This window comes from Marinobacterium stanieri, assembly GCF_900155945.1.
Classification (GTDB): Bacteria; Pseudomonadota; Gammaproteobacteria; order Pseudomonadales; family Balneatricaceae; genus Marinobacterium; species Marinobacterium stanieri.
This window is the reverse complement of sequence record NZ_FTMN01000001.1, coordinates 399,075-449,000: the sequence shown is the minus strand read 5'-3', so window position 1 is coordinate 449,000 and position 49,926 is coordinate 399,075. Positions and strand designations below refer to the sequence as shown.

The 49,926-nt window shown below is 55.5% G+C and carries 42 protein-coding genes (1 of these 42 cut by a window edge); 32 read left to right on the top strand and 10 right to left on the bottom strand.

Going from position 1 to position 49,926, the window contains the following annotated elements:
* Positions 1 to 687 (top strand): TRAP transporter large permease subunit (locus BW956_RS02115; RefSeq protein ID WP_139327124.1); only part of this gene is annotated, 687 nt, incomplete at its 5' end.
* 48 nt (positions 688 to 735) lie between these two features.
* Here the strand turns inward: BW956_RS02115 and BW956_RS02110 are convergent.
* Together BW956_RS02110 and BW956_RS22160 are read right to left on the bottom strand one after the other, a co-directional pair.
* Complete coding sequence (locus BW956_RS02110; protein ID WP_076460421.1) at positions 736 to 1,716, bottom strand: porin; 981 nt, start codon at positions 1,714 to 1,716, stop codon at positions 736 to 738.
* Between the two features lie 173 nt (positions 1,717 to 1,889).
* Positions 1,890 to 2,828: a LysR family transcriptional regulator gene (locus BW956_RS22160; protein WP_139327105.1), complete on the bottom strand. Its 939-nt coding sequence runs from the start codon at positions 2,826 to 2,828 to the stop codon at positions 1,890 to 1,892.
* A 120-nt stretch (positions 2,829 to 2,948) separates the two neighbouring features.
* On the opposite strand from BW956_RS22160, the gene dctP reads away from it, so the two are divergent.
* The 17 genes from dctP (at position 2,949) to BW956_RS02020 (ending at position 24,534) form a co-directional block, all read left to right on the top strand.
* Positions 2,949 to 4,037 (top strand): TRAP transporter substrate-binding protein DctP, encoded by a 1,089-nt coding sequence (dctP, locus tag BW956_RS02100; protein WP_076460417.1) that lies wholly within the window; start codon positions 2,949 to 2,951, stop codon positions 4,035 to 4,037.
* Positions 4,038 to 4,040: 3 nt separating this feature from the next.
* Entirely contained in the window at positions 4,041 to 4,550 is a 510-nt protein-coding gene (locus tag BW956_RS02095; RefSeq protein ID WP_076460415.1) for a TRAP transporter small permease, read from the top strand.
* Positions 4,547 to 5,839: a TRAP transporter large permease gene (locus BW956_RS02090; RefSeq protein WP_076460413.1), complete on the top strand. Its 1,293-nt coding sequence runs from the start codon at positions 4,547 to 4,549 to the stop codon at positions 5,837 to 5,839. Before BW956_RS02095 ends, BW956_RS02090 begins: the two co-directional genes overlap by 4 nt.
* 131 nt (positions 5,840 to 5,970) lie before the next feature.
* On the top strand, positions 5,971 to 7,584 hold the full coding sequence (locus BW956_RS02085) for a GMC family oxidoreductase (RefSeq protein ID WP_076460411.1): 1,614 nt from the start codon (positions 5,971 to 5,973) through the stop codon (positions 7,582 to 7,584).
* Complete coding sequence (locus tag BW956_RS02080; RefSeq protein ID WP_076460409.1) at positions 7,571 to 8,989, top strand: aldehyde dehydrogenase family protein; 1,419 nt, start codon at positions 7,571 to 7,573, stop codon at positions 8,987 to 8,989. Before BW956_RS02085 ends, BW956_RS02080 begins: the two co-directional genes overlap by 14 nt.
* A gap of 427 nt (positions 8,990 to 9,416) precedes the next feature.
* Positions 9,417 to 11,126, top strand: coding sequence for a type II secretion system ATPase GspE (gspE, locus tag BW956_RS02075; RefSeq protein WP_076460407.1), 1,710 nt, complete (start codon positions 9,417 to 9,419; stop codon positions 11,124 to 11,126).
* Between the two features lie 3 nt (positions 11,127 to 11,129).
* Positions 11,130 to 12,335, top strand: coding sequence for a type II secretion system F family protein (locus BW956_RS02070; protein ID WP_076460405.1), 1,206 nt, complete (start codon positions 11,130 to 11,132; stop codon positions 12,333 to 12,335).
* Positions 12,336 to 12,349: 14 nt separating this feature from the next.
* On the top strand, positions 12,350 to 12,787 hold the full coding sequence (gene gspG / locus BW956_RS02065) for a type II secretion system major pseudopilin GspG (protein ID WP_076460403.1): 438 nt from the start codon (positions 12,350 to 12,352) through the stop codon (positions 12,785 to 12,787).
* Entirely contained in the window at positions 12,768 to 13,232 is a 465-nt protein-coding gene (locus BW956_RS02060) for a prepilin-type N-terminal cleavage/methylation domain-containing protein (RefSeq protein ID WP_420811600.1), read from the top strand. The genes gspG and BW956_RS02060 overlap by 20 nt, the downstream gene beginning before the upstream one ends.
* Positions 13,225 to 13,623, top strand: a complete 399-nt coding sequence (locus BW956_RS02055; RefSeq protein ID WP_076460400.1) for a type IV pilus modification PilV family protein — start codon at positions 13,225 to 13,227, stop codon at positions 13,621 to 13,623. The genes BW956_RS02060 and BW956_RS02055 overlap by 8 nt, the downstream gene beginning before the upstream one ends.
* On the top strand, positions 13,620 to 14,306 hold the full coding sequence (locus BW956_RS02050; RefSeq protein WP_076460398.1) for a prepilin-type N-terminal cleavage/methylation domain-containing protein: 687 nt from the start codon (positions 13,620 to 13,622) through the stop codon (positions 14,304 to 14,306). The genes BW956_RS02055 and BW956_RS02050 overlap by 4 nt, the downstream gene beginning before the upstream one ends.
* Positions 14,281 to 15,210, top strand: a complete 930-nt coding sequence (locus BW956_RS02045; RefSeq protein WP_175611950.1) for a type II secretion system minor pseudopilin — start codon at positions 14,281 to 14,283, stop codon at positions 15,208 to 15,210. The genes BW956_RS02050 and BW956_RS02045 overlap by 26 nt, the downstream gene beginning before the upstream one ends.
* Entirely contained in the window at positions 15,207 to 16,283 is a 1,077-nt protein-coding gene (locus BW956_RS02040; protein WP_076460396.1) for a PilN domain-containing protein, read from the top strand. Before BW956_RS02045 ends, BW956_RS02040 begins: the two co-directional genes overlap by 4 nt.
* Positions 16,280 to 16,876 carry a type II secretion system protein GspM gene (gene gspM, locus BW956_RS02035; protein WP_076460394.1) on the top strand — a complete coding sequence of 199 codons (597 nt, stop codon included), beginning with the start codon at positions 16,280 to 16,282 and terminating at the stop codon, positions 16,874 to 16,876. The genes BW956_RS02040 and gspM overlap by 4 nt, the downstream gene beginning before the upstream one ends.
* Positions 16,873 to 17,424 (top strand): hypothetical protein, encoded by a 552-nt coding sequence (locus BW956_RS02030; RefSeq protein WP_076460392.1) that lies wholly within the window; start codon positions 16,873 to 16,875, stop codon positions 17,422 to 17,424. The genes gspM and BW956_RS02030 overlap by 4 nt, the downstream gene beginning before the upstream one ends.
* Positions 17,417 to 19,591, top strand: a complete 2,175-nt coding sequence (gspD, locus tag BW956_RS02025; RefSeq protein WP_244894310.1) for a type II secretion system secretin GspD — start codon at positions 17,417 to 17,419, stop codon at positions 19,589 to 19,591. The genes BW956_RS02030 and gspD overlap by 8 nt, the downstream gene beginning before the upstream one ends.
* 521 nt (positions 19,592 to 20,112) lie before the next feature.
* Complete coding sequence (locus tag BW956_RS02020) at positions 20,113 to 24,534, top strand: prealbumin-like fold domain-containing protein (protein WP_076460388.1); 4,422 nt, start codon at positions 20,113 to 20,115, stop codon at positions 24,532 to 24,534.
* An 82-nt stretch (positions 24,535 to 24,616) separates the two neighbouring features.
* Here the strand turns inward: BW956_RS02020 and BW956_RS02015 are convergent, their stop codons facing one another.
* Both BW956_RS02015 and BW956_RS02010 read right to left on the bottom strand, forming a co-directional pair.
* Complete coding sequence (locus BW956_RS02015; protein ID WP_175611949.1) at positions 24,617 to 27,496, bottom strand: Ig-like domain-containing protein; 2,880 nt, start codon at positions 27,494 to 27,496, stop codon at positions 24,617 to 24,619.
* A 992-nt stretch (positions 27,497 to 28,488) separates the two neighbouring features.
* Positions 28,489 to 29,892 carry a sigma-54 dependent transcriptional regulator gene (locus tag BW956_RS02010; RefSeq protein WP_276327815.1) on the bottom strand — a complete coding sequence of 468 codons (1,404 nt, stop codon included), beginning with the start codon at positions 29,890 to 29,892 and terminating at the stop codon, positions 28,489 to 28,491.
* Positions 29,893 to 30,111: 219 nt separating this feature from the next.
* Here BW956_RS02010 and BW956_RS02005 point away from each other — a divergent pair, with 219 nt between their 5' ends.
* The 13 genes from BW956_RS02005 (at position 30,112) to BW956_RS01945 (ending at position 43,816) form a co-directional block, all read left to right on the top strand.
* Positions 30,112 to 31,887, top strand: a complete 1,776-nt coding sequence (locus BW956_RS02005; RefSeq protein ID WP_076460382.1) for an ExeA family protein — start codon at positions 30,112 to 30,114, stop codon at positions 31,885 to 31,887.
* 16 nt (positions 31,888 to 31,903) lie between these two features.
* Positions 31,904 to 32,599 carry a general secretion pathway protein GspB gene (locus tag BW956_RS02000; RefSeq protein WP_076460380.1) on the top strand — a complete coding sequence of 232 codons (696 nt, stop codon included), beginning with the start codon at positions 31,904 to 31,906 and terminating at the stop codon, positions 32,597 to 32,599.
* A gap of 91 nt (positions 32,600 to 32,690) precedes the next feature.
* Complete coding sequence (locus BW956_RS01995) at positions 32,691 to 33,089, top strand: acyl-CoA thioesterase (RefSeq protein ID WP_076460378.1); 399 nt, start codon at positions 32,691 to 32,693, stop codon at positions 33,087 to 33,089.
* Between the two features lie 31 nt (positions 33,090 to 33,120).
* The gene (locus tag BW956_RS01990) at positions 33,121 to 34,149 is read left to right on the top strand and encodes an AI-2E family transporter (RefSeq protein WP_010325009.1); all 1,029 of its coding nucleotides are present in this window, start codon (positions 33,121 to 33,123) and stop codon (positions 34,147 to 34,149) included.
* 64 nt (positions 34,150 to 34,213) lie between these two features.
* Positions 34,214 to 37,072, top strand: a complete 2,859-nt coding sequence (locus tag BW956_RS01985) for an HD domain-containing phosphohydrolase (RefSeq protein WP_076460376.1) — start codon at positions 34,214 to 34,216, stop codon at positions 37,070 to 37,072.
* A 141-nt stretch (positions 37,073 to 37,213) separates the two neighbouring features.
* Positions 37,214 to 37,696 carry a GNAT family N-acetyltransferase gene (locus BW956_RS01980; protein WP_076460374.1) on the top strand — a complete coding sequence of 161 codons (483 nt, stop codon included), beginning with the start codon at positions 37,214 to 37,216 and terminating at the stop codon, positions 37,694 to 37,696.
* 117 nt (positions 37,697 to 37,813) lie between these two features.
* Positions 37,814 to 38,587 (top strand): ABC transporter ATP-binding protein, encoded by a 774-nt coding sequence (locus BW956_RS01975; RefSeq protein WP_076460373.1) that lies wholly within the window; start codon positions 37,814 to 37,816, stop codon positions 38,585 to 38,587.
* Between the two features lie 61 nt (positions 38,588 to 38,648).
* Positions 38,649 to 39,407, top strand: a complete 759-nt coding sequence (locus tag BW956_RS01970; protein WP_076460371.1) for a transporter substrate-binding domain-containing protein — start codon at positions 38,649 to 38,651, stop codon at positions 39,405 to 39,407.
* A 51-nt stretch (positions 39,408 to 39,458) separates the two neighbouring features.
* On the top strand, positions 39,459 to 40,151 hold the full coding sequence (locus tag BW956_RS01965; protein WP_076460370.1) for an ABC transporter permease: 693 nt from the start codon (positions 39,459 to 39,461) through the stop codon (positions 40,149 to 40,151).
* Positions 40,148 to 40,882, top strand: a complete 735-nt coding sequence (locus tag BW956_RS01960) for an ABC transporter permease (RefSeq protein ID WP_076460368.1) — start codon at positions 40,148 to 40,150, stop codon at positions 40,880 to 40,882. Before BW956_RS01965 ends, BW956_RS01960 begins: the two co-directional genes overlap by 4 nt.
* A 166-nt stretch (positions 40,883 to 41,048) precedes the next feature.
* Positions 41,049 to 42,047: a sensor domain-containing diguanylate cyclase gene (locus BW956_RS01955; RefSeq protein WP_076460367.1), complete on the top strand. Its 999-nt coding sequence runs from the start codon at positions 41,049 to 41,051 to the stop codon at positions 42,045 to 42,047.
* 110 nt (positions 42,048 to 42,157) lie between these two features.
* The gene (locus BW956_RS01950) at positions 42,158 to 43,087 is read left to right on the top strand and encodes a ZIP family metal transporter (RefSeq protein ID WP_076460365.1); all 930 of its coding nucleotides are present in this window, start codon (positions 42,158 to 42,160) and stop codon (positions 43,085 to 43,087) included.
* Positions 43,088 to 43,246: 159 nt separating this feature from the next.
* Positions 43,247 to 43,816, top strand: a complete 570-nt coding sequence (locus BW956_RS01945) for a PH domain-containing protein (protein WP_076460364.1) — start codon at positions 43,247 to 43,249, stop codon at positions 43,814 to 43,816.
* Between the two features lie 28 nt (positions 43,817 to 43,844).
* Here BW956_RS01945 and ahpF read toward each other — a convergent pair whose 3' ends face one another.
* Together ahpF and ahpC are read right to left on the bottom strand one after the other, a co-directional pair.
* On the bottom strand, positions 43,845 to 45,383 hold the full coding sequence (gene ahpF, locus BW956_RS01940; RefSeq protein ID WP_076460362.1) for an alkyl hydroperoxide reductase subunit F: 1,539 nt from the start codon (positions 45,381 to 45,383) through the stop codon (positions 43,845 to 43,847).
* 105 nt (positions 45,384 to 45,488) lie between these two features.
* Entirely contained in the window at positions 45,489 to 46,046 is a 558-nt protein-coding gene (gene ahpC / locus BW956_RS01935) for an alkyl hydroperoxide reductase subunit C (RefSeq protein WP_471777533.1), read from the bottom strand.
* A 231-nt stretch (positions 46,047 to 46,277) separates the two neighbouring features.
* Here ahpC and BW956_RS01930 point away from each other — a divergent pair, with 231 nt between their 5' ends.
* Positions 46,278 to 46,751, top strand: a complete 474-nt coding sequence (locus tag BW956_RS01930) for a Dps family protein (protein ID WP_202798537.1) — start codon at positions 46,278 to 46,280, stop codon at positions 46,749 to 46,751.
* A 444-nt stretch (positions 46,752 to 47,195) separates the two neighbouring features.
* Here the strand turns inward: BW956_RS01930 and pyrC are convergent, their stop codons facing one another.
* From pyrC to BW956_RS01910, 4 genes are all read right to left on the bottom strand, one after another.
* A complete protein-coding gene (gene pyrC, locus BW956_RS01925; RefSeq protein ID WP_076460361.1) occupies positions 47,196 to 48,233 on the bottom strand; it encodes a dihydroorotase in 1,038 nt (345 codons plus the stop codon).
* 53 nt (positions 48,234 to 48,286) lie between these two features.
* Positions 48,287 to 49,174 carry a UTP--glucose-1-phosphate uridylyltransferase GalU gene (galU, locus tag BW956_RS01920; RefSeq protein WP_076460359.1) on the bottom strand — a complete coding sequence of 296 codons (888 nt, stop codon included), beginning with the start codon at positions 49,172 to 49,174 and terminating at the stop codon, positions 48,287 to 48,289.
* Between the two features lie 75 nt (positions 49,175 to 49,249).
* Positions 49,250 to 49,426 carry an oxidoreductase-like domain-containing protein gene (locus tag BW956_RS01915; RefSeq protein WP_076460358.1) on the bottom strand — a complete coding sequence of 59 codons (177 nt, stop codon included), beginning with the start codon at positions 49,424 to 49,426 and terminating at the stop codon, positions 49,250 to 49,252.
* A gap of 29 nt (positions 49,427 to 49,455) precedes the next feature.
* A protein-coding gene (locus tag BW956_RS01910) for a LysR family transcriptional regulator (protein ID WP_076460356.1) crosses the window boundary here: on the bottom strand, positions 49,456 to 49,926 show its 3' portion. 429 nt of this gene lie beyond the right edge of the window; 471 of the gene's 900 nt are visible here — the last part of the coding sequence; the start codon falls outside the window, past its right edge; the stop codon is at positions 49,456 to 49,458.

Genomic DNA, 49,926 nt, shown 5'->3' with positions numbered 1-49,926 from the left:
GGTGAAAAGACCGAATGGCCCGAACGCCTGCAGACCATGAAAGGGGTCTGGGGTGTGCTGCTGCTGTTCACCATCGTTATGGGCGGTATCTACCTGGGTATCTTTACCCCGACCGAAGCGGCGGGTATCGGTGCCGGTGGTGCCTTCCTGATCACCCTGTTCCGTGGCCGCATGACCCTGCGCAACCTGTTCGAGACGCTGGCGGACACCGCCCGTACCTCGGCCATGCTGTTTGCAGTGGTAATCGGTGCATTGATCTTCTCCGACTTCATCAACCGTGCAGGTCTGCCGGACATGCTGCTGGAGATGGTCACCGCCATGGACGTGGCGCCGATCGTGGTGATCCTGGCGATTCTGGCGATCTACATCGTGCTGGGCATGGTGTTCGAGAGCCTGTCGATGATGCTGCTGACCGTGCCGGTGTTCTACCCGCTGGTAGCGAGCCTGGGCTTTGACCTGGTGTGGTTCGGTATAGTCGTCGTAGTCGTGACCGAGATCAGTTTGATCACACCGCCAGTGGGTATGAATGTATTCGTACTCAGTGCAGTATTAAGGGATGTGAAAACGGGCACGATCTTCAAGGGCGTGACCCCGTTCTGGTGCGCAGATATCGTGCGTCTGGCGTTGATCGTGTTCATCGCCCAGATTGCACTGTTTCTGCCGGAGATGCTGTACCGCCAGGGTTGAAAAGGTGCCGCCTGAAGGGGAGAGGCGGCACCCTCCGTTTGCGATGCTTTAGAACTTCAGGTTAACACCCAGTGCGATGTTGTCATCGCTGTTGTCGTACTGGCCGGTTTCAGCCCAGAGCGCAATGTTCGGGCTCAACTCTTTCTTCACCTGGAACACTACACCGCTGTTGTCGGCGGCATCAATGTCGGCATCCTTGTCATAGTAGCCCAGCGCGGCTGACATGCCTTTTCCGAAGGAGTAGCGGGCTGCTACACCGTAGGAGTCGAAATCGTTGCTGTTGAAAGTATCTTCGTTGATTTCATAGGTTGCACCCAGGTGCAGCTGGTCGAACTTATAACCGGCTGTGAAGGCCATGCGGGTGTAGTCGTCTGTGGCGACAGGGTGCATGTTGGCGTCTACCTGAATGTGGCTGAGGCCCCAGTTCAGTTTCTCGCCCTTGTGGACAAGACGGATGGCTTTGACTTCGGCATCCTCATCGTTGTCTTCCTGAACGGCCAGAATAGCCGCAACGATAAAGGTGTTGTGCCAACGCGGTGTGATATACGCGATTACATCCTGACCTTCATCTGCCTGGTTGAAGATCGGGTTGCCCGTCGAGGTCTCACGGCCGTTGTGCGTTTCGTTGTATTCAAAGATGTTGATGTTGTCGTACAGGTTACGGTAGGTGCCGCTGGTGGTACGGGGAGCGAGCAGGAGGGTACCGTACTGTGTCGGGAAGAAAGCCTTGGCTTCTTTGACGCGGATTTCATCGTCATCAGCAGCGCTGTCATCACGGTTGGCGGCTTGCGCCATGTCCACCGTGAATTCGTATTTCATTTTGAAACTGTCATAGCTCACAAGGCCTTTTACACCGGCTTCCAGCTCGAAAGCTTCGGGGTCAAAGTCCTTGTTTTCAACTTCCAGGGCACCAAAGCTGGTGAACATGTGGAAGTCGGGCTTGCTGAACTCAAGCGCATCATTTGCTGATGCAGCAGATGCCATGAAAATACCCAGTGCCAGCGCGGAAGGCTTAATATATTTCTGCATTGTCGTTCTCTTATTTTCGTATTTTTGTTTTAAAGACAGGCGGAAATTAGCACTGGATTTTCAATAAAAAACACGGGGTTTCATTTGGTGAAACGCTGTGTGCGACTTGGGTATTTTTGCACTAATTGGCATGAATTGAGGCTTTGGCAGCTGTTGATGCCTGGCCTTGTGAACTAGTCGGGTACGACTGCAGCGGCTGCATCTCTCAGGCTGTTGAGCAGTACCTGGCAGGAGTGATCAATCTTGGCGTCTTTCAGGGTGAAGCAGCACATGGGGCCACGCAGAAGATTGACGGGCAAGTGCAAGCGCTTGATCATGCCCAGGCGTTCGTACACAAGGGCGAATTGATTGGGCAGAGCCATGAGCATGAGTGAGTTGTTGAGTATGCCCAGAGCCTGCGGGTAGGCATCGATCTGAATGTCGGTCAGGTTATGCTTGATGGCGGGGCGGTCGACAAAGACGGTTCGATTCAACACCTTCCTGAGCGCAGTTTCCGGTGGTGTGAGAATCCAGGGCCAGGAGGCGATTTCTCTCACATGCAGTTTGGTGCTGTTGGCCAGCGGGTGCGCCGGGTCACAGACGATGCAGCTTCTTTCCTGATATAGCTCGTGAATATCGGCGATGTTCAAATCAGAGCTGAATTCGGCATGGGATAGCATGATATCGATATTGCCATCGGCCAGGTCACGAAAGAGTTTGTCGGTTTCCGCTGTTTGAATGGTAAAGCTCACCCCGGGCAGGATGCTGCGCGCCTGGTCCAGAGCACGCCCCAGTACAAATGATGAAAACGCCGGAATGGTGCCAATGCGCACTTCTCCCCGAATCCCTTCCTTCAAGCCAGCCAACTCTGTTTGTGCCTGTTCCAGCTGCGAGAGTATGCGGTCTGCGTGGCGCAATAGACTTTGACCCGCTGCGGTCAGGGTCATCTGCCGTGTGGTGCGGTCAAAGAGTTTGGCCTCTACCATCTCTTCCAGTTGCGACAGGGCGCGCGATAGAGCCGGTTGGCTGGTATGCAGAATTTCTGCACTGCGGCGCATGCTGAGTTCCCGGCCCAGTACACTCATGAGCCGGAGCTGCTTGATCGTAATATTACGGGTGAGGGGACGCTGCATGATGAAAGCGGCCTATTGATATCATTTTTGTTAATAATGATGTTAAACAATCAATTTGTTTTGAGGCAACTAATATTTCAGTATCTTCGTCACCATAACTCTAATAACAGGACTGAAAACATGATCAAGGCATTTACCAAAGTGCTGGCAGTGGCTGCTGTCTGCGGTATGAGTGCACAGACAATCGCTGCGCCTACCAAAATCCTCTTCAACTCCTTTATTCAAAAAGGTCACCTGTGGAACCAGGGCGTCCTTTTCCCCTGGCTGGATATGGTGACTGAAGCCACCGACGGCCGAGTGGTATTTGATGTTCCTCCCACGTCCCTTGCGGCACCCCAGGCACAGTATGACGGTGTGGTAAAGGGTGTGTTTGATGCGGCCTACACCGCCAACATCTTTGTTGAAAACCGAATCAAGCTGCCGGCCTACACCGCCAACATCTTTGTTGAAAACCGAATCAAGCTGCCGGCCATCGGCCAGCTGCCTTTCAGCCAGGTGTCGTCTGAAGCCAGCTCTCTGGCATTGTGGAAGACCTACGAGAAGTACTTTGCCCAGGCAAACGAGTACAAGGATGTCCATCTACTGGCACTTTGGGTGGGTATGGGCGGTGATATCGTCAGCCGCGAAAACCCCGTTGATTCCATTGATGATTTGCAAGGCGTTAAGGCCTATGCACTGCCGGGTTCCACCGCTGACATGATGGAGCGCGCCGGTGCTGCGGTTGTTGCTGTTCCGGCGGTGCGCAGCTATGAGCTGGTATCGTCCGGCACTGTCGATGTGTTTGCCGGCCTGGATGGCTACGACTTCGAGATGTTCAAGAACATGCAGTACGGCAAGCATGTCACCAAGGTCCCGGGCGGCACGGCATCTCCAGTCTTCAGCATTTTTATCAACAAGCGGGTCTGGAATCGTATCTCCGAGGAAGACCAGGCCACCATTACCCGTTTGGCACGTGAGCCGCTGGCAAAGCTGATGGGTGTGTATGACCGCAATATGCGTGAGTCAGAAGAGCGACTGAGCGCGCAGGGTGTTGTGTACGCAGAACCGTCCGAATCGTTTCTGGCAGACCTGAAGCGTGTAGGTCAGCCGAGTATCGATGCCTGGTTTGCGGAAGCGGAAAAGCTGGGTGTGAATGGTCCTGAAGCGCTTGAGTATTACATCAGCGAAGCCAAACGCATCGACCAGCAGTTGCAGCAGCGCGAGGACTGACCGATGGCGGCATGGATTAAAACCCTAGCCCGCTCTTCGGGCTCGCTCTATCAGGCGGTGGGAGCGTTTTTGATGCTCTCCATCGCAGGCCTGATGTCGGTTGATGTGATGGGGCGTTACTTCCTGAACATGCCCATTAATGGCTCGTACGACATGATAGAAGCGTTGATGGCGCTCTGTGCCTTCTGGTTCATGCCGCAGTTGTCCCGCCATAAACAGCATATCAGCGTCACCCTGTTTCGAGCGCGCACTGGCTGGATTGCGCGGCTGCAAACGGTGCTGATCGAATTGCTGTCCTGTGGCGGTGCGCTTTTGATGAGCTGGTGCCTGTTTGTGATTGCCGGCGAGTATAACGATATGCAGGAGGCGTCCATGGTACTTGGCTTGCCCAAGGCACCCATCGTCTACACCTGTGCCGGCGTGTCCGCACTCATGGCGCTGGCGCATCTGACTAACGTTCTGATTTCGGCCGTGCAGCATGGAAAAGAGTCACAACAGGAGATTGCATCATGACGGCGGCTCTGATTGGTTTTGCAACGGTATTGGGCCTTGCCTTCTTTGGTGTGCCTCTGGGCTTTTCCATGTTGCTGGTCGGGTTTGTCGGCTTTGCCGCTCTTCGTGGTCTTGAGCCGACGCTGGCAATCCTGCCACAGCTGCTGGTGGATTCGTCGTTCACCTTTGGCCTGTCGGTATTGCCTCTGTTTATCCTGATGGGGGTGTTCATTCACCGGGCAGGTGTGTCCGAAGAACTCTACGACACGGCCCAAACCTGGCTGGGCAGCTACCGAGGCGGTCTGGCGCAGGCTACGGTCGCCGCCTGTGCCATGTTCGGCATGATCTCCGGCAGTTCACTGGCAGCCTCGGCCACCATGTCGAAAGTGGCGATTCCACAGATGCAGCAGCGTGGCTATTCACTCGGGCTGGCCAGTGGCTGTGTAGCCGCTGCCGGCGTGCTGGGGATGCTGATTCCGCCCAGTGTGCCGTTGATGATTTACGGCCTGATTGCGGATCAGGATATTCGTCAGCTGTTTATCGCTGTCACCGTGCCGGGTGTATTGGTCGCACTGTCTTTTGTGGTGGCGGTGATTCTGTACTCGATTTTCCGCCCGACAGACCTCCCCTCGGGTGGCGAACCCTGCAGCCTGAAAGAGAAGCTGTCTTCCCTCAAGGGCGTGATCTGGACCCTGATCCTGTTTTTAGTAGTGATTGGTGGCATGTACGGCGGTGCTTTCACCGTAACCGAAGCTGCCGGGGTTGGCTGTATGGGCGCTTTCGTAATTGCGCTGATGCGCGGCACCCTTGGGGTCCAGGGCATGATCAGCTGCGCCATGGAAGCCGGCAAAACCACTGGCATGCTGTTCCTGATCATCTTCGGTGCAATGATGTTTACCAACTTCATCAACCTGAGCGGCTTCTCCTGGGCGCTGGGTGAATGGGTACGTGAACTAGGCATCGGTCGTATCGGTATTCTGCTGGCCATTGCCGTGATCTACATCCTGCTTGGCTGTGTGCTGGAAACACTGGGACTAATGTTGCTGACTGTACCGATTTTCCTGCCCATCGTGATGGAGTATGGCGTTAGCGGTATCTGGTTCGGTGTATTCCTGATCATGATGGTGGAGCTGGGTCAGCTGACACCACCGGTAGGGCTGAATGTTCTGACGGTGAAAGCGGTGGTACCCCAGATACCCACATCAAAGATCTTTATCGGGGTGTTGCCCTTCCTGTTCTGCAACCTGGTGATTGTGGCGTTGATCATCATGTTCCCGGAAATCGTATTGGCACCGCTTAGCTGGTTCTGACCCGGCAACTGTTTCCTCTGCTGTTTGTGCAAATCCTGCCTGTGTGGTCTGAGCCACTCAGCAGGGGGACTGTTGCCGTAATTTGCATATTAAAAGTTTCTAATTAATCGAATAAAAATCGGAGTCATCAGATGCAAGAGACAGACATTCTGATCATTGGTGCCGGCTCCGCCGGTTGCGCTCTGGCTGGCCGGCTTAGTGAAGACCCCAATATTCATGTCACCCTGGTCGAAGCGGGTGGCACGGCCAGGTATCACTGGATCGATATTCCCATCGGTTATTTCAAAACGGTCGGCAACCCGCGTTTTGACTGGGGCTTTGAAACCGAAGCCGACCCCGGCATGGACAACCGCCAGCTGCCCTGGCCACGAGGCAAGGGCCTGGGAGGTTCCAGCCTGATCAATGGCATGTTGTACCTGCGTGGGCATCAGGCTGATTACGATCATTGGGCTGAACTGGGTAATGAAGGCTGGAGCTGGCAGGACGTCTTGCCCTATTTCAAGAAAGCACAGTGCCGGGAAGGCGCATCTGGCGATACTATCGGCAAGGATGGCCCCCTGTGGGTGTCGGAGCTGGATAAAGAGCCGGTGTCTGATGCCTTCATCGCGGCTGCTGCAGAGCAGGGCATTCCGACCACGAGTGACTTCAATACCGGTGATAACGAAGGTGCTGGCTACTTCCAGATGACGACGCACAAGGGCCGGCGCATGAGTACGGCGCGGGCCTATATCACGCCGGTGAAGCAGCGACCGAACCTCCAGGTGCTGACCGGCTGGCAGGCGCGCCGCGTGCTGTTTGAAGGTACACGAGCCGTGGGTGCCGAGTTCCAGGTTGGCGACGGGCAAAAGACACTCAAGGCGCGTAAAGAGGTGATTCTCTGTGCCGGTGCCATCCAGTCGCCACAGTTGCTGCAGCTCTCCGGTGTCGGTGATCCCGAATTGCTGGCGCAGTTCGATATTCCGGTGGTGAGCCCGCTTAAGGGAGTGGGGCAGAATATGCAGGATCACCTGCAGGTTCGCCCGAATTACCGCTGCCGCCAGGATGTGGAAACCCTGAATGATATTGCCAACAGCACTATCAAGGGAGCACGGGAATTCATCAAGTATGTGTTTGCCCAGAAAGGCGCTCTCAATGATGGTGTGTACCGGGCGGGTGCCTTCTACAAGTCATCCCCTGAAGTGCCATTCCCGGACGTGCAGATTCATTTCGGGCTGGTCAGTTTTGACCGTCCCCATCAGCCGCCACATCCTTTCCCGGGGATTACTCTGTCGGCGTGCATTCTGCGTCCCTATAGTCGTGGGTCGCTGGAAATCTGCAGTGCCGATCCCCTGGTGCCGCCGAAGATCCACTCCGGTTATCTCGAAGATGAGCGTGACCAGAAACTGGCGGTGAGCATGGTGAAGAAGATGCGTGCCATTGCCCAATCCGGGCCGCTTGCCAATCTGGTCGAAGATGAGCATGAGCCTGGCCTGAATATCGAGGATGATGCCGCGTTGCTGCAGTGGGTGCGTCAGCGTGCCGGCAGTATTTTCCACCCGGTCAGCACCTGTGCCATGGGGCCTGATTCCGATCCGATGGCCGTGCTGGATGCGCGCTTACGCGTGCGTGGCGTGCAGGGCCTGCGTGTTGTCGATGGGGCTTCAATGCCGGCAATCGTGTCCGGCAATACCAATGCACCGATCATCATGATGGCCGAAAAGGCGGCTGACCTGATTAAGGAGGATGTGGCGAATGAAACTCTGTAAGACGCTGTATATAAATGGAACTTCCGTCGCGCCTGCAAACGGCACTCTGGATGTGTTGAACCCTGCGACCGAAAAAGTGCTGGCTTCGGCCCCGGTTGCCAGTACTGAGCAGGTGGACCGGGCGGTTGCGGCTGCGCGCAGTGCCTTTGTGCAATGGCGAGACACCAGCGATGAAGAGCGCTCGCAAGCTCTGTTGCGTATTGCCGACCGGATGGAAACGCACGCGGATGAGCTGGCGCGTATTATCGTGCATGAACAGGGTAAGCCCCTGATGATTGCTCAGCGCGAAGTGGCGGGTGCTACAGCCTGGGTGCGATACACAGCGGGTCTGACGTTGCCGGTAGACGTGGTATTCGAGGACGACAGCAAGCGTATCGAGGTGCACCGCAAACCTTTGGGTGTTGTTGGCTCCATCACGCCCTGGAACTGGCCGCTGATGATTCTGATCTGGCATCTGATGCCGGCGCTGAAAGCGGGTAATACGGTGGTGTGTAAACCCTCCGAATATACGCCGTTTCATGCACTGCGCCTGTTTGAAATTATTGGTGAAGAGTTGCCGGCCGGGGTGATCAATGTGGTCAATGGCCGGGGCGATATCGGTCAGGCCATGAGCGAGCACGATGGCATCGACAAGATCGTGTTTACCGGTTCAATAGCCACCGGCAAGCGCATTATGGGGGCGGCTGCGGGTAACCTGAAGCGCCTGACCCTTGAGCTGGGCGGCAATGATGCGGCGGTTGTGTTGCCGGATGTGGATCTGGAACAGGCGGCAGAAGGCATTATTGCGGCGGCTTACAAGAACATGGGTCAAACCTGTGCCGCACTGAAGCGTCTTTATGTTCATGAAGACATTCATGATGCCCTCTGTGAAAAGCTGGTCGCGGTTGCCCAACGCCATGTGGTGGGTGATGGCATGGAGCCCGGTGTCACCTTCGGCCCGGTGCAAAACAGTATGCAGTACACCTACCTCTGCGGCCTGCTGGATGATATTCGCGAGCAGGGCGGTATCTTCCTCTGTGGCGGGGAACCGCTGCCGGGTAAAGGCTATCTGATTCCGCCGACCATCGTGACCAATGTTGATCCGCACTCGCGGATCGTTCAGGAAGAGCAGTTCGGTCCTATTTTGCCGGTGATTCCGTTCAATGACCTGGAAGAAGTGATTACGCTGGTCAATGAGCCTCAGGAAGGGTTGGGCGGCTCGGTCTGGAGTGCAGATATTGAAAAGGCTCAGGCAATTTCCAGCCGTTTTGAGTGTGGCTCCACCTGGATCAACTTCCACGGCGAAGTGCATCCGTCAGCACCTTTTGGTGGCTGCAAACAGTCTGGCCTTGGTGTCGAGTTTGGCCAGGAAGGCTTGATGGAATATACCTCTGTGCAGACGAGGCATATTCTCAAGCAGGGCTGAGAGGCTCTGTTCTGTTCCCGCTGCTGAGAGGTCAACGGGGACTTTTTTCAGCCGTCCGTTTTGACTCCACTGGCGGACGGCTTTTTTTATTTTTCCCTCCCGCTCCTGAATTAGAATTTCTGATTCCATTCACACCCGCAATCAGAGCCTGGATGTCCATCCGGGTCACTTATGCAGACCTCTATCGTCGACCGAGGCTTCTTACTGCAAGCTGTAAACGCTGGTTTACACTTTTTGAAAACGAGCAATGTCGTTTAAAAAATATACAGTTCGGATGCTATGGAAACTCTATTTCCGACTACAGTTATAGGGTAGTCGGCGTGTCTGATTCCGGCCCCCAGATCAACACGGCAGTGGTGTACTGTACAAGGCAAGTTGGTACTTTCTTCATGCCCTGAGCCTGTTCCTGCAGGCGAGGAGGGATGAAATGAGTGAGCTTTCACCTTCCCAGCCACTGGATCCTGAGGAGGCCTTTCTTTCCGAGCTGGTCCGTCGTGGACTGCTCTCCGAGCCTGACCTGGAACGGGTCTCGAGGATGCGTGCGGGCCGAAACGAGCCCGAATCCTGGCCCGGCCTGCTGGTGCGTCTTGGCCTGGTGTCCGAGCGTGATATGGCAACGGCTCTGGCGGATGCATTGGAGTCCCCCCTGCTGACACCTGAAGAGCTTGTCAGCCGTTGTGAAACAGGTTCCAACCTTTCTCTGCGTTTCATGCGTGAAAACCAGCTCATGCTGCTTGCTGCTGATGACAGTTCGCAATCACTGGCGATGGCCGACCCGTTCAACACCTACCTGATCAGTGCCGTTGAAATGGCGATACAGAAGAAGGTTGCCGTCGAGGTGGCCGTAGGCTCTGAGATTGTACAGGTGCTGGATCAGCTTCATGGCGAAGGCCAAAGCCAGATGGGCGATATTCTGGCAGACGTCAATGCGGCAGAAGATCAGGAAGAAAGTGTCGAAGCTCTTATGGACATGGCCAGTGGCGCGCCGGTTATTCGTCTGGTGAACCTCATTATTCAGCGCGCCGTGGATGCCAGGGCTTCTGATATCCACATTGAACCCTTCGAAAACCAGTTGAAAGTACGCTATCGCATTGACGGTGTGCTCCGCGAAGAGGAAGCACCGCCGGTGCAGCTGTCGTCCGCGGTGATCTCACGTTTGAAAATCATGGCACGGCTCAATATTGCCGAACGCCGTCTGCCTCAGGACGGCCGTATCGAGATCAGGGTACAGGGCAAGGAGCTGGATATTCGTGTCTCAACCGTGCCCACCATGTTTGGCGAAAGCGTGGTACTGCGTCTACTTAACCGTGACAGCATCAGTTTTGATTTTGCCAGTCTTGGATTTACCGACACCTGCCGGGAACAGCTGGACCGTTTATTGGCGATTCCACACGGGATGATTCTGGTGACGGGGCCAACCGGCAGCGGTAAAACCACCACCTTGTATACCGCGTTGCACCAGCTCAATACACAGGTTCGCAAGCTGATTACAGTGGAGGATCCGGTGGAGTACCAGTTGCCGGGCATCAACCAGATTCAGGTGAAAAGCAGCATCGGGCTCAGTTTCGCCAATGCGTTGCGATCCATTGTGCGCCAGGACCCTGATGTGATTATGGTGGGTGAAATGCGTGACCTGGAAACGGCGCGTATCTGTGTCCAGTCGGCTCTAACAGGGCATCTGGTGCTCTCTACCTTGCACACCAACGATGCGGCAACCAGCGTAACGCGATTACTGGAAATGGGTGTCGAAGACTACCTGCTGACCTCAACCCTGCATGCGGTATTGGCCCAGCGGCTGGTGCGACGTCTTTGTCCTGAGTGCCGTCAGGCCTATACACCCTTACCGGAACTGATTCGTGAGTTGGGTCTGCCCGATGAAAACAGGGTACAGCTCTGGCATGCCCCGGGCTGTGAACACTGTGGCGGGGCCGGTTTTAAAGGGCGCCTGGTGATTCACGAATTGCTGCCGGTGGATGACAACATTCGTCGCCTGATTCTGGACCATGCCGATTCCGGGCGTATCCAGCAAGCCGCCCGTCAGGCCGGTATGGTCAGCATGTATGAAGATGGTTGCCGCAAGGCACTGGCCGGGCTGACCAACATGGACGAGGTGCTGCGTGTTACGCAGGAGGACTGAGCCATGGCGACCTATGTATATCTTGCACTGACCCCCAGCGGAGAGGAACGCAAGGGCGAGTTGGATGCCAGCAGTAGCGAAGCGGTGGTTCGCCAGTTGCAGCAGAGCGGGTTGATACCCGTTCAGGTTGATCAGGCCCGGACAAACATCGGCTTGAGCGGCCTGCGTGGCCCCCGCAACCGTTTGCAACGGGTTCAGCAGTTCTCACAAGAGTTGGCAGAACTGATGCGTGCCGGTATTTCACTTGATCGTGCCTTGCACATCATGGGCAACGCCACCGGGGATGAAGAACAAAAAGCGGTTCTCAAGCGCATTCAGGACAGTGTGCAGCGTGGTCAGTCCCTGTCTGTAGCTTTGCGACAGCAGGATGGCCTCTTTTCTCCTTTCTATATCAGCATGATTCAAGCGGCCGAAAGTGCGGGCAGCCTGGCTGAGGGGTTGAGCGACGCGGCCAACTATCTTGAGCGCAATCGAGCACTGCGGGAGCAGCTCACCTCGGCACTGATCTACCCCGCCATTCTGTTTGTCGTAGCACTGTTCTCGCTCACCATCATCATGGTTTATGTCATTCCCCAGTTTGAGCAACTGTTTGCCGATATGGGGGAAGCCCTGCCGCTATCGACACGGGTGGTGGTTACCAGCGCTGAATGGGTGAGGGACTTTGGTCCCTGGTTCCTGCTTATCCTGGTTTTGCTATGGCTTGGGCTGCGACGTCAGCTGCAGCGACCGGAGTTGCGCCTGAGTTGGGATTCCGCCCTGTTGCGTTGGCCACTATTGGGAGATCTGTTGCAGGGCGTTGAAACCGCTCGCTTTTGCCGCAGCCTGGGCACTTTGCTCAAAGGCGGAGTTGCACTGGTGCCGGCACTTCAGCTGGCAAGAGGTACGTTGACCAACGCCGCGTTTGTCACGGTGATTGAGGAGGTGACCGAAGACGTCAAGGCCGGGCGACGGTTGGCGGATCAGCTGCAACAGTCCGGTTGTTTCCCGGTAATGGCGATGCAGATGATTCAGGTCGGTGAAGAAACCGGCCAGCTGGATCTGGCATTGCTCAAGGTTGCGGAGCGTTACGACCGTCAGGTGAGCACATTGCTGCAGCGTCTGTTAACGCTACTGGAACCCATTCTGATTGTCGGGCTCGGCGTGCTGATTGCCGGCATCATTATGTCGATTCTGGTGGCGATCATGTCGATCAATCAATTGCCTTTGTAAGGCAAGGAGACACCATGAAGCCGAAAATTGCCGTTCATCGGCCAGAACACAAGGGCTTCACTCTGCTTGAGCTGCTCGTTGTACTGGTGATTCTCGGGCTGTTGGCCAGCCTGGTCGGTCCTCAGGTACTGCGGCATGTTGGCAGCTCCAAAAGTCAGACCGCCGCTCTGCAAATATCGGAGCTGGGGGCTGCGCTGGATTTGTACCGGCTGGAAGTGGGGCGTTACCCGAGCAACAACGAAGGCCTGGAGGCGTTGATCAAGAAGCCTTCCGGTGTCAGCAACTGGAATGGCCCTTACCTGAAGAAGAAACTGGTGCGCCTAGATCCCTGGGGTAATGAGTACGTCTATGAATACCCCGGTACGCACGGCGATTACGACCTTTATTCGTTGGGCGCTGATGCCAGTGCAGGGGGGGAGGGAGAGAACCGTGATGTGGTCAGTTGGGAATAACTCCCGGCAACCGGGGTTCACACTGCTGGAACTGCTGGTTGTACTGATGATTGCGTCGCTGATGCTGACAATGGTTGCTCCCAACGTTAGTCAGGTGATGCCTGGCAGTGAGCTGAAAGCGTTTGCGCGTCACACCACGGCACTCTTGCGGGAGCTGCGCAGTGAAGCGGTCAGTCGTGCAGATGTGCGTGCTTTGCGGTTTGAGCCGGAGCAGCGTCGCTTTGTGACCCCGCAACTGTCGCTGGAGTGGCCTGATCAGGTTCTGGTGGAGCTCAATGCGGGCCAGCTGCCGGCGTTGATGACCCCTGTTGCTGAGAGCCAGACGTTGATGTTCTTTGCCGATGGCAGCAGCAATGGCGGGATACTGCTGCTACAGGGCGAAGCTGCCAGACAGTACCGGATTCAGGTCGATGCACTGACCGGGAGGGTGAAAATCCATGACTAGGTTTCGCCAACTGAGCGCCGGCTTTACCTTGCTGGAAGTGCTGGTCGCATTTGTGATGTTGGCTGCTGTTCTGGGTGTCATTCTGCGCATTAATGCGCAGGTGCTGGAAGGCACTCACCGGGCCAGTGAGCGTCAGCTGGCGCTGATGCTGGCGCAATCCCAGCTGGATCGAGTGCTGGCAAATGCCGAACTTGAACCGGGACAGCTGCGCGGCGACCTGACCATACCCGGTTATCGCTGGGAGCTGGATGTCTCTCCTCTGCAAGCGGCAGAACAGGTACCTGATGCTGAACGACTGCGTGTCACTCCCTATCAAATTGATCTGCATGTGTACTGGGCCGAGCAGCAGCACCTGGTGCTCAGTACGTTGCGGTTGGGGCGATCATTATGAAGCGGACAGTGCGAGGCTTCACCCTGCTGGAGTTGCTCATTACGTTGGTGTTGATGGGGCTGGTCATGTTGCTGGTATTCGGTGGTCTGCGTATCACCTCGCGCATATGGGAGGCGGCCGAACAGCGTCAACAACAGGTTGCCGAGCATTACCAGTTACAGCAGGTACTGCGGCGTTTGATCAGCCAGGCGCAGAACCGCCGTGTACGTGATCAGGAGGGGCGTGTACAGCTGGCGTTCAAGGGGGAAGCAGACCAGTTGATTTTTGTTGCTCCGGCCTCTCGTTCAAACAGCAGAACGGGGGCGAATTGGTATCGCCTTTACCAGGCACCTGCTTCCAGCGATCAGCCTGCGGCCTTGATGTTACAGGCCCGACCTTTTGCCAGCGGCGAGGCGGTCGATTGGGTCGGGCTGTTCGAGCCGGGTGTCACTGATCTGTCTGAACCGGTGGTGTTGAGTGAATATCAGTTGTTGCCGCTCTCGGATGCAAGTATACGCCTGGTCTACTGGGGGCAGCAGGATCGATGGCTGGCCGAGCAGCCTGACTGGGTGGAGCAAAGTGTATTGCCCCGGTTGGTTGAGGTGCACATAGAGTATGAGTCTGAAATGGCAGCCGAAGCCTGGCCTGTGCTGGCGGTGGGGCTGCAGGAGTATCTATATGATACGCGTCGACAGGCTTTTTAACCCTTCTCAGGCCGGTGTCATCCTGGTGATAGTGCTCTGGGTGCTGGTTTTGCTTAGCCTGATAGCGACCAGCCTTGCGGTTGGAGGGCGCAGCTTCAGTCGTCAGGCACTCAATGCTGAAGAGGGTGTGCGTGCAGCCATGGCGGCTGATGCCGGACTTGGCTGGGCGCTTTGGCATATTCAGTTGCCGGGCGGTGGTGGCTGGCTAGCCGATGGTGATGTGCGTGAGCTGGTGCTGGCCGGTGTTCAGATCAAAACTGCGTTGTTTGATGAAAGCGGCAAGGTGGATCTGAACAGCGCCCCGACAGAACTGCTGGATGCGTTGCTGGCGTCATTGATGACCGATAGTCGCCAGCGGGCGGCACTGGTTGCGGCCATAGAGGACTGGCGGGACCCCGATGATCTGGTGCGCTTGAATGGTGCTGAGGTGGATGACTACCTGGCGGCAGGTCGTGCAGAAGGGCCTGCCAACAGACCGTTCCAGACTCTGGTAGAACTGCGGCAGGTGCTGGGTATGGAAGAGCCTGTCTTCCAGGGCCTGTCGCCGAGCCTGACACTGGTCACACGCAGCCGAACCATTAATCCGCAAGTGGCTCCCTTTGACGTTCTGATGGCGTTGCCCAACGCCAGTACCGGTGTAGTTGAAGCCTACATTGAACAGCGCCGAGAAGCCTGGGCCGATGGCCTGCCGGTGCCGGAGCTGCCTTTTGATGCTGCGCCCTATGTGGGCAACGGACGTACAGGCGTACATTATCTTGTCTATACCGAAGCACGGCTGGGTACCCGGTCTCGTGCTCTTAAAGCCGTCCGTTTACAACGCCGTGGTGCGCGGCTGGAGTTGGAGTCTGAAGTCGCACTGCCCCCTCCCGGACGGGTGTTCAGCGAACAGGAGGCGGGGCTATGAAGGCTCATTCCGGCCCGGTGGCGGGCATCAATCTTGTTCAATCGATGAAGGGCTTCTGGCGCTGGTGGGCCGGAGAGCTGGAGCTGCTGATACCGGCTCGCTTGCGTCAACGCCTGCAAGGGCGTGAACGGCGCTTGAGGTTCACCGGTGATGCGGTGGAAGTGGATGTGGCGGGCCAACCGCAAAGCATAGCCCTGGACCAGATCAACCAAGACCCGACATTAGCGACCTGGCAGTCACAGGACAGGCAGCACACGCGCTTGCTGGTGACACTGCCGGATGCCGGGTTGCTGCACAAGGTCATCCAGTTGCCGGCTGCAACCGAGCCGCGGCTGGCCACTGTACTGGGATACGAGTTGGACAGGCATACCCCCTTTACCCCGGAGCAGGCCAGTTTTGGCTATCGAGTGCTTGGCCGGGATCGAGCAGCCCGTTCGCTTGAGGTTGAGCTGTTCGTTATGCCCAATGAACAGCGCCAACGCCTGGTTGATGCTCTGGAAACCTGTGCTCTGGTGCCTGCCTGGATAGTGCCGGAGAGGCTGGCGAATGATATATCGCTCCGGCATCAGCTTAATTTGATGCCGGAGTCCTCGGTCGTTTCATCACGTAAACGCCGCTATGCAGGAAGGCTGGCGCTGTTATGTCTGGTGCTGGCAACCGTTGCTGGCCTTTTCTACCTGCAGCAGCTTCACCTGCAGCGATTGCGAGAACAGGTCACACCCTTGCAGCAGGATGCCCAGCTGGCAGAGCAGGTTCGCAGCGAGGCCGATGCGCTTGAGCGCAGTGCGCGCTTTGTGGTTCAGCGTCGACAGCAACAGCCCTCGGTCCTGATGCTGCTCGATGAACTGACACGTCAGGTGCCGGATAACACCTGGGTTAACCGGTTGGAGTTGAAGGGACGGGAGCTGCAGGTGCAGGGGGAATCGTCCAATGCCTCAGCCTTAATCAGTTCGCTTGAATCATCAGAGTTCTTGCGTGATGTCAGTTTTACCTCACCGATCACGATCAACCCCCGTTCGCGCAAGGAGCGGTTCAGCCTGAAGGCAGAAATAGAGCGGGAGGAGGCACCATGATGGCGCTTACACCGGGTCGAAGCCGTTGGCTCGCCATTGGTTTGTTGATCATTTTGACCCTGCTGATTATCCGGGTCGCGTTGCTGCCGCTGTGGATCCACTGGTTCAGTGTGGCCGATGAAATCGACATGCTGGAGCAACGCCGGGATGTCTATGAACGCCTGGTTGATTCTTTGCCAGGGCAACGGGAGCGGCTGGAGACCTTGCAACAGCAGGTGCCCTCAGAAGCCTGGTACCTGCAAGAAAGTACTCCGGCTCTGGCGGCTGCCAGCCTGCAACAGTTATTGCATGGACGCGCCAGCAGCAGCGGGGTGCAGGTGGTCAGTACTCAGATTATTAACGAACCCGCTGAGCAAGGGTTACAGACGGTTGTCATCCAGGCACATCTGCGCGGCGATCTGGGGGAGGTGGTGGATCTGCTCTACACGCTGGAGTCGGGGCAGCCGCTGTTGTTTATCGATAACCTTACGCTCCTGGCCAATCCACGACGAGCGGCAGCCAATACCCGTGCCACCCGAAGCAATGGGCGTACAGATCATCTCGACCTGCGCATGAATCTGACCGGTTATACCGGCCAGGAGGTGCAACCGTGAAAGTCTTGACCCTGGTGTTAATCGTATTGTGCTGCTCAGGCAGGCCAGGCCTGGTGTGGGCCGGCGAACATGGCCTTGAAGGGGCTGGCACAGGCCTGTCCCTGAGCCTGCCACTGCTGCCCCCGAAAACCGACTTTGACCGCATACTTGAGCGGCCTCTGTTTTCAGAAACACGCTCACCGTCGCAGGACACCAGTGCTGACCAGCCCGTTAGCTCTGCACGAGAGCTACGGGAGCAATGGAAGCTGACCGCCGTGATCCTGACGGGCGAACAGATGACCGCTCTGCTTCGCCAACGTAACGGTGTACTGCATCGGCAATTGCAAACCGGGATGCCGCTGGATGACGCCTGGGTACTGAGCGAAATAGATGACACCAGCGTGGTGCTGGTTGCAGGTGACAATGAAGTGCGTCTTCAACTGCTTGAGCCGCGAAATACAGCCCCCTTGATCAGCGACTCGCCCCAATCAACAGACTCCGGGACAGATACCGACAGTGCAACCGCTGCACAGGACTCAGCTGATCCCAGGGAGGTGCCAAATGAGTAGTCGATTCATGGGTAGAGAGCCCTGGCGCGCTTTCTATAGTGTTAAACCGGTTTTCTTGATGGTTCTTATACTGGGGCTAAGTGCCTGCGCACTGGATGAAACACGTAACCCCAATGCCCTTGATAGCCCCTGGTATGAAGTGCGCGACCCGGCGGCTGATCGCCCGGTAGCCAGCCGTATCCGGGAGCAGCGCGGTGTTCAAACGAGTACCGTGGATAAAGGCCGTTTCAGCAGTGAAGCGTCCCCCACGGCACCTGAGCAACCTCCTCCTGCGGAGTATTACACTGGTACAGGCAGTTTTGTGGACCTGAGTGAAGGCCCCGAGGTCGCGCCTGTCAGCGGCGATATCACCTTTAATTTCCAGGATGCCGAAATCGGCGAAATCGTCAAAACCATTCTGGGGGATATCCTGAGGGTCAACTACATCCTGGATGACCGTGTTCGCGGGGTAGCCAATATGCAGACGGTGCGTCCGATCAGCCGGGATGCGCTGATACCGACGCTGGAACATCTGCTGCAAATCAACGGTGCTGCTCTGGTGGATCAGCAGGACTTTTACGAAGTGGTGCCAATTGACAGTATCAACGGCGGTACGGTGAGCCTGAAAGCCAACCTGAGTGCTGATAGAGGCTATCAGATGCTGGTTGTGCCCCTGCAGTACATCGGTGCGCAGGAGATGCTCAAAATCCTGGAGCCGATGAAACCTCAACAGGGGATTCTGGAAGCGGATGTTCGCCGCAACATGCTCACCCTGGCCGGTACCCAGGCGGAGCTGATTAACCTGAAAGAGACGATTCGGGTATTTGACGTTGACCAGTTGAAAGGGATGTCAGTGGGGCTGTTTCGGTTGCAATCGGTCGATCCTGAGCAGCTGATGACAGAGATGGATGTGATTTTCGGCGATGCTGCAGAAGGCCCCTTGGCTGGTGTGGTGAATTTCTTGCCCATTGAGCGTTTGAACGCCTTGCTGGTTATTACGCCACAGAAAAAGTACTTGTCGGATGCTGCCGCCTGGATTCGTCGGCTGGATAGAACGGAAGGGGCCCAGGGCTTGGGCATGTATGTCTATTACGTGCAAAACGGACGTGCGGAAAGGCTCGGTGAAATGTTGAGCGAGCTGTTCGAAGGACAGCGCCGCAGCCTGCAATCGCAGCCGCTGAGTCCCGCTCCAGCCTCTGACTCAGGAGATGAGCAGGAAGCCCCGGACGTCAGGCCAACATCGTCGGGCGCTTCACCGGCCAGTCTGGATGTAGGCGAAGTGGAGATTATTGCTGATGCCGAAAATAATGCCTTGTTGATCATGGCGTCGCCGACCGATTATGACAAGGTGTTCCGAGCAATCGAAAAGCTGGATGTGTTGCCGTTACAAGTGCTGGTTGAAGCCACGATTGTGGAGGTTACGCTGGAAGATGAGTTGCGCTATGGGCTGAACTGGTTCTTTAAAACGAGCCATGGCAGCAGCCAAGGGGTGGGCACCATTGGCAGTGGTTCCTTTCCGAGTGCTTCGGAGTTGTTGGGCAGTGCCAGTTTCGAGGTGTTCAAATCCGGCGAAACCCGTGCCCTGCTGGATATACTGGCCTCGGACTCTCGCCTGAATGTTATCTCCTCACCTTCGCTAATGGTGTTGGATAATCATACGGCCGAAATTCGTGTCGGTGATCAGGTGCCCATTCGCACGTCTGCGACCACCAATACGGCCAGTGATGATCTCAATACCACCAGCACCATTCAGTATCGGGATACCGGGGTGTTGCTGGAAGTGACCCCACGCGTAAACTCCGGAGGCATGGTGGTACTGGATATCACTCAGGAGGTGAATGATGTCGCGGGTGAAACCACCAGCTCCAATATTGATTCGCCCACCATCATTCAACGCAGAATTAATACCAGTGTCGCCGTGCAAAGCGGCGAAACCCTGGTGCTGGGCGGGTTAATCAAGGAAAACAAGACCAATGGTGGTGAAGGCGCGCCCTATCTGCGCCATGTTCCATTGGTCGGCTGGGCGTTTGGCAGTCGAGGCAAGAGTGTAAGCCGCACGGAACTGGTGGTGATGATTACACCAACGGCGGTGACGGATACTGCAGATGCACGTCAGGTCACCCGGGAGTACCAGAACAAACTGCGTGGACTGGATTTGGCCCCGAGGGCGCTTGATCAGTCCGAATAGCCTTGTTTTTCAGCTAAGGCCCGGTAACCCCGGGCCTGTTTTATTTCTGGAACCTTGTAACTTCACGCTTACAGCTGAGGAACATTGGTAAAAGCTTAATTTTTTCAATGAGTTAGCCATTTTGTGGAAGTTTATCTGTCAAAAAGACCGTATATTCCACATCACTACTTCCTGCCTTTAAAAGAAATATTCTTTATATATCAATTGGTTAATTGTCTGGCACGTTCCTTGTATTAACCAGCACACCAAGCGGCTTTGGCGATAGAACAGATCGTGCTGTGCAGGGAATGAACCTCGCAGCCCGGTCAGTAAGGGGGGAGGCCTGGCCTCAAATCTCTTATCTCCATCAAGTCGATGTGTGCTGGCAGTTCCTGCCAATCAGCAGGACAGCAGTTGGGGGCTGAAGGTTACACACATAAAGCGGTACGCCGGAGTCTTGGCCAGCCACCGAACACACCGAGGAGATGGAACAAATCGGCAAGGGGTTAAAAACGTAAGCCTCAAGCCGAAGGAGGTGGGACATGTGGTCCCAGCTAATTGAAACCGATGCCTGGCGCAGGTGGCTATGGTTGCCCTTGGCAGTAATGACACTGCTGATGTCCTGGGGTGCTCAAGCGGCTTTTCCGGTGCAGATCGGTTTTACCTTGGAAGGCTGTCGTCTGGAAACCGGCGCAACCTATGATCAAACAACCTTTACCTGTACCGATGAGGGCTATGTAACCGGTAACCTGGGTAAACAATGGAACGAGTTGGACTATGTGCCGCACCGAGTGACACTTCACAACGGTAACGGGGCACAAACGTTCGACTTCATCGTCGCCGGGGACTACACCCCAAACAGCACCAGTACCACCGGGTGGGATGACATCACTGCACTGACATTGAATGCATCTCTTTCGGATGGTAGCTGTAACGCGGTTGTATCCGGCCCCGTAAGTATCACGCCACCCGGTGATGGTGCCGGTGGTGCGCATGAAACCATTTATCGTCGTATCGAAGCCACCATGGCGGCAGACGAAACCTGTGTATATGACTATGCACAGCGCCTGTCTCTGGGGGCCAGCGAGTTCAGTGGTTCCTCACTGCAGTCCAACCTGTGGAATGAAGACTTCGAAAACTCCAACATCGGTCAGAAACGTATTCAGTTGCCCGTTGCCGATATCCTGCCGCAGGAATTGGATAAGGACATGAACGCACAGCAGGATACCGTGTATATCTGGAACCTGACCAAAGAAGCGACACCTTCCTCACTGTCTTTCCAGAACAGCTGTGAACGCGATGATCCGATGACGGAAGAAACTACCATTCGTATCGAGTGGGAGCGTTTGCCAGGTGAAGCTGGCATGGTCACCATTGTGACCAATATCTACGCGACCAACCCGGCTCACCTGGATGTACATGTCAGCATTGAAGACATGATCTACGGTAATCTGGGCGGTGGTGAAGTGCTGCTGGATACCGCATCAGCGATTGATGTGCTGGTACCGGCAGGGGAAACCGTCAAGATCCTGACCCATACCATCCCGGATGTAGATGAGTCTGTATTCGGTCTGAATGACGTGGCCACCGCCACTTATAAGATCGGTGAAATCGAGGTTCCGGGTCAAACTCAGGCGATTGCGTCTGCAGATGTTCAGCCCAGTGGTAACGAGGTGGATGCCACCGCTGTTATTACCGATGTGGAAGGGCCTATCACCGGTCTTGGCTACATGTTCTCGGTTGACTCTGTTGATGGCAGTGGCGGCTTCACGGATGGCTACACACTTGGCAGCATGACCGCAGGTCCGGTGACCTGGGAGTCCTCGCAGCAAAGTGGCAATGGCTATGTCGAGTTCGTCAAAACCATCTACCTGGATGAGCCGCGTGACAGCAATGGCGAGCTGCCGGATACCGCAACCCTGCTGGCGTCCAATGGCTATACCGCCGAGAAAAATGCCAGCGTTTCATTCGCCGACTATCCGTTGGTTGAGCTGACCATTCATAAAGCCATTGACCTTGAGCTGGACGAAGGTGAAAGCGCCAGCTTCTACTTCGATGTCTACAAGGTAATGGAAGGTGAAGACGAGCTGGTCGCTGATAATGTGGAAATCGGCTTCGGCCCGGGTGAGCTCAATAACCAGGTAACCCTGGGTAACCTCGATCCGAATGAAACCTACCGTGTCGTGGAAGTGAGCGGCAGTGATGGTTTCGTGCTGGACGACGAACAGCAGGCCAGTATCCTGTTGCCGATTTGTGGTGGTGATGTCTACTTCGTCAACGAAGCAGAACCCGCCAGCGCCAAGGCAGTCAAGGTCACTGTACCTGAAAGCGAAAGTCCGGCAGGCTTCGAGTTCCTGCTGACCGGTCCTGGACTGGACGGTGGTGTACTGGCAGTCTCCAATGAAGCGGGTGATGCCGTCTTCCCGGTGGATCTGTTCGAAGGTGTATACACCATTACCGAACAGCCACGTGATGGCTGGGAACTGACAGGCGTCAGTGATGGCGAAACCAATAACCTCGAAGGCGGCTTCTGTACCTTTACGGTCAACCTGCCGGAAAGTGCAGACTACGAGTTCTTCTGTACCTTCGAGAACACTCGCCTGGCTGCTCTTATCATCACTAAGGTGGTGGAAGGCAACAACGCGCTGAATCTGGCCGGTAACTTTGACTTCGACAGCAGCGTCGGCAGTCTGGATGCCTTGCTGGATGCTGAATCCTGGAGCTTTGGGCCAGCAGCCCTGTCGGGTGACAGCGTATCCCATACCTTCCTTGATCTGTCCCCAGGCAGCTATGATGTCAGCGAGGTGGATCCGGTGCTGAGCCTGTTCAGCCTGACCGATATCAGCTGTAATGACCCCAGTGGCGACAGCACCACAGGTGGCTTTACCGCCAATATCGAGCTGGCAGCGGGTGAAACGGTTGAATGTACGTTCACCAACACCAAACTGGCAGCGCCGGGTAATCTGATCATCTACAAAACCACCATTGGTGACATAGGCAGCTTTGACTATGTCAGTGGTGATGACAGCCTGCCGCCGTTCAGCATTGCGACACTGTCTGAAGGTGTTGATACCACCGGACCTCAGGCAACCTTCCTGAGCCTTGAAGAAGGTATCTACAACCTGAACGAGATCGTGCCTCCGGGCTGGGATCTGACAGGCTTGCGCTGTGAAGACGATACCGCAATCTTCGGTGAAACCACGGTCGACTTTGACACCGCTTCCATCAGTGTCAGCATCGATAACGCTGAAACAGTCGAGTGTTACTTCGAGAACACCCGCCACAGCTTTATCATCGTCGATAAGGTGACCGACCCGGCACAGGATCCGCAGCTGTTCGACTTCCTGCCGGACTACGCTGATCCGTTCTCACTGGCCGATGAAACCGACCCGCACATGTCAGGACCTCTGACTGCCGGTGTCTATTCAGTGTCTGAGAATGTACCGGAAGGCTGGGATCAGACCGATGCCTACTGTAGTGATGGCAGTGACCCGGGTAGCATCAGCCTGCAAGCCGGTGAAACCGTAACCTGTACGTTTGAGAACACCAAGCGTGGTTACATCATTGTTGACAAGGTGACTGATCCGGCACTGGATCCGCAGCTGTTCGACTTCCTGCCGGACTACGCTGATCCGTTCTCACTGGCCGATGAAACCGACCCGCACATGTCAGCTCCGCTGGTACCGGGTGGCTACTCAGTGTCTGAAAGCGTACCGGAAGGCTGGGATCTGACCGATGCCTACTGCAGTGATGGCAGCGACCCGAGCAGCATCAGCCTGCAAGCCGGTGAAACCGTAACCTGTACGTTTGAGAACACCAAACGTGGTTACATCATTGTTGATAAGGTGACCGATCCGGCACTGGATCCGCAGCTGTTCGACTTCCTGCCGGACTACGCTGATCCGTTCTCACTGGCCGATGAAACCGACCCGCACATGTCAGCTCCGCTGGTACCGGGTGGCTACTCAGTGTCTGAAAGCGTACCGGATGGTTGGGACCTGACCGATGCCTACTGTAGTGATGGCAGCGATCCGGGCAGCATCAGCCTGCAACCGGGTGAAACCGTAACCTGTACCTTCGAAAATACCAAACGCGGTATGGCCGATGTACTGAAAACGGTCTCTGGAGTTGCGCCGAATGGTGTCTACCCGGCCTTTGACTTCCAGATCCGCAGTGGCAGCACCGTTGTTGCAAGCGCCACCACCGATCCGGTGACCGGCTATGCCAGCTTCAGCTGTGAAGTAGATGTGAACTCGGATCTCTGTGTCGATGTCGAGGGCATGGCGAAGCTGCTTCCGGGCGACTACGCCTTCTGTGAGCTGGATGTTCAGCCTGGCTGGCTGGTAACCGGCAGCAGTAATGATGGCCCGTTGATCTGGTACTCACTGAGCGTAGGCGAAGACTACATCGGTGAATGTGCCAACTTCACACTGAGTGTGGCTGAAACCGAAAGCTTCAATGTGGACAACACACCGCCTCCAGGGGGTAATGCCCGCACCATCGGTTTCTGGAAAAACTGGACCAGCTGTGACGGCAAGGGCAACCAGTATGACCGCTGGCTGACCGATCCGGAATACTATGATGTTCTGGATGAATTCCTGCCGGTAGCACTGCATCCGGAAATGCTGATCGAAGACTGTGCCGTGGGCGTGGATATCCTGGATAAACGGGATGTTGCCAACCCTGCTGAAGTCGGTGACGGTCGTAAGAAAGCTGGTGATGCAGCCTACGGTATGGCGGCTCAGCTGATGGCTGTTCAGCTTAACATTGAAGCAGGTGCGGGTACTTGCCCGGCACTGATGGATGCCAAACTGGCCGCTGAAGCGCTGCTGGTAAGCATCGGCTTTGATGGTACCGGTGACTATCTGAAGAAAGCCAAAGGGCCTAATGCTACAGTGGCACAAGAAGCCAATACGCTGGCCGGCATTCTGGATAGTTACAACAATAACCTGCTCTGTCCGTAACAGAGCCTGATCTCCGAACCTGATCGGAGCATAAAAAAGCCGCGGTGGGGGAAACCCGCCGCGGCTTTTTGTATATCAATGCTTACTTGTTTTTACCTTTGCCATTGCCCGGGCCACCAGTACTGCCGTCGCTGCTGGAGTCACTGCTCAAGACGATGCTGACGGTTGTTGTTGCAGCCTTGTCACCGTCACTGATGGTGTAGCTGAAGCTGTCATCACGTTTGAACGACTTGGCTGGGGTGTAGGCCAGGGTGCCATCCGAGTTCAGACGGACACTGCCTTTATTGCCTTGGGTAAATGCGCTGACTTCAATCGTACTGCCCTCTGGGTCGTAATCGTTGGCAAGCACCGCAATCTGTACACTCTGTTTGCTACTCAGGGTAACGCTGTCGGCGATAGCCACTGGCGCTTCGTTGACACTGGTCGGCTCTGCAACGGTAATGATGACAGTAGCGGTTGCGCTGGCACCCTCAGGGTCTTGCACGGTGTAGCTCAGGCTGGTCTGGCCACTGAAGCCGGTTGCCGGGGTAAAGGTCAGGGTTCCATCGGCATTGATGCGGACATTGCCGGTTGCTGCATCGGCTGCCGTGATACTCAGGTTGCCGCCTTCAGGGTCATAGTCATTACCAAGAACAGAAAAGGTAACAGCTGTTTCAAATTCGGTGCTGGCACTGTCATTGACCGCTACCGGAGCTTCATTCGATACCGGCTCGGGCTCAGGTGCAGCCTCAACCTGAATGCTCAAATTGGCACTGTCGCTGCCGCCCTGACCATCACTGATGCTATAGCTGAAGCTGGTCAGGCCACTGAACCCCTGGGCTGGCGTAAAGGTAATGCTGTTATCGCCATTGATTTGCGCCGTGCCGTTCAGTGCGTTCACTGAGGTGACACTCAGGCTGTCGCCATCGACATCACTGTCGTTGGCCAAGACATCAATGGTGACGGGGGGTTCAAATGCTGTGCTGGCAGAATCACCCAGTGCAACCGGTGCCGTGTTAGCAACGGGGTTGTCGATGACAACAGTTGCCTGGTCCTGTGCCTGTACGCTGCCAGAGGTGGCGCTGGCTGTCAGGGTGTAATAGCCATCGGTTGCACTCTCAGCCGTGGTAAGGCTCCAGCTCAGGCTTTGTGTTTCACCCGGCGCCAGGTTTAAAGAGGTGTTACCAAGCTGGCTGCTCCAGCCACTGGGGGCCTGGGTTGCAAGTGAATACTGACTGCTGGCGCAGGCTGAACTGTCACGGTTGGTCAGCGTCAGGGTATAGCTATGGGTAGCACCTGATTGAGTCCAGACGGTAGTTCCCGGGGTGATGTCCAGAATTGGCTGCACCGGGTTGCAACTGATTGGGCTGCCATCCAGCTGAACGTTGACCTGAGCCAGGGTGCCATCCACCCATTCAGTAGCCAGAGTGACGCCTGAATCGGGGTCGGTGAACTGTTGGCCAACTTCCAACGCCGGGTCACGCGTGTCGGTATAGCTGGAAGACTTGCTGCCGGGCGTCATATCCAGCATGTAGCTGCTGTTGCCTTTGTTGCTGATACCGGTGTGAACGACAACGCCATTTTGCACATTGGCATTGCTGGCAAAAATAGAGTCGTAACCGTGAGCTTGACGGTATTCAACATAGAACCACTCCGACTCACCGGAAGCGGCATCGGTGCCTTTGGCAATTTTCAGTGCCTTGGGCGCATTGCCCGGCAGGCCTGCGTAGGGTTCCAGTTCATGCAGGCCGCTGCTGGTTACGGTCTGGATATGTCGGCTATCGAGCCAACCCAGGCGTTCTTTCTGGAATGTAGTGAAGTGACCGCTTACTCGGCCCATGATATCCACACCATCACCGTATTCGTCACTGGAGCAGTTACTGCCCAGCACGTCAGTGCCACACTCCAACGCATGGGAGTGATACAGGCCCAGGTTGTGCCCCATTTCGTGGGCAACAGTGAACCAGTACATGGAGCCATTGATGATCATGGTAGAGTTGGTGCCACCGACGGAGCCCACGCCCGAAAAGCCGCAGGTTGAAGTGCTGGGCATGGCGAAGATCAAACGGTTGTACTGGCTGGTGTCATACCCGGCGCTGGCGGCAGCGTCCATCGCGGCATTGACGATGCTGGTAGTATCGCAGCTGGCGCCATTGATCGGCAGGTTGAGCCAGGGAGTAACATCGCCGGTGAGCCAGGTTTGGCCGAAGGAGTTCTCGTAGATAAAGTCGCTGGCCTGGTCGAAAACGGTGCTGCGTGCCTGCTCCGGTGTCCAGGGCTCGGATCGGTCGTCGCTGAAATTGACGTTGATCACCAGTGTGGATTGAGCGCCGAAGGTCGCGCTGTCGGCGGCGGTGCCACCGTTGCTGCCGCCAGTACTGCCACCATCAGCAGCCAGCATCAACATACCAGGTTCCAGTGCCACATCACCATCCGTTGCACTCTCGGCGTCACCGGCAACGAGAACCCCGTCCAGCTCTACTTCCTGGCCGTGTTTGAGCTGACCGGGTTTACCGGCAAAATGGAGTTCAAAACGCTCGCCGAAGGGCGTTTTCAGGTAGTGCTTGAGTTGATGGCCACCGTCTTCCTTGTCCTCATAAAAAACCTCCAGCTGGCCCTGCAGGCTGAGGCGCTGCTCAAGTTTTTCAATGACCTGCTTTGGCATAGCCATCTGCTTTTGCGCAGGAATAGCTAACTGCAGAACGATTTCAGGGTGCTGCTGCATCAAGCTACGCAGTGTCTCACGGCGAGTGTCAGCTTCCTGAACCAGTTTGCCTAACAGTTGCGCATTACCCTGGCCTGAATTGCTCCAGCGTTTTTGCAGGGCTACCAGGTTCTGTGATTGAGCGCGGGCTTGCTGCGGCAGGTTGGTCTGGGCATGAGCGGACGCAGCTGGTGCCGCATGAACCGTGGGGGCCAGGGTTGTGGCCAGAATGCTCAGTGCCAGTAGGCAGGGTTTCGCGGAAGGTCTTTGCTGCAGCATGCTCGTCTCCTGAATCATCAAGTTCAGCAAGATCCTCATGCGAGCAGGCACTGTCTCGGCTCAGTGAGTATTCTCCTTCGGTAGCCGGGCCAGAGTCATCCAGGATGACTCTCCCATGGCTTTGCGTGACTGTTCCAGTCGTGCCTTTTCGGGAGAGGATCTCAAATCTGTAATGCTCAAGCGAAGTATTTGTAGTGGCGGCTTAACAGACTCTTCGTCTGATCAAGTTGTGCAACAGGTCTGAACACGAACTATGAACAAGTGTTCAGTTTCAAATACTCGATATGAGCTAGATGTGTTTAAAATATGATCAAAATTAATTGGTGGCGATAATATCAGGCGGGTGGAAAATGTATAGGTGACACTTTTTTGAAGCTGTGTTAAATATTTGATAGGTAATTATCGAGTGTTTCATTTATTTAACAGCTTCTATATTTGAGGTGTTAATTAAATGAAAGTTTCAGGAGGTTTTTCGATAATAAAATACAAAGTGTTAGTCTTTTAGAGACAATGTATAAACATGTTGTAAACCATGGTTTACACATTTTAGGAATTGGCGGCGGGGTGGGATTTTTAGACTTTTTTGCTATATGTTTCTTCGGTTTCGTCCCATAAGGCAATAAGCCTTTCCAAACTGCTTTCAGGACTAGTCCCACCAGCATGCCAGGGCCGTTTTCGCTGCCAGTGTGTATCACCCAAAGACGTGGCGGTCGGCACTTCATAGATGTCCTGGTCAGTTGCTGAGCTGGCGGAAGGGGGCGTATCGGCAGAGTTGGTCTCCGGTTGGGACCGAATCAAGCGGTGTGTTGAAAATGCCTTGCGTAGATGTCTCATAGGAAAGCCCTCTCTCCCGGAGAATTCAGCAGGATTCAGGCCAACTTATCCGTATATCTTTACGTTCAATTGCTTGTGACACTGCTAGCCTGTTGGAGGGGAGGTAATGGCCTGCGGATGTAACGCGCCATGAACAGCGGCCAGAGGTGGCCGGCTGCTCAATGATGGGCGGTTTTGGTGTGCAAATGGTGCTTTTCGATCATGCGATAGAGGGTTACGCGGGAAACATCCAGTGCCTTTGCCGCTTTGGACACGTTGTTCTGACATTGCGCCAGGGTATGGGCGATCACCACTTTTTCCGCCTCGGCACGTGCTTCGTCGAGGGTTTTCATACAGTCGCTGGCAGAGGTGTGGCTGGCGAAGGCTTCAAGGTTAAGGTCCTGTGGGGTGATCAGGTGGTTGTCGCTCATGATCATGCTGCGGCGGATACGGTTAATCATCTCGCGCACATTGCCGGGCCAGGTGTATCGGTTAATTGCCTCTATAGCCTCTTGAGTAAAGCCTTTGAGGTGGCCGCCGTGATCACTGGCAAACTTGTGGAAAAAGAACCGGGCCAGTAACTCCTTGTCCTCGCCTCTTTCCCTTAAAGGGGGGACGCGAATCTGCAGCACACTGAGTCGGTAGAACAGGTCTTCTCGAAAGCTCCCGTCCCTCACTGCTGCGTCCAGATCTGTATTGGTTGCGGCAATCACACGGGCATCAATTTCCAGAGGGGTGTTGGAGCCAAGCCGCTCGATTGTACCTTCCTGCAGAAAGCGCAGCAGGTGTGCCTGAAGGTTATTGGCCAAATCACCGATTTCATCCAGAAACAGCGAGCCTCCCTGAGCCGCTTCAATGCGTCCAAGGCGGCGTTGGTTTGCACCCGTGAAGGCACCTTTTTCGAAGCCGAACAGTTCCGACTGAATCAGGCTCTCCGGCAGAGCGCCGCAGTTTACGGCGATGAAAGGGGCTTGCTTGCGGCTTGAGCGCTGATGGATGGCCCGGGCTATCAGTTCCTTGCCCGTTCCACTCTCACCCATGATCAGAACAGCGGCGTCCGTTTGCGCTGTCTTGCGTATGAGATTGAAAATACTGAGCATCTGAGAGCTGGAGCCGACCATCTGAAACTGGTTGTCGGCTTCCTGGGAAACCTGCTCAAGGTGCTGCAAGTGGTACAACCCATAGGCGTGTCCCATGATGACAGAGAGGTGCTCCTTATTGCCGTCCAGCGGCAGTGAGCAATAGTCGTAGAAGTTCTCAAACAGCAGTCGGCGCAGATCTACGTCGGTAAGTTGCTCTGGCTTGATCAACGCAATCCAGGCAATTTCATGGTGTTGTTGAAAGAACTGAACCAGGGCATTTTTATTGCTGAGCTCTGACCAGTCAAAACAGGTAACGCCGACCATGTAGGGTGAGGCTTTCAGCTGCTCCTCCGCTGCTTCCAGACTGTTGACTGAGTGAAAGGACCATCCCTGGAAGTGTTCAATATCAAATGTCATATTGCTGGCGCTGCATAAATCAACATAAATTGCTGAGCGGCCAGTATCGGAAGGTTTAGCTCCCAAGGCTCCTAAGGTGTTCATTTTATTAACCTCGCGGCTGAACAACCGGGAAGGGCGGGGGCACTGTATATTAAAAGTGTAGTCTGTTTATTGAATAAGCACTGAAATATTACTCAATGAATTATCATTCATGATGCTTGTTTTTCATCTCCAATGAATCCTTTTAAGCCTTAGTGGCCCACAATTATGACAGGCGGAAGCTATAGTTAACTGAAATTGGCACAAGAAAGGTGATGTGTCATGTATTGTGATTATTTTGGCTTACAGGAGCCCCCATTCTCCATTGCGCCCAACCCGCGCTATCTCTATATGAGTGAGCAGCACGAAGAGGCACTGGCACACCTGCTTTACGGTATTACTGCTGATGGCAGTTTTATCCTTCTGACCGGCGAGGTCGGTACCGGCAAGACCACTCTTTCCCGGCATTTAATTGAACACCTGCCTGACACAACCGACTTTGCTCTGATTCTGAATCCGCAACTGGAGCCGCGAGAACTGTTGGAAGCCATTTGTGAAGAGTTACGCATAGAGACAGAGGCGGGCTCTGCACCCTCCATGAAACAATTGTGCAGCTTGATCTATGACTTTCTCTTGCAGCAGCATGCACAGGGGCGCAACACCCTGCTCATCATCGATGAGGGACAGCAGCTTTCGTTTGAGGCTCTGGAGCAGGTTCGCCTGCTCACTAACCTGGAAACCAGTGAAGCCAAGTTACTGCGTGTAGTACTGCTGGGCCAGCCGGAACTGCTGACGCGGTTGGCCCGTGATGATCTGCGCCAACTGTCCCAGCGTGTCAGCGCCCGATACCATCTCGGGCCCTTGTCAGAGCCGGATCTGAAACGTTACATCGAACATCGCTTGCATGTGGCCGGTCTCAGTCGTCCTGTTTTCCCCGCTGCCACCATCGACTGCCTCTATCGCCTCTCCTCAGGTCTGCCCAGAGTTATCAATCAAATATGTGACCGTGCCTTGCTGGGAACCTATGTTCAAACCGGAAATGAGGTCACGGTTAAAACCCTGCAAAAAGCGGCCAGGGAGGTGTTAGGGGACGAAAGCGGAGCCTGTTTGCACCCTCGGCGCTCCATGCTGTTTTGGGTGTCACTGGTCATTTTGTTGGGACTGCTTGGCTGGGGTACCGGGCTTGGGTTATCCATACTATTCAGTGGGCAGCTGAAAGTGCCCGAGTACCTGAGTTGGCAGGCGTTTGTAAAAGAGCAGCAGGCACCAGTGCTTGGCGAGGCAGACCTTGTCGTACTGCGTCAGCAGCTTTTCCCCTGGGAAAAAGGTGATACCGGCCTGGAAAATGTTGCGGTGTCCAGTGACTTCGATGTGGGCATGGATGTGGGCAATGGCTTTGAGGCAACACAGGTGTCCAATGCGAATGTTGGGCTCACCAATGGGCAGCCAGTTAGTCATGCTGAATGGCCGGCTCCAGAGGATGTGAACCTCGCCCAGGTGCTGGCCTACATGGAGTTGTTCTCAATTTGGCAGCTGGAGTACGACCCGCGTCAGGACCCTGTCGTGTGCGACTATGCCGCCCGGCACGGGCTGGGATGTTTGTCGATGCAAGGCACCATGCTACAGCTCATGCAGTTGGACCGTCCTGCAGTGATTACGTTGAAGGCAGAGGAACAGGACTACGAAGCACTTCTGGTCCAGCTGGAAGCAGGGTGGGCTGAGGTTATTGTCAATGCTCAGGTCCACAAGATACCCGTATCACGCTTGAAGGAGCTGTGGGGCGGGCAGTTCACGTTGCTTTGGCGTCAGCCTCCCGAATACCCGGGGCCCTTATGGCCAGGAAGCCAAGGGGCGGGTGTCGACTGGTTGAACCGTCAGCTGGCGCAACAGCGGGGAGAGAAGGCTGATAGAAAGCTGAACTACGATGCCCAGCTTTATTTACAGGTCAAACATTTTCAGCAGCAACAGGGGTTGGCAGTGGATGGCATTGCCGGGCCCCTCACGTTGATTCGACTAAATAGCCTGCTGCAGCCCGAGTTGCCGCGTTTGAGTGGCTGAAGTGAGGTCCTCTGAGATGTCCTATATTCACGATGCACTAAAAGCTTCAACCCGGCAGCGGTCGGAACGCCAGGCTGACAGAGGTGGCTCACCTGATGCTGTGCCAGCCGAACCGGCACAAGCCGTGTCAGGAAAGGCGTTCGGTCGCGTACTGCTGGTGCTGATCCTGCTGTTATTGGGTGTCTGGTTATGGCAGGGGCAAAATGCGAAGCAGGCAATAACCAAAGCAGATGATCGAACTGATACTGACCCGCCTGTGGCAGCGGCGGCCCCCCCACAGGATGTTTCTGCCACAGACAGGGTGTCGGCGTTCAAGGGGGTAAGGATTGAGCTCGGAGCGCCTGCGGCTGATTCTGCTGGTGCGACCAGGGGGCAAAACCGGAACCTGACGCCTCAGCAAACGCCAGCTGTCACGACCGAGTCAGCCCCGGTGGAAGAGCCAGTGGGGGAAGCCCGGTTGATAAGCACAGACCCGTTTGAGGGACTGCCATATCTGCGTCAACTACCGGCTTCGCAGCAACGGGAGCTGCAGGGGCTGAGATTCTCGGTACATATTTACGCAGAAGATCCCGCTTCACGTCTGGTGAAGTATGAGGGGAGAGTCATGCGGGAGCAGGACTTTGTTCGCCCGGGGTTGAGGGTTATTTCCATCATTCCACGCGCCGTTGTCATGCAATACCAGGATACGCGTTTCAAGGTGCCAGCGTTGTAGGAAGCGGGCACCCGAGCGGGTGGAAGCTGGACGGGAATCCTGTCTGCACTGATATACTGGGCGCAAATATGAGTGAAAGGAAGTTACCACGATGTTCTCGCAAACCCTGACACCCGCTTTTTACGACACTGACGGGCTGGGCCATATCAATAATACCCGTCTGCCACAGTGGTTTGAGGGCGCGCGCAATGACCTGTTTCGAATTTTTACGCCGGATCTCGACACTAAAAAGTGGGAGTTGATCATGGCGCGTATCGAAATCGACTTTGTTGGCGAGCTGTTTTATGGCCGTGATGTCGAGATTCGCACGTTCATCTGCAAAATTGGTAACAGTTCTTTCACGGTGCTGCAGGAGGCTTGGCAGGACGGAAAGCTGGGTGCCCGGGGCAAGGCCTACATGGTGCGCTATGATTTTGCCAATGGTTGCGCCCAGAGCCTGACCGCTGAGCAAAAAGCAACGCTGGAAGTTCATTTCAAGGAAGAGGCCTGAACCGGGTCTGCGATCACAGGAGCCGTCACCTATGTCGGATTTCAACGGAGCGAGTTTTTCCTCAGGGTTTAAATGGCTGCTGGGGCTGGCGGCATTGATGATTGTTTTGGGCGCCTTGAAGGTGGCTGAAGCGATTGTCGTGCCCATGCTGCTGGCCATTTTCATCGCCATTATCTGTGCCCCGCCGCTGGCCTGGATGACCTCTCACAAGGTGCCGCCCTGGTTGGCAATCCTGCTGCTGGTGTTTACGCTGATGATTTTCAGCTGGGTACTGGTGCTGTTTGTCGGCTCGGCGATAGACACCTTTACTCTCAGGCTACCCACCTACCAGGCCCGGCTTCAGGAAGAGGCGGTTAAACTCCTGCCTTTCTTTGAGCGTCTTGGACTGCCTGTTACCCGCGAGCAGTTTCTCAATCACTTCAATCCGGGCTCCTTGATGCGTCTGGCAGGCAATGCTCTGACCAACCTGGGTGGGTTGCTGACGGATCTGATGTTGATCGTATTTGTCGTGATCTTCCTGCTCATGGAAGCAACCCTGCTGGGGGATAAGCTGCACAAGGCGTTGCCCAGTGCTGAGCATTCACTGGAGCAAGCGGATGATTTCGTGCGTAAGGTGAACAAATATCTGGTGATCAAAACCACGATCAGTATTGCGACCGGTTTTCTGATTACCACCTGGTTATGGTTCCTGGGCGTGGACTTTGCGCCTCTGTGGGGGCTGGTGGCTGCGCTGATGAACTTCATTCCCAATGTGGGTTCGATCATTGCCGCGGTGCCGGCGGTACTGCTGTCCATTGTTCAACTGGGTTTGCCCGATGCCGCGCTGGTGGCGGCCGGCTATATTGCCGTCAACTTACTCATGGGGAATGTACTGGAACCACGCTATATGGGCACAGGGCTGGGGTTGTCGCCTCTGGTGGTATTCCTCTCCTTGATGGTGTGGGGCTGGATGTTTGGGCCGGCGGGCATGTTCCTGTCTATTCCGCTCACCATGATCGTTAAAATTGCGCTGGAACAAAGCCCATCGACGCGATGGGTCGCTATCATGATCGGAAACTAATGCTTATCGGCTGATCTATACTCCAACATCAAGGATTTTTGTTGCCACTCAGAGAGGATTTGAAATGGCGCTTTCCAGACGCGGTTTCCCGTTGCAATGGGTGATGGTCACGGTGATCGTGGGCATCACACTGCTGCTAAGTGCCATTCTCATCACGCGGGCGTATATCGACCAGCGGGACCTGTTGCTGGAAGCGGCCGAATCCTCTTCTGAACACCTTGCCGGGCGTCTGGATAGTGCCAATCTGAGCCTGTTGGCACCAGTGCAAAACAGTATCCAGCTGCTGGTGCACGATACCCTCCTTGAAGCCCGCTCGCTTGAACAGCGGCTCGAACGCCTGCCATTACTGGTACAGGTTCTCCAATCCAACCCTGTTACCAGTGCCATCTATGCGGGCTATCCTGACAAGGATTTTGTGCTCCTGCGTCAGCTTAAGTCTGATCGCGTGCGCCAATTATTGAACGCACCTGAACAGGCAATGTGGATGGTGCAAAGTGTCGACCACATCGATACCGATCGTGTTGAGCGCTACTGGCTGTTTTTTGACAGCAAAATGGCGCTGGTGGAAAGGCGAGAGGTCCCCGACTATAGCTTTGATCCAACCCTCAGGCCCTGGTACGAGGAAGCCCAGGGGAAGTCAGAGCCCGTACTGACATCTCCTTATCTGTTTTTTACCACCCGTGAAGTGGGGGTAACCCTGTCTCGGCAATCAGCCAGTGGTGGGGTCGTTGGCATTGATGCGTCGGTGGAAGAAATTTCGCGCGAGTTGGCTGCGCTTAAGCCCAAAGGTGCGCACCGGCTGGTAGTTGTTGACCCCACGGGCACGGTGGTGGCCTGGCCGGATCTGAATGCCATGCTGATTCAGCAGGGCAAGGATGTGCGTCTGGCCAATCTGGGGGAGCTGGGCGTACCCGCACTCGAAAAGATGAGAGCCGTCTCCAAACTGGATGGCCGCATGGTGCAATTTAACGAGGGCGAAGAGCAGTGGTTCGGTTTGCGACAACCTTTGTTAGCCATGCAGGGCGCTTCACTTGAGCTACTGATGGCAGTGCCTGCCAGTGAACTCCTTGCCGGGATCAGGGACCGGCGTCAGGCCTATGTATACTGGGCACTCTCAATCACTCTGCTGGCGCTGTTTATCGGTGCAGCCATGGCCTATCGTCTGACCCGCCCACTTGATCGACTGTCGAGTTGGGTGCGTGAGCTGGCGCGTTTCGATTTCAGCCGCTCGGGTATTAAGCCTTCTGGTGTGCGTGAAGTTAACCAGCTCAATGAAGTACTGGGAGGGATGGCGAATGCGATTCGTCACTTCCAGGCCATCAGCCATACACTTGCGCGTGAGCAGCAGCTAGAGCGCATGCTGCCGGGTGTGGCTGAACACCTCAAGGCCAGTATCGAGGCTGAAGAGAGTTCGATCTATCTGCTTGACCCCGAGACCTCAACGCTGACACTGGCCAGTGGTCGGGAAGAGTCCACACGCCTGCCACGCACAGTCAAGGGCGACAGCAACAACAGCAAGATGCTTGGCGCGCAGCTGGAAAAAGCCTTGCCGGATGGTCAGGGGCACTGGCTGGTCACGCCCTTGAAGGGTCGTGAGATTGAGCCGGCTGGCTTTATGGTGCTGCGTATTACCGATACTGATCCCAAGGCACAGCAGGCCTTGGCCAATTTTGTCGATGAACTGTCAGGATCGGCGGCAACGGCGATTGAAACCCGCCAGCTGATTGAAGCCCAAAAACGGTTGCTGGATGCCATCGTGCATTTGCTGGCCGATGCGATTGATGCCAAATCGCCCCATACCAGCGGTCATTGTGAACGTGTGCCCGAACTGGCACAGATGATGGTAGATGAGGCATGCAAAAGCAGTGACGGTGAGTTTGAACGCTTCCAGATGAGCGAAGAGCAGCGGTATGAGTTTCATCTGGCGGCCTGGCTGCATGACTGCGGCAAGATAACCACGCCCGAATACGTGCTGGATAAAAGTGTCAAACTGGACGCGTTGTATAACCGTATTCATGAGGTGCGGACTCGCTTTGAAGTGCTTTGGCGTGATGCCGAAATTCGCTATTTGAAGGGGCTGCTGGCGCAGGAGAACGAAGCCGGTTTACACGAGCGGTTACTGCAGGAGCAGGCAAGTCTGCAGGCTGACTTCGAGCGGGTGGCACGGCTCAACCTGGGGGCTGAATCAGTGACAGATGAAGATTTGGCCGACGTCCATCGTATCGCGCAACGCACCTGGGAGCGCAACTTCGATAAACGCCTGGGGCTTGCCGAAATCGAGCTGGAACGCATGCCCTCTGAAGGCGAGCTGCCGGTTACCGAGCCTTTACTGTCGGATCGCCCTGAACATCTGGTGTCATGGAATGGTCGCCGCCCGCCAGTTGAAGCTGACAACCCTGACAATGTCTGGGGCTTTGATATGAAGTTGCCGCAGCATCAGCAAAATCTGGGCGAAATCTATAACCTGACCCAGCGCTACGGCACACTGACCCCGGAAGAGCGTTTCAGTATCAATAATCACATTGTGCAAACGATTCGCATGCTGACAAGCCTGCCGCTGCCGCGGCAACTGCGTCGCATGCCGGAAATTGCAGGTAACCACCACGAGCGTGTTGATGGCCAGGGCTATCCGCGTCGGCTTCACGCCGGTGAGCTCAGTATTCCCGAGCGTATCATGGCGTTGGCTGACGTGTTTGAAGCACTCACTGCCGCAGACCGACCTTACAAGAAAGCCAAGACTCTTTCCGAATCGCTGCGGATTCTGGCTTTCATGGCGCGGGACGGGCATCTGGATCGGGCCGTATTCAAGTTGTTCCTTGAATCTGAAGTGTATCTGGAATATGCCCGTCGCTACCTGCCTGAGGAGCAGATCGATACCGTTGACCGTCGCCAGCTTTGGCTGCTGGCCAAAGGGGAGGGGTGAGTCGTCGGTACCAGATCGGGCCAGAAGCGCAGGGTACTGGCATGCAGTTCATGGCAACGTACAATAGCCGGCCAAAACAGGGCCGGCTTTTTTGTGCCCGCACAATCAGCTTTATCGGCCTAAGCATAGAAGGAGAAAGGAATGCACCCGGTTGAAATCAGAAATGCGACTGCAGACGATGCCAGTCTTATGCTCAGGTTCGTTCAGGAGTTGGCCAACTATGAGAAGGAGCCGGAAGCGGTAGTCGCGACGGAAGCTGATATTCAAGCCAGCATCTTTGGACCTGAGTCTACTGTTGAAGCGGTCATTTGTGAGGTAGCAGGTGAGCCGGTGGGCTTTGCCGTGTACTTTTACAATTACTCGACCTGGCTGGGTCGAAACGGCATGTATCTTGAGGATCTGTATGTGTCGCCGGCATATCGCAAGGTCGGAGCGGGCAAGGCGCTGCTCAAGCACCTGGCGGGTATTGCTGTGTCCAAAGGCTGCGGACGTTTTGAATGGTCGGTTCTGGACTGGAATGAACCTGCCATCGGCTTCTATCAGTCACTGGGTGCCAAGCCGATGGATGGCTGGACGGTATACCGTTTGACAGGGGCTGAGCTGGAAGCCCTGGCCAGGTCATAAGAAAACCGTAATTAGCACATTTCTGGAATATGAGGCCAGAAGGTGACGCTTTACAGCAAAAGTAGTACTATCCGCCGTTTAATTTGACCAAAGGTCCTATGGCCTACCGGGTTGTCCATGAGCGAAAAGAAGACCGCACTAGAACTGATCGACATTCACAAGTCCTACGGCTCGCTGGAAGTACTGAAAGGCGTCTCTCTCAGCGCCAGTGATGGCGAGGTGATCTCGATACTGGGTTCCAGTGGCTCCGGCAAGAGTACGCTTTTGCGTTGTATCAACCTGCTGGAACGCCCCAGTCAGGGGCAGATTCGCATTGCCGGTGAAGAGTTGGCACTGACAGCGGGCAAGGACGGCGACCTTCAGGCCAGTAACCGTCGCCAGCTGGAGCGGATGCGCGCCCAGGTCGGTTTCGTATTCCAGGGCTTTAACCTCTGGCCGCACAAGTCCATTCTGGAAAATATCATCGAAGCACCGACCCAGGTGCTGAAGCAGCCCCGCGAGCAGGCGGTCAGCCGGGCCAAAGAGCTGCTGGAGCGGGTCGGGCTGCTGAGCAAGGCGGATGCCTACCCGGCCAACCTGTCCGGTGGTCAGCAGCAGCGTGTTGCCATTGCTCGCGCACTGGCGATGGATCCGCAAGTCCTGTTGTTCGACGAGCCTACTTCCGCCCTCGACCCTGAGCTGGTTAATGAGGTGTTGGCGGTGATGCGTTCGTTGGCCGAGGAAGGCCGAACCATGTTGATTGTGACCCACGAAATGCGTTTTGCCCGTGAGGTATCCAGTCAGGTGGTATTCCTGCATCAGGGACAGATTGAAGAATCCGGTACCCCGGAGGAAGTGTTTGACCGCCCGCGCTCACAACGCGTAAGGGACTTCATGGCAAGTCATTCATGATGGTCTGAATCTTGCTGGAAAAAAGGGTCAATCTCAATACAACTGAATCGGTGAATACTCTATGAAAATAAACAAACTGATCTCTGCAGTGGCTCTGGCAGCCGTTACTACCGTGACAAGCACAGCGGCACTGGCTGGCGATAAAATTCGTATCGCCACCGAGGGTGCCTACGCGCCGTTCAACCTGATTAACGAGCAGGGTGAACTGGCCGGTTTTGATGTTGAAATTGCCAAGGCACTCTGTGCTGAAATGAAGGCTGACTGCGAAATCGTGGCGCAGGACTGGGACGGTATCATTCCCGGTTTGATGGGGCGCAAATATGACGCCATCATCGCCTCCATGTCCGTGACGGAAGAGCGTCAGCGCGTGGTCGAGTTTACCGATCGCTACTACTCCAATGTACTGGCTTTCGTTGCCGCTGAAGGCAAGGAACTGGATACCAGCGAAGCTGGCCTGAAAGGTCTGACCGTTGGTGCTCAGCGTGCCACCATTGCCGGCCAGTATCTGGAAGATAACCTGGCTGACGTGGTTGATATCAAACTGTACGACACTCAGGACAACGCCTATCTGGACCTGGCCAACGGCCGTCTGGACGCGCTGCTGTCTGACAAGTTCCCGGCCTACGACTGGATGCGTTCCGAGGATGGCAAGGGGTTTGACTTCAAGGGCGAAGACATCGATATCGATGACGAAATTGCCATCGCGATCCGCAAGGGTGACCCGCTGAAAGAGAAATTCAATGCGGCCATCAAGGCGATCGTTGAAAATGGTACCTACGAGAAGATCAACGCCCGTTACTTCCCGTTCTCCATCTACTGATACCACACTGGAGCCGGCCCCGGTCGGCTCCGCTAGCGGATACTCTGTTCAATGGATTTACTTGGTTTTGGTGACCTGCTGCTGTCCGGCGCCTGGGTGACGGTCAAACTGGCGTTGACCAGCCTGGTATTCGGCCTGATATTCGGCCTGCTTGGTGCATCAGCTAAACTGTCCCGTTTCTGGCCGGCTCGCGCGCTGGCAACCGCCTATACCACCTTTATTCGTGGTATCCCCGAGCTGTTGCTGGTCCTGACGATCTATTTCGGTGGCTCCATGGTCCTGATGGCCATTGCCGAGCAGTTTGGCTATACCGAATACATTGAAATCAGCGCCTTTGCTGCGGGTGTTGCGGCCCTGTCGATCGCTTTTGGTGCCTATTCCACCGAGGTGTTTCGAGCTGCCATTCAGGCCATACCCAAAGGGCAGTGGGAGTCCGCACAAGCGTTGGGCATGACACCGCTGAAAACCTTCTTCCGAATTATCCTGCCACAGGTATGGCGCTTGGCGCTGCCGGGGCTGGGAAACCTGTTTCAGGTATTGTTGAAAGACACTGCGCTGGTCTCGGTGGTCGGTTTGAACGACCTTATGCGTCAGGCCTATGTCGCAACCGGCTCGACCAAGCAGCCGTTTACCTTCTACATGGCGGCAGCTGTGATCTACCTGGGACTGACCGTCATTTCCACACTGATGACTACCTGGCTTGAGCGTCGCGCTGATCCGGCCTCACGGAGGGCTGCTGCATGAACTGGGACTGGAATGTCATCATTGAGTACTTCCCGCGCCTGATCGACGGTGTCTGGTTGACGCTGGAGCTGGTGTTTTTCTCCGGCCTGTTGGGGCTGTTGCTGGCAGTACCGCTGGCGCTGATGCGTGCATCGCACAACCCCTGGCTACGTGCCTTGCCCTTTGGCTACATCTTCTTTTTCCGTGGCACACCGCTGCTGGTGCAGATCTTCCTGATCTACTACGGAGCGTCGCAGTTCGAAGTGATTCGTGAATCGGTACTCTGGCCGATTCTGCGCGAGCCCTACTGGTGCGCAATTATTGCCTTCACTCTGAATACTGCAGCCTACTCCGCCGAGCTGATTCGCGGCGCCATCCAGGCAATCCCCAAGGGTGAGCTGGAAGCGGCCGATGCCTTTGGTATGAGCCGTGTACTCAAGATTCGCCGGATTGTGCTGCCCCGTGCCTTCGGTATCGTGCTGCCTGCTTACGGCAATGAGCTGATTCTGATGCTCAAAAGCAGTTCCCTGGCGTCCACGATTACCTTGCTGGATATTACCGGCGCTGCCCGTACGATTATTGCGCGTACCTATACACCGCTGGAAATCTTTGCCGCGGCCGGCGTGCTCTATCTGCTGATTGCCGCCGTGATGATCGGCTCCTTCCGTCTGTTGGAAAAACGACTCAATCGCCACCAGCACTACAAAATGCCCGCTGAATTGGCGGCTGTAGACCCACGTATGGTGGATTGACCCCGCGTCAGGCTGCCCATTTTTTGCGGGGTAGCCTGGCCGTTCTCTCTCTGTTCGTTTCCTGAAATGGCATCGTTCACTTTCGGCGACTATTATGATTGAGGGGGAAGTCTATTGCTTTGCCTTCGCCTTTATTGGCCCCCGGTAGTCAACTCAGGACTGGATCATGCCTACGCGCAGACAGCTGCTGCAGGTAATCCGTATCCAAAGTGAGCTTGCCAAGCTGGGGCTGGATTTGGGTGGGGCCATGCAGTTCATCGTCGAACAGACGCTATCACTGATTGATGCTGATGGTGCCGCTATTGAATTGGCGGAGCGTGAGGACATGGTCTACCGTGCGGCTGCCGGTATTGCTCGACCTCAGTTGGGGTTAAGGCTGAAAATCGACCAGAGCCTCACCGGTCTGTGTGTACGCCGTGGCAAAAGCCTGCTGTGTAAGGATGTCGAAACCGATACCCGTGTAGATCTTGATGCCTGCCACCGAGTGGGGTTGAGGTCGATGATCATTATCCCTCTCAAGCACCGAGGCATTGCTATTGGTGCGCTCAAAGCCCTTTCTGCCCAACCGGATAAATTCCAGAAGCGCGATGTGGTTTTGCTGCGCATGTTGTCAGATGTGATTGCTGCTGCCATGTATTTTTCTGTGAAATACAGTGGTGATGACCTGTTCATCAAGGCAACCCATGATGATATGACCGGGCTGGCAAACCGTGCGCTGTTTATGGACCGGTTACGTAATGCTGTGGCATTGATCGACCGGGATAAAAAGGTGGCAGGGGTGTTGATGATTGATATGGATGGGCTCAAGCAGATCAATGACAATTATGGCCACCGGGTGGGGGATGCCGTAATCCTCGAGTTTGCCCACCGCCTTGGCAAGGCAACCCGTGATATTGATACCGCTGCACGTCTCGGCGGGGATGAGTTTGGCGTTGTCCTGGCGACGCTGGAAAGTCCGGAAAGTGTTGAGTCAGCGGCTGCACGCATTGATGCCGTCAATCAGTCTCCATTTCTTTTCGAGGGCGAGTCGTACCAACTGAGCGCCAGTATCGGTACGGCGGTTATTCCTGGTGACGGCGTTGAGCCGGAGCAGCTACTGGATATTGCGGATAAGCGGATGTACTGCGTCAAGCGTGAGCGTAAAGCTCAGTTGTTCAGTGCTTGATGGGTCGCTGTATTGAGCGGACCTATAACCTGAATAGGTCGGGTTCATTGGACCTGGGTTCTGAAGGAGCTTAGTCTCTAGTCATTCGATGATTGATTGGAGATCCTCTCATGGAGCAGGCTCAGGCGCTGAATGACAGCTTTCGTGCGGCACTCAAACGTGAACTTATCCGGCACCGGTTTGCTGCCATCGGCATGTCGGTCGCACTGATTGTTGTTTTGCTGCTGTTGTTACAGAACAGTATTGTCGCTGTACAGAACGGGGGTGGAGAGCGTCTGCAAAATGCCATGCTCGGTGGTGTTGGCGGTTTCGTCTCGACAGCAGTGGGCGCCTTTCTTGCCTTGATGCTGGGGAACATCAAGGCGCGTACCCAGGACACCATGCTCGGGTTTGCTGCCGGTATGATGCTGGCTGCCAGTACCTTTTCCCTGATTCTGCCCGGTATCGAAGCCGCTGAAGCACTGATTTCAATGCCTATGCTGCCGGTTGCGGTCGTGATTACCGGCATGGGGTTGGGTGTGCTGCTGATGTTGGGGCTGGATCGATTCACGCCCCACGAGCATGACAACGAAGGTCCCTGCGGCCCCGGCTGTGAGCGTATCGGCCGTGTCTGGTTGTTCTTCCTGGCTATTGCACTGCATAACCTGCCGGAGGGCATGGCGATCGGGGTCAGCTTTGCCGACAACGATATGAGTGTGGGCGTACCGCTGACGGCCGCGATTCTGTTTCAGAATGTACCCGAGGGGTTGGCGGTGGCGCTGGCATTGCGTGCGGCCATGTTGAGCCCGATTATGGCAGCGGTGGTGGCCTCTGGCACCGGACTGATGGAGCTGCTGGGGGCTTTTGTCGGAATAGGGATTTCCGGCGGCATGCCTTTGGCATATCCGGTCGGGCTGGGTCTTGCTGCCGGAGCCATGATCTTTGTTGTCTCGCATGAAGTGATTCCTGAAACCCATCGTAACGGGCATCAGACGCCGGCCACGCTCGGTCTAATGGGAGGTTTTGCCGCCATGCTGGTACTGGATGCCGCACTGGGGTAAGCCTTTCCCTATTAGTTCTGTACTTTCATATGCACCCAGAGCTTCTCGCATGAAGCTCTGACTGTGGACGGGAGTCGAAAATTTGTCAGGGTAGGGTTTTATTAAGCTGATTCGGGCTAGAATTGCGCCGGAAGATTTCAAGGCTGACAAGGATCCGTGATGCTGCCCAACGAGAAAACGCTATTATCGGTTAAACGTTCCTGCCTGGCCCTGACGCGTGGCGCGCTGGACCTGGTTGTGACGCTTGTATTTATCTATTTGTCCGCACGTGCGCTGGCAAACCCGCCTTTCTGGGATAGCTGGTGGCTGGTGGAAGAATACCGGAAGCTGGCAACTCGATTTCTGTGGGAAGGTGCGGGTATTCCGGCTAGCTGGATAGCCATCGCTTTGGGTCTGGTTGCACTGCTGTTTGCACTGGATGCATTGCACCGGTTGGTGAGGGAGTTCAGCACCCGGTATGAGGTGACCAACCTGCGCCTTACCCTTAACCATGGCCTTTTGGGCAAACACCGCGAAGATCTGTACCTGCTGAGTGTGGACGGTGTCACCCTTGAGCGGAGCCTCGCAGGACGGCTTCTGGGTTGGGGCAGCCTGACGTTAAGAGGGCGTGGCAATAACGGCCTTGAATGGCGTTTTGTGCGTGATCCTGAAGCAGTGCGAGATCAAATCGACAAGCTTGTGCTGGCCAGGCGCATGCAGACCTCGGTAACCAAAAAAGCCGCTTCATGAGAAGCGGCTTTTTTGATGGCGCCAGAGTCTAGTTGCGGATCATGAAGTCAAAGGCACCCAGTGCGGCGGTTGCGCCCGAGCCCATGGAAATGACGATCTGCTTGTACGGCGTAGTGGTAACATCGCCCGCTGCAAATACGCCCGGCATGGAGGTAGCGCCGTGGCTATCAATGACAATTTCTCCGCGCTCACTCAGTTCCAGGCTGTCTTTCAACCATTCGCTGTTCGGAATCAAGCCGATCTGAACGAAGATACCGGCTACGTCCAGTACGTGGGTTTCATCGGTGTTGCGGTCCTTGTATTTCAGGCCGACAACCTTGTTGTCGTCACCCAATACCTCGGTGGTCATCGCCTGCTTGATGATGGTGATGTTGGGCAGAGATTCTGCTTTTTTCACAAGTACATCATCGGCGCGCAGGGTGTCAGCGAATTCCAGTACGGTCACGTCCTTGACGATACCCGCCAGGTCGATGGCGGCTTCTATACCGGAGTTACCGCCACCGATCACGGCGACGCTCTTGCCCTTGAACAGCGGGCCATCACAGTGCGGGCAGTAGGCTACACCCTTGCCACGATATTCCTGTTCACCCGGTACGTTCATTTCACGCCAGCGCGCACCGGTGGCCAGAATCACACTGCGGCTTTTCAGGGTTGCGCCACTGGCCAGCTCTACTTCGATCAGCTCGCCTTTTTTCAGCTTGGTCGCGGCCTGCTCGGTGATCACGTCAACTTCGTACTCCTTGACGTGCTGCTCCAGGCTGGCCACCAGTTTGGGGCCTTCGGTGTAGGGCACGGAGATGAAGTTCTCGATGCCGACCGTATCCATTACCTGACCACCGAAACGCTCAGCGACCACGCCGGTACGTATACCTTTACGTGCAGCGTAGATCGCAGCGGATGCTCCGGCCGGGCCACCGCCTACAACCAGTACTTCGTAAGGCTCTTTCTCGTTCAGCGCAGCGGCTTTCTTCTCGGCGGCACCGGTATCCAGCTTGTTGACGATCTCTTCCAGTGTCATGCGGCCCTGGCCGAAATGCTCGCCATTCATGTACACGGAAGGCACTGCCATGATCTGGCGTTCGTCCACTTCCTGCTGGAACAGGGCGCCGTCGATCATTGTATGGGTGATGTTCGGGTTGAGCGTCGCCATCAGGTTCAGCGCCTGCACCACGTCCGGGCAGTTCTGGCAGGACAGCGAGATGTAGGTTTCGAAGTCGTATTTGCCCGGCAGATTACGGATCTGCTCCTGTAGCTCGGCATCAGCCTTGGACGGGTGGCCACCGGCCTGCAGCAGTGCCAGTACCAGCGAGGTGAACTCATGGCCCATGGGCACACCAGCGAAATGGACGCGGGGCGCTTCGCCGGCCTTGGCAATGGCCAGGCTTGGCGTGCGGCGGTTATCGCCGGTGGTGTTGCTGATCTTGTCGTTGAGCGAGGCGATTTCGCCTGCCAGCTCTTCGATCTCTTTTGCCTTGGGGCTGTCATCACTGGACACGAGCAGTTCGATCGGCGTCACGATGTTCTGCAGGTAGGCGTCCAATTGCTGTTTCAGGTTGGCATCCAACATGGTTCGTGTCCTGTGATAGGAAATTGGGATTCAGGTTTTTCGGTGGAGCAAGGGGAGGGGAGAGCCCACCGACCAAGGCGGTCGGTGGGAGACCGGTAGTCAGGCTTAGATTTTGCCGACCAGGTCCAGAGACGGAGCCAGAGTTGCTTCGCCTTCTTTCCACTTCGCCGGGCAAACTTCACCCGGGTGAGAAGCTACGTACTGAGCCGCTTTAACCTTGCGCAGCAAGTCGTCAGCGTCACGGCCGATACCTTCAGCAGTGATTTCAACAGCCTGGATGATGCCTTCCGGATCGATCAGGAAAGTAGCACGGTCAGCCAGACCCATACCTTCGCGCATTACGCCGAAGTTGTTGGTGATGTTGCCAGTCTGGTCACCAACCATGTAGTAGTTGATTTTGCCGATGGTTTCGGAAGCATCGTGCCAAGCTTTGTGAGTGAAGTGAGTGTCAGTAGACACGGAGAACACTTCAACACCCAGCTTCTGCAGCTCTTCGTACTTGTCCGCAACGTCGCCCAGTTCGGTCGGGCAAACGAAAGTGAAGTCAGCCGGGTAGAAGAAAAATACAGCCCACTTGCCTTTAACGTCGGCTTCGGTGATGTCTACGAATTCACCCTGTTTGAACGCTGTTGCCTGAAACGGTTTGATCTCGGTATTAACGATACCCATTACAGTCTATCTCCATTTGTGAGTGGGTCATGTTGAACCCTTACATGCTAATACTAAAGTGTGAATGTTTGAAATAAATTAAAGCTAAAAGCTCGATAGTTTTTATTTATAGAAGTGCGGGGCGCATTATAGAAAGGGTTAATCGCTGCAATAGAGAACGACTTTTGATAGTCATGCGTAGGATGTACTAGGCTTGAGAACACATTCAAGGCAGCGAGGAGGCTAATGATGCACACGAATCGAATTGGACTGGACTCCGAGAAATCCACTCAGCTGGCCGAGCGACTGAATGAGCTGCTGGCAAGTTACCAGATCTTCTACATGAACGTGAGGGGCTTTCACTGGAATGTGAAAGGCCCGGAATTCTTTGAGCTTCACGTCAAGTTTGAGGAGCAGTACAACGACCTGCTGCTGAAAGTGGATGAAATTGCCGAGCGTATTCTGACACTGGGTCAACAGCCGACTCACGCTTTCAGTACTTATCTGGAAACCAGCCAAATCAAGGAAGCCCAGAACGTTACGGCAGGGCGTGACTGTGTACAGGGCTTGCTGGAAGGCTACCGGGTTTTGATCGGCCTGCAGCGTGAAATCATGGAGCTGGCCGGTGAGGCAGATGATGAAGGTACAACGACGTTGATGAGTGATTACATCACGCAGCAAGAGAAAACCGTTTGGATGTTCAGCGCCTGGATGGGCTGATCCACAGCGAGTAATGGTCAGGGATGATGTGGAACACTAAAGGCGCCGTTGTGCGCCTTTTTATCTTTGCACTGGTAGTTAATTAGGGATTCGCGCACGGAGTGCGCTCCCACAATAGCTAATAGCCTGAGCCTGCGAATAAGCTCAATAACAGGTTGTGGGAGCTTGTCTCAAAAGCAAATGTCAGCTCCCATTAGAATTCGGAGCTCACTTAAGTGAAAGTCCTGTGGGAGCTCGCTCTGCGAGCGAATGTCAGCCCAACTAGAATCTAGAGCTCACTCTAGGAGAGTCCATGTAAGAGCTCGCTCCACAAGCGAATGTCAGCTTCCACCGGAACCCGGCCGGAACCCATTCTTGTGAAAATCCATGTGGGAGCTCGCTCCGCGAGCGAATACCAGATCCCATCAGAGCCTGTTACTCGCTGCCCGAGCGAACCCTCACATATCAACCTTCCAGTTTCCAGCGCAGAGTCTCGCCGGCACGCAGCGGCACGATAATATCCGAGCCAAACGGCATTTCGTCAGGCACCTGCCAATCTTCTTTAACCAATGTAATGGTATCGCTGTTGCGCGGGAGACCGTAGAAGTCAGCACCGTGATGGCTGGCAAAGCCTTCCAGCTTGTCCAGCACACCCAGGTCTTCAAAGATTTCTGCATAGAGCTCAATCGCTGCGTACGCGCTGTAACAGCCGGCGCAGCCACAGGCACTCTCTTTGGCGCCCTTGGCGTGTGGCGCTGAATCAGTGCCCAGGAAGAATTTGCTGCTGCCGCTGACAACGGCATCCTGAAGGGCCTGCTGATGCACATTGCGCTTCAGAATGGGCAGGCAGAACAGGTGTGGGCGAATGCCGCCTACCAGCATGTGGTTACGGTTGTAGGCCAGGTGCTGCACGGTGATGGTGGCGCCCACGTTATCGCCATGAGCATTTACAAACTCGGCGGCATCGCGGGTTGTAATGTGTTCAACCACCAGTTTCATGTTGGCGTGACGGCCGGCCAGCGGCGTCAGTATCTCGTCGAGGAATTTCTTCTCACGGTCAAAGATATCCACATGGTTATGGGTAACCTCGCCATGAACCAGCAGAGGCATACCGGCTTCCTCAAGTGCTTCACACACCGCATCCAGCTTGCCCAGGTCGGTAACCCCGGAGTCAGAGTTGGTGGTGGCGCCAGCAGGGTAGAGTTTGACGGCAGCAACCTTACCGGTTGCCTTGGCAGCAGCAATGGTTTCAGGGGTGGTGTTGTCGGTCAGGTAAAGCGTCATCAATGGATCAAAACCGTTGCCCTCAGGTGCTGCCGCCAGAATTCGCTCACGATAGGCCAGCGCCTGCTCGGCATCGGTCACCGGTGGGCGCAGGTTCGGCATGACGATGGCGCGGTGCATCTGGCGAGCGGTAGCGGGTACAACGTGCTCAAGCACTTCGCCATCGCGCAGGTGAAGGTGCCAGTCGTCTGGGCGGGTAAGGGTGAGGCGATCGGTCATGATGATTTCCTGTTCTCTCTAACGGGGCCTGTCGGGGTATCTGTCTGCCGTATTCAGCTATCCAGCTTCTGGGTGCGCAGGAAGCTGCGCAGCTCTTCAGCTGTTTCAGGGTGCTTAAGGCCAAAGGCTACATTGGCTTGCAGCAGTCCGGCTTTATTACCGCAGTCGTAAAGGTTGCCAGACATGGTGAAGGCATTCAGGTCGCCTCCTTCCTGCATCAATGTTTTGATGGCATCGGTCAGCTGAATTTCGTTACCCGCGCCGGGGGCAGTGGTTTTCAGCAGTTCCATAACGCGTGCCGGCAGAACATAGCGGCCAACAATTGCCAGGTTGGATGGGGCCTGTTCACGTGGCGGCTTTTCGACTACGTCATGCATGGGGCTGCTGCTGCCTTTGGCGGGTTGCTGGCCACCACAGTCAACAATGCCATAGCGCTCTACATGCTCGGGCGGGACAGCTTCAACCATGATCTGGCCAACACCGCTGTCAGCGTAAGCGCTGACCATCTGCTGGAAGTCAGGCGTATCGCTGTTGGTGTCAATCAGCATATCCGGCAGCATTACAGCGAAGTCTTCGCTGCCTGTCAGTGTGGCTGCACAAAGCACGGCGTGGCCCAGCCCCTTGGCTTCGTCCTGTCGCACAGAAATGAGCTGCACACCCGCGGGCAGGATGTCACGGACTGATGCCAGCAGGGCATCCTTGTTTTTACTTTCCAGGACCTGCTCGAGCTCTGCGTTGCGGTCAAAGTGGTCTTCCACCGCAGCCTTGCCGCTGCGAGTGACCAAGATGATTTGGGTCATGCCGGCAGCGACGGCTTCCTCAACGACATGCTGAATAACCGGTTTATCAACAACCGGCAGCATTTCCTTGGGGATGGCTTTGCTGGCAGGCAGAACTCGGGTGCCAAGGCCGGCAACAGGAATCACGACTTTGTTGAGCATTACAGGGTCCTTCAGGTCTGATTTGCGCGCAGTATATCGGATATGTGGTGGGCCTGCCCGATGTGCTTCAGGCTGTCAGCCGTTGCTAGACGTCGGCTCGGTTTGCTCCTTTGCCTGCTCGGCTTCGCCTTCCTTCAGGCGCTTCTGCTCGGCATTCCAGGCGTGCATCTCTTCGTAGTAGCTGTCCCAGACGCAGGGTTCACAGCCGCACTCACAACATTCGCCATCGGCGGGTGGGGTGGGTTTTTCCATGATCGTTTAACGTTTTTAAGTGTGAGTATTCATTCTACTGGCTTGAATTCCTGCTGGCTATTCGCATGGTCTTTGATCATTTGGGCCAATTGCTTGACGCCGGGGCGAGCCAGCTCCCCTTCAGTCAAAATAAGATAAAGCTCGACCCAGCGCTCGCCGCCGCTGCTCAAAGGCAGGGGTTTGAGTTGTCCGCTATCCAGCAGGGCGCGTGCGCGGGTTTCAGGGTACCAGGCGTATCCGATGCCGCGCTGTGCTGTCATCAATGACAGGTCAAGGTCACTGAGGGTCCAGCGCTGTTCTGCGCCCAGCCAGCCGGAATCCACGCTGCGGCTGCCCGAGTCACGGACCACAAGCTGGCGGTGACTTTTGAGGTCGTCAAGCGTCAGTTCTCGGCCAAGATGGTGCAGCGGGTGGTCGGGGTGAGCGCAGGCAATGAAGCGTATGCTCATTAATGCTTCACCCAGAAAACCGGGTGGGACGCGTCCGCTAATGGAAAGGTC

What these genes read in the sequence shown, in the direction of transcription:
- BW956_RS02110 (WP_076460421.1), bottom strand. Translation starts at nt 1,716, where the DNA reads ATGCAGAAATATATTAAGCCTTCCGCGCTGGCACTGGGTATTTTCATG.
- BW956_RS22160 (WP_139327105.1), bottom strand. Translation starts at nt 2,828, where the DNA reads ATGCAGCGTCCCCTCACCCGTAATATTACGATCAAGCAGCTCCGGCTC.
- dctP (WP_076460417.1), top strand. Translation starts at nt 2,949, where the DNA reads ATGATCAAGGCATTTACCAAAGTGCTGGCAGTGGCTGCTGTCTGCGGT.
- BW956_RS02095 (WP_076460415.1), top strand. Translation starts at nt 4,041, where the DNA reads ATGGCGGCATGGATTAAAACCCTAGCCCGCTCTTCGGGCTCGCTCTAT.
- BW956_RS02090 (WP_076460413.1), top strand. Translation starts at nt 4,547, where the DNA reads ATGACGGCGGCTCTGATTGGTTTTGCAACGGTATTGGGCCTTGCCTTC.
- BW956_RS02085 (WP_076460411.1), top strand. Translation starts at nt 5,971, where the DNA reads ATGCAAGAGACAGACATTCTGATCATTGGTGCCGGCTCCGCCGGTTGC.
- BW956_RS02080 (WP_076460409.1), top strand. Translation starts at nt 7,571, where the DNA reads ATGAAACTCTGTAAGACGCTGTATATAAATGGAACTTCCGTCGCGCCT.
- gspE (WP_076460407.1), top strand. Translation starts at nt 9,417, where the DNA reads ATGAGTGAGCTTTCACCTTCCCAGCCACTGGATCCTGAGGAGGCCTTT.
- BW956_RS02070 (WP_076460405.1), top strand. Translation starts at nt 11,130, where the DNA reads ATGGCGACCTATGTATATCTTGCACTGACCCCCAGCGGAGAGGAACGC.
- gspG (WP_076460403.1), top strand. Translation starts at nt 12,350, where the DNA reads ATGAAGCCGAAAATTGCCGTTCATCGGCCAGAACACAAGGGCTTCACT.
- BW956_RS02060 (WP_420811600.1), top strand. Translation starts at nt 12,768, where the DNA reads ATGTGGTCAGTTGGGAATAACTCCCGGCAACCGGGGTTCACACTGCTG.
- BW956_RS02055 (WP_076460400.1), top strand. Translation starts at nt 13,225, where the DNA reads ATGACTAGGTTTCGCCAACTGAGCGCCGGCTTTACCTTGCTGGAAGTG.
- BW956_RS02050 (WP_076460398.1), top strand. Translation starts at nt 13,620, where the DNA reads ATGAAGCGGACAGTGCGAGGCTTCACCCTGCTGGAGTTGCTCATTACG.
- BW956_RS02045 (WP_175611950.1), top strand. Translation starts at nt 14,281, where the DNA reads ATGATACGCGTCGACAGGCTTTTTAACCCTTCTCAGGCCGGTGTCATC.
- BW956_RS02040 (WP_076460396.1), top strand. Translation starts at nt 15,207, where the DNA reads ATGAAGGCTCATTCCGGCCCGGTGGCGGGCATCAATCTTGTTCAATCG.
- gspM (WP_076460394.1), top strand. Translation starts at nt 16,280, where the DNA reads ATGATGGCGCTTACACCGGGTCGAAGCCGTTGGCTCGCCATTGGTTTG.
- gspD (WP_244894310.1), top strand. Translation starts at nt 17,417, where the DNA reads ATGAGTAGTCGATTCATGGGTAGAGAGCCCTGGCGCGCTTTCTATAGT.
- BW956_RS02020 (WP_076460388.1), top strand. Translation starts at nt 20,113, where the DNA reads ATGTGGTCCCAGCTAATTGAAACCGATGCCTGGCGCAGGTGGCTATGG.
- BW956_RS02015 (WP_175611949.1), bottom strand. Translation starts at nt 27,496, where the DNA reads ATGCTGCAGCAAAGACCTTCCGCGAAACCCTGCCTACTGGCACTGAGC.
- BW956_RS02010 (WP_276327815.1), bottom strand. Translation starts at nt 29,892, where the DNA reads ATGAACACCTTAGGAGCCTTGGGAGCTAAACCTTCCGATACTGGCCGC.
- BW956_RS02005 (WP_076460382.1), top strand. Translation starts at nt 30,112, where the DNA reads ATGTATTGTGATTATTTTGGCTTACAGGAGCCCCCATTCTCCATTGCG.
- BW956_RS02000 (WP_076460380.1), top strand. Translation starts at nt 31,904, where the DNA reads ATGTCCTATATTCACGATGCACTAAAAGCTTCAACCCGGCAGCGGTCG.
- BW956_RS01995 (WP_076460378.1), top strand. Translation starts at nt 32,691, where the DNA reads ATGTTCTCGCAAACCCTGACACCCGCTTTTTACGACACTGACGGGCTG.
- BW956_RS01990 (WP_010325009.1), top strand. Translation starts at nt 33,121, where the DNA reads ATGTCGGATTTCAACGGAGCGAGTTTTTCCTCAGGGTTTAAATGGCTG.
- BW956_RS01985 (WP_076460376.1), top strand. Translation starts at nt 34,214, where the DNA reads ATGGCGCTTTCCAGACGCGGTTTCCCGTTGCAATGGGTGATGGTCACG.
- BW956_RS01980 (WP_076460374.1), top strand. Translation starts at nt 37,214, where the DNA reads ATGCACCCGGTTGAAATCAGAAATGCGACTGCAGACGATGCCAGTCTT.
- BW956_RS01975 (WP_076460373.1), top strand. Translation starts at nt 37,814, where the DNA reads ATGAGCGAAAAGAAGACCGCACTAGAACTGATCGACATTCACAAGTCC.
- BW956_RS01970 (WP_076460371.1), top strand. Translation starts at nt 38,649, where the DNA reads ATGAAAATAAACAAACTGATCTCTGCAGTGGCTCTGGCAGCCGTTACT.
- BW956_RS01965 (WP_076460370.1), top strand. Translation starts at nt 39,459, where the DNA reads ATGGATTTACTTGGTTTTGGTGACCTGCTGCTGTCCGGCGCCTGGGTG.
- BW956_RS01960 (WP_076460368.1), top strand. Translation starts at nt 40,148, where the DNA reads ATGAACTGGGACTGGAATGTCATCATTGAGTACTTCCCGCGCCTGATC.
- BW956_RS01955 (WP_076460367.1), top strand. Translation starts at nt 41,049, where the DNA reads ATGCCTACGCGCAGACAGCTGCTGCAGGTAATCCGTATCCAAAGTGAG.
- BW956_RS01950 (WP_076460365.1), top strand. Translation starts at nt 42,158, where the DNA reads ATGGAGCAGGCTCAGGCGCTGAATGACAGCTTTCGTGCGGCACTCAAA.
- BW956_RS01945 (WP_076460364.1), top strand. Translation starts at nt 43,247, where the DNA reads ATGCTGCCCAACGAGAAAACGCTATTATCGGTTAAACGTTCCTGCCTG.
- ahpF (WP_076460362.1), bottom strand. Translation starts at nt 45,383, where the DNA reads ATGTTGGATGCCAACCTGAAACAGCAATTGGACGCCTACCTGCAGAAC.
- BW956_RS01930 (WP_202798537.1), top strand. Translation starts at nt 46,278, where the DNA reads ATGATGCACACGAATCGAATTGGACTGGACTCCGAGAAATCCACTCAG.
- pyrC (WP_076460361.1), bottom strand. Translation starts at nt 48,233, where the DNA reads ATGACCGATCGCCTCACCCTTACCCGCCCAGACGACTGGCACCTTCAC.
- galU (WP_076460359.1), bottom strand. Translation starts at nt 49,174, where the DNA reads ATGCTCAACAAAGTCGTGATTCCTGTTGCCGGCCTTGGCACCCGAGTT.
- BW956_RS01915 (WP_076460358.1), bottom strand. Translation starts at nt 49,426, where the DNA reads ATGGAAAAACCCACCCCACCCGCCGATGGCGAATGTTGTGAGTGCGGC.